We start from the raw sequence: 56328 nt of genomic DNA on the forward strand, positions 1-56328 counted from the left end.
GTCAGTGACGGCGGGGGTGATGCGATCGACCATGGTGGCGGGGAAGGCCACCTGATCGGCGATGCGGGCGGCAAGGTCGGGATCGTGGCGCCGCGCCATGCCCAGCACACCGGCGCGCAGAAGCGTGCCATTGTCGGGCAGGTTGTCGCAGCAGAGGACGGTGAAGGGCGCATGGCCCGCCGCATGGCGCGCGGCCAGTGCGGCGGTGATGATGCCCAGAACGCCCTGTGGCGCATCGGGCCGGGCCAGATCGGCGGCAACCGCCGGGTGCGCCTCGTCAATGTCCATCGCCGCCCGGTCGATGCCATAGGCCTTTTCCGAGACGGTCAGCGACAGGATGCGGATGGCCGGGTCACTTGCCGCCTTGAGGATCGCCGCCGCATCGCCGCCGATGGCCTTGTGCCCATGCGCGCCGATGACCCGCAGCCGATCCGATTCCGACCGTTCCAGCAGCGAATAAAGCCCGTTCTGCGCCGTCATCGCCTGCGGCATCTCGGTGCTGCGCAGGTTGGCGCCAAGGATGCGCCAGTCGCCGCCCTCGGCCGCCAGCGCGTCATCGGTATAGACCGCCTGATGGGCGCGGTGGAAGGCGCCAAGGCCCAGATGCAGGATGCCCGTCCCCAGCCCGTCCCGGTCATAGCCGGGGCGGATCACGTCGGCGGGCAGGTCGGTCAGATCGGTCAGCAGCGGCATGGACATCAGGCTCCGTGGGACAGCGCGGCCTCGACGCCGCGCAGCTCGGCCAGACCCTTGAGGCGACCGATGGCGGGATAGCCGGGCTGGCCGCCCCGGCCGATATCGTCAAGGATATCCTGCCCGTGATCGGGACGCATCGGGATTGTTGCATCGGCCCGGCCCGCCGCCCGCCGCCGCGCCTCTTCGCGCAGCACGGCGGCGACCAGCGCAACCATGTCGGTCTGCCCGCCCAGATGCTCGTCCTCGAAGAACGATCCCCGGATGGCGTCGCTGTCGCGGCGGACATTGCGCAGGTGCAGGAAATGCACCCGGTCCCCCAGGCGGTCCATCATGCCCGGCAGGTCATTGTCGGGCCGCGCGCCGAGCGAGCCGGAACAGAGGGTGATGCCATTGGCGGGCAGGTCCACCGCCGCCATGCGCTCGGCATAATCGGCCTCGGTCGACATGATCCGCGACAGGCCCAGAAGCCCGAAGGGCGGATCGTCGGGATGGCAGCAGAGCCGCATGCCCAGGTCCTGCGCGACCGGGGCGACCTCTTCGAGGAAGGCGTGGAAATTGCGGCGCAAGACCGCATCCGTCACCGGGGCATAGCTGTCCAGCAGGTCGCGCACGTCCTGAAGGGTGAAGCTTTCGGCGGCACCGGGCAGGCCGAAGACGACATTGCCGGCCAAGGCTTCGCGGGCGGCGTTGTCCATGGCGGCGAAGCGGCGGGCGGCCTCGTCCCGGACCTCCTCGGGGAAGTCCTCGGCGGCGCCCTTGCGCTGGAGGATATGGATGTCGAAGGCGGCGAAATCGGTGAAATCGAAGCGCATGCAGCGCGCGCCGGTCGGACGACGCCAGGCCAGATCGGTGCGGGTCCAGTCGAGCACCGGCATGAAATTGTAGCAGATCACGTCGATGCCGGCGGCTTTCAGGTGCCGCATCGAGGTGATCCAGTTCTGGATATGCGCGCGCCAGTCGCCGGTCTGGGTCTTGATCGCCTCGCTGACCGGCAGGCTTTCGACCACCTCCCAGGCAAGGCCCGAGGGGCTGCCATCCGTCATCCGCGCCAGATCGTCCTGACGCCTGGCGATCTCCTCCGGCGTCCAGACCGCGCCGGTCGGGACGTGATGCAGCGCAGAGACCACGCCCTGAACCCCGGCCTGCAGCATGTCATCGATGGAAACCCGGTCCTTCGGCCCGAACCAGCGCCATGTCTGTCTCATCTCAATCTCCTGTGGCCGCTCAGGCCGCGAAATCCAGTTGCACCTTGACCGCCTGCGCCCGGTCGCCGGCCAGGTCGAAGGCGCGGACGGCCTCGCGTGCGGACAGGACCTGGGTGACCATCGGCGTGAGGTCGATCTCGCCCGCGCCGATCATTCGCACCGCCTCGAGGAATTCCACGTCAAAGCGATGGGTGCCAACGAATTTTAGCTCCTTGCTGACAATCAGGTTCAGGGGCAGGGCGGTGCTGCCGCCGACGCCGATCTGGACCACGGTGCCCTGCGGGCGGGTGACGGCGATGGCCCCGGCGATGGCATGGGCATTGGCCGAGCATTCCAGCACCACATCGATGCGGCCCTTGTTCGCGGCATAGTCCGCCAGCCCGTCGGGGTTGGTCATCACGTTCACCACCCGGTCGGCGCCGAGCTGCTTCGCGATGCCGAGGGTGAAATCCTGTACATCGGTCACCACGATCTCGGCCGCGCCGCGCAACCGGGCCAAGGCGGTGCAGATGGCGCCGATCGGGCCGGCGCCGGTGATCAGCACCCGCTGGCCGCGAAGATCGGGGGCATGGGTCAGGGCGTGCAGGCAGACCGACAGCGGCTCGGCCCCGGCTGCGGCCTCGGCGCTGGTGCCGTCGGGCAGGGGGATGCATTGCGCGACCGGATGGGCGATCTGGCTGCGGAACATGCCCTGCTCATGCGGCATGCGCATGGCCGAGCCGTTGAAGCGCATGTTGAGGCAATGCCGTTCGATCCCGGCCTTGCAGAACTCGCATTCCCCGCAGGGACGCGAGGGCGAGAGCGAGACCAGTTGGCCGACGCGCAGGCCCGAGCCCTCGGGCGCGGCCTCGACCACGCCGGCGGCCTCGTGGCCGAGGATGATCGGCTCCTGCACCCGGATCGGGCCGAAGCCGCCATTGTGATAGTAATGCAGGTCCGAGCCGCAGATGCCGCCGCGTGCGACCCGGATCAGGGCAAGGTCGGGGGCGAGGACCGGATCGGGCTGATCCTCGATCCTCAGGTCATGGGCGGCGTAGAGACGGCAGGCAAGATCCTCGGTCATGTCACTTGTCCATCAATGAGGGAAGCCAGGTGCTGATCGCCGGAATATAGGAGACCAGCAGCAGCACACCGATATTGGTGATGAGATAGGGCACCAGCGCGCGGATCACCGGCGCCAGCGGCAGGCGGGCGATATTGGCGCAGATGAACATGCAGACCCCGACCGGCGGCGTGGTCAGGCCGATCATCAGGTTCAACACGGCGAAGACCGCGAAATGCAGCGGCTCGATGCCCACGCCCTGCGCCAGCGTCATCAGCGGCACGAAGAGGATGATGAGCGCGGCGATCGTCTCCATGAACATGCCGACGACCAGCAGGATCACGTTGATCAGGAGGATCACCAGAAACTTGTTGTCGGTGACCGACAGGACCGCGTCGGCGATCATCTGCGGGATGCGCTCGCTGACGAGGATCCAGCCGAAGACATTGGCGGTGCCGACCAGCGCAAGGATGCCCGCCGAGGACACGGCGCTGTCGATCAGGATGGTTGGCACCCGCCCCAGCGGCAGCTCGCGATAGATGAAGGCACCGACGACCACGGCATAGATCGAGGCGACGACGGCGGTCTCGGTCGGCGTGACGAAGCCCGACAGCATGCCGCCGACGATCAGCCCGGTCATCGCCAGCGCCCAGAAGGCACCGAGGAAGGACGCCCCAAGCTCGCCCCAGCCCTGCCAGGCCTGACGCGGGAAGTTGCGGCGCACGGCGATGATATAGGTGGTGACCATCATCGCGACGCCCAGAAGGATGCCGGGCAGGGCGCCGGCAATGAACATCTTGCCGACCGAGATGCCCGACAGCGAGCCGACGATGATCATCGGCACCGAGGGCGGGATGATCGGCCCGACAGTGGATGAAGCAGCGGTCACGGCCGCCGAGAAATCAGCGGGATAGCCGGCCTTCTTCATGCCGGGGATCATCATCCCGCCGATCGAGGCGGCATCGGCGACGGCGGTACCCGAAATGCCGCCGAACAGCATCGAGGAGGCTACGTTGGTCTGGGCCAGACCACCACGGACCCAGCCCACCAGCGCCTGTGCAAAGCGGATGATCCGGCCGGTGATGCCGCCGCCGTTCATCAGGTTGCCGGCGAGGATGAAGCCCGGAATGCACAGCAGCACGAAGCTGTCCATGCCGGCGAACATCTTCTGCGGCACCACGACCAGCGGCATCCCCATGTAGAGGAGATAGGCGATGGACGAGAGGCCAAGGGTGATCGCCACCGGCATCCCGATGATCAGGCCGAACAGGAAGGTGACGCCAAGAACCGCGAGGCTCATTCGATCTCTCCAATCAGGTTTTCGGGGCGGCCGTCGGTGGCGCCGGTGACCATGCCGATGATCCGAAGCGCGGCGGCCAGCGCCAGCATCGTCAGCAGCAGCAGCACGCTGCCATGCACCCAGTCCATCCGCAGCCCCATGGCGGGTGAGGTCTGCATCGCGCCGATCTGGGTAAAGCGCAAAGCCGGGCCGATGGTCAGGACGCAGAAGACCAGCACCAGCGCGGCGGAGACCAGCCGCAGCACCCAGGGCCCGCGACCGGGCAGGCCTTCGCTGAACAGGTCGACATTGACCAGGTCGCCGGTGAACAGCGCCATCCCGGTGCCGAAGCCGGCGAGATACAGCAGCGCAAAGCGCGTCAGCTCCTCGGTCCAGACCGGCGAGCCGCCGACAAAGCTGCGCGACACCACCTGCACGGTGACGGCGACGATCAGCACCAGAAACGAGATGCCGGTGCCGAGGCGCAGGAACGCGCGCATCCAGCGGATCATCTGTGCCATCTCTTCCTCCCTTGGGACAAAGCCCTGACGGACCGGTGCCCGTCACGGGCCCGGTTTGCGGATCACGGGCGGCCGGGATTGACCCGGCCGCGATGGGTCAGGGGATCAGCCCTGCGTGGCGAACAGCTCCTCGACCACCGGCTTGATCTCGGGGCTGACATTCTGCAGCACCGCATCCTTGGCCTTGGCGGCGAAGGCCGCCTTGTCGCTGTCGACGAAGGTCATGCCCTTGTCTTTCAGCGATTGTTCCAGCCGCGCCTCGTCGGCGAGGAACAACTCGCGCTCGGTGGTCTGGGCGGTGGCGGCGGCCTGCATCACGGCCTCGCGGTCGGCCTCGGACAGCCGGCCCCAGCTGAGTTCCGAGATGGTCAGGTAGATCCAGGACCGCACATGCTCGGTCTTGTTGACGAATTTCTGCACCTCGTTGAAATTCGCCGATTCGATCAGCGCCAGCGGGTTTTCCTGCGCGTCGATGGTGCCGTTCTGCAGCGAGGTGAAGACCTCGCCAAAGGCCATCGGCGTCGGCGCGGCGCCAAGCGCCTGCCAGACATTCACGAACAGCGGCACGTTCGGCACGCGCAGGCGCAGGTTCTGCAGGTCATCCGGCGTCACGATCTCGCGGTTCGAGGTCAGGTTGCGCGGGCCACGGGCGAAATAGGTCAGCGGGCGGACCTGCGCCTTGGCCAGGATCTCGGCCTCGATCTGCTTGCCGATGTCGCCCGAGGCGACCTCGTCCATCTGTTCGAGCGAGTTATAGGCATAGGGCACGGCCAGCAGCGCGGCCATCGGTGCCCAGTTCTGCAGGCTTTCGCCGGTGATGGTCATGTCGGCGGTGCCAAGCTGCATGCCGTTGATCAGGTCGACCTCTTTCCCCAGCGATTCGTTGGGGAAGACCTCGACGGCAACGCGGCCCTCGGTCAGCTTCGCCACTTCCTCGGCGAATTTCAGCGAGGCGAGGTGCCAGCCGTTCTGTTCATTGGCCAGGTGGCCCAGCTTCAGCGTGATCTCGGCGGTCTGTGCCCCGGCGCGGATCGCGGGGGTGGCCAGCAGGGCGGCGCCGGCAAGGGCGGTGAAATGGCGGCGGGTCAGGTTCATGGTCGGGTTCCTCCGGTCGTGATGGTCATTTGGTGAAAAGCTCGGGGCGGCTGCTGGCGACCTCGGGCAGATCGGCCAGCAATTCGCGCAGATGCAGGCGCATCGCCTGTTCGGCGGCATCGGCATCGCGCTGGCGCAGCCCTTCGACAATGGCGGCGTGCTGATCGGTCAGCCGTCTTGCGTCAAAGGCTCGCGCGGTGATGTGGCGCAGCCGGTTCATGTGGGATTTGAGGCCCTCGAGCACGGACCAGACGCCTTCCTGTTCCGCGGCCGAGGCCAGAAGGAAATGGAAGCGGTCATCTAGCCGCACGAACTCCTCGATATCGTCGCGGTCGATGGCGGCGCGTTGCATCTCGATCTCGCGGTCGAGCCGGGCCAGAAGCGCGTCATCGGCCCGGTCACAGACCATGCGGATCAGGTCGCTTTCCACCGCCTCGCGGATCAGCCGGGCCGACAGCACGGCCGACAGGGAAATCCGGCTGATGAAGGTGCCGCGCTGCGGGCGGACCTCGGCCAGACCCTCGGAGGTCAGGCGGATGAACGCCTCGCGCACCGGCTGGCGGCTGACGCCGATCTGCTTGCCGATCTCGCCCTCGCTGAGGCGGCTGCCGGGCGCCAGCTCGCCGCGCAGGATCGCATCGCGCAGCCAGTCATAGACCTGCGGGGCCGCCGAGATGGTGAGATCGAGCACGGGCTGCATTGACATGATTCCTCCCCTTGCCGTGTTGTATTGCATACTTCCATACTAGTAAATCAATTTCTTTGCGTGATCGCAGCGAAGTGTCGGCCACCGGCGCGCTGCCGGGTTCTTGTCCACCCTCGTCCTGCCTGCTATCAGCCCCGCCTTCCTCGGGAACGGCGGTGAGACATGCCCAGGCTTGGGATCGACTTCGGCACTTCGAACAGCGGCGCGGCGATGGCCGTGGATGGCAAGGTGCGCCTTCTGCCGCTCGAGCCGGGCAAGGCCACGCTGCCGACGGCGGTCTTTCTCGATTATGACACGCGCGAGACGCTGGTGGGCAGCGATGCGGTTGCCGCGATGATCGACGGGCGCGAGGGGCGCTTCATGCGGGCGCTGAAAAGCATTCTCGGCACACCTCTGGCGCGCGAGCGGCGGCAGTTCCTGAACCGCCGACTGACGCTGCTCGAGATCGTGGCCGAATTCCTCACCGAGGTCCGGCTGAGATCCGATGCTGCGACCGGGCTGACCTTCCGCAGCGCGGTGGCCGGTCGGCCGGTGCATTTTCACAGCAGCGATTCCGGGCGGGATGCGCAGGCCGCCGCCGATCTGGACGAGTGCTATCGCATGGCCGGGTTCGACGATGTGCGTTTCCTGAACGAGCCCGAGGCGGCGGCGCTGGCCGCTGGTCGCATGCCGGGGCTTTCGCTGGTTGTCGATATTGGCGGCGGCACCTCGGATTTCACTCTGTTCGAGGGCAGCGACGGGGCGGGGCGGGTGTTGGCGAGCCACGGGATCCGCCTTGGCGGCACCGATTTCGACCGGGCGCTGAGTATCGGGCGGGTGATGCCGCTGCTGGGGCTTGGCGGTGAGTTGCGCAATGAGATCGGCACCGGCCGTCACGATGTGCCGCGCGCGATCTATCACCAATTGGCGAGCTGGGAACGGATCGCCTTTCTCTACAGCCCGGCGACGCTGCGCGCGGCGCGGAAGATGGAGAAGCTCGCCTGCGACCCCGCGCGGCTGGCGCGCCTGGTGCGGGTGCTGGAGGATGAGACCGGTCATGACATCGCCTTCGCGGTCGAGGCGGCGAAGATCGCGGCCAACAGTGGCGCGGTGGCCGGCATCGACCTGGAGCCGGCCGAGCGCGGCTTGCGACCCGGTCTGGCACCGGCTGATCTGGTCGAGTTCTGCGGCCCCCTGGCGCTGCGCATCGGGCAGGCCCTGGCCGAGACGCTGAAGCTGGCCGGTGTCGCGCCGGATGCCGTCAGCCGGGCCATCCTGGTCGGCGGGTCCAGCCTGCTGGCCACGGTGGATCTCGCCGTCCGCGCCGAACTGCCCGGCGCGGTGATCGAGCGTGGCGATGTCTTCACCGCTGTGCTGAGCGGACTGGCCCTGTCCGGCGACTCTGCCGGGCAGGGCTGAGGTCGCGCTCGCCCGCAGCCCGCTGCGGGTCTGGGGTCGTTACTGCGGCGCGAGGCGCATCAGTGCCTTGCCCTCGGCGTCGAGCAGGATCAGCTTGCCCAACTCGTCGATCTGCCAGTTGCGGGTCGCGGCGAGGGCGGCGAAGAATTTTGTCTCCTGATTGCCAAGTGCGGGAACGCAGCCCATGCGCGTCGATGCGATCGGGCCGAAGCTCAGGGCATCGCCCTCGATCACCGCCGTGCCGGTCATCCGGTTGCAGCCGCCGCTGCCGGTGACGGTGCCATCGGCGGCCAGTTCCAAGACGCTCTGGGCATTGTCGATCACCCCGCCGCCGCCGATATCCTCGGCCAGCCAGCGACCGGCGGGCGAGGGGGCAGCGGCTTCGGGACTGGCGGCAACCCGCTCGACCACGATATCGGTGGCATCGGGTTCGGGACCGAAGACCGCGTGACGGCTGGTGTTGATGAAGATCAGCTGACCCTCAACGGTGATCCGCGCCTGCACCGCATAGCTGTGACCCTCGGTCAGATCGGCATCGTCATAGGTGATCTGATAGGGCACCGGCACCTCGTGGCTGGGCGTAAGGGTGGTTTCGCCCAGCAGCGTCGCGGGCGCATCGGCCAGCGACACATCGACCAGCTGCACGGTGATCTCGGCATCAGGCGGCAGGGCCATGCGCTCGCGATAAGTAACGGTGCCGTCCAGCGTGCGCGTCTCGGCCAGCGCCGCGACCGGGGCGGCCAGGGCGGCTGAAAGGGTCGTCCCCAGAAGGATGGTCTTGAAGGACAGGGTCATGGTCGTCTCCGTGCAGATGTCGGGCAGACCCTAGCGGTCTCGCCGGGACAAGCCAGAGGATGCACCAAATGGTGATGAGCGGCGACGCGGCGAAAGCGCCCGGCTGCGCCGGTCCCCCCGGGTGGGGGCCCCGTGTCAGAACTGACCCATTTCGTCGCAGCCCCGGCCTTTCTGTTGCGGCAGGGCGGCATTGGGATCATTTAGGGCAAGAGGCGGCGACGGGGAGGAAGCGGCTTGTCGAAGGTCGATCTCGTGGCCGGTCTCATGGCGCTGCTTCTGGCCGCCGGGGCTGCCGATGCGCGGCAGCTGCGCATCCTGACCTCGATGCCGCCGGCGCTGACCGATCCCTTCATCGCCGGGTTTCGCAAGGCGCATCCCGAGGCCGATCTGCTGGTGCTGAACAAGAACACCAATTCCGGCATCGACGAGATCACCCGCGGCAATGGCCGGGGCTTCGATATCTTCTGGGCCTCCTCGCCCGAGGCTTTCGCGGTGATCGGCCAGCATCAGGGTTTCGACGCGACCGACTGCCCGGCGCTGGAGGGTTCGGGTCATGCCAGTTTCGCGTTGTCGTCCATCGGGTGGGCGAGGCGGGCAGATGCGCAGGTGTTCATGCCGGGCGATTGGGATGACCTGCTCTTGCCCGCCTATCACGGCCGCATCGGCATGGCGTTGCCCTCGCATTCCGGCACCACGCATATGCTGGTCGAGCGGCTGTTGCAGGTGCGTGGCTGGGACGAGGGCTGGGGCTATTTCCTGCGGCTGACCGAGAACCTGTCGACCCTGACCGCGCGCAGTTTCGGCGTCATCGATGGGGTGAAATCGGGGCGCTTCGATATCGGGCTGACCATCGACTTTCTGGCCGGTGTCGAGCCGGAGCTGGACTTTCGCTATGGCAAGCCGGTGATGATCTTCCCCGCGCAGATCGGGCGGCTGGCCCATGCGCTGGAACCGGCACTGGCCTGCGACTTCGTCGGCTTCGTGCTGTCGGACGAGGGCCAGCAACTGCTGATGCAGCCTGGCGTCGGCCGCATCCCGGTCTCGGACCGGCTGCGGACGGAGGCCGGGGCGGCGATCCCCGCGCCGATGCAGGATGCCATCCGTCACCAGTGGCAGACCTATGACGCCGCCCTTGCTGCCGGGCGCTACTGGGCGGTGAATGCGATCTTCGACATCTTCATCTCGGAACAATTGCCGCGCCGGCGCGATCTCTGGGCGCGGTTCAGGGCGCTGAGGGGGCAGGTGCCGGCGGCAGACCTGGCCGCGGTCGAGGCGCTGCTGACCACGCTGCCGGTCACCGAGCATGAGGCCGATCTTGCGGCGCTGAACAGCCAGCCGGGGCGGATCTCGGATCTGATGGCGCTGGCACCGGATCAGGCGGCGGCGCAACAGCGGTGGGCCGCATCGGCATCGTCGAAGCTGGACGCGATCGGGGCGGCACTCTCGGCGCTGGAACGCCGGGCGGCGCGGCGGCAGCCATGAGGCTGATCCCCCGCCTTGGCGTCTGGCAGCGGCTGATGCTGCTGATCGGTGGCACGCTGGCGCTGATGTGGCTGGGGCTGGCCTTGACCAGCGTCACCTTTGCCCGGTTCCAGACCCAATTCTCCGGCCTCGCCGCCTCGCAGGTGCCGCGCATCGCGCTGACCGGCGAGCTGGCCGGGCATTCGGCGCAGCTGGCGGGGTTGACCACGCGGATCATCGGCGGCGAGGGCGAAAGCGCGGCGCAACTGGCGGAACTGGCCGAGGTCGCGGCGCGGCTCACCGCCGCGTTGGCCGATCCGGGGCTGCGCCTGCCGCCGGACAGCCAGATGCCGGGCCGGGTCGCGGCGCTGCAACGCGATCTGGCGGCGCTGCCGCCGCTCTACGGCAGGCGGCAGGATCTGGCGGCGGCCAATGCCCGCGACATCGACGCGCTGCGCTGGCTCAACGTTGACATTCAGGACGAGGTTGATCCGCTGCTCGACGACTATGACTTCAACATCCGCGCGCGGATGCTGGAGCTCGAGGACGAGGATGACGGCATCCTGCGCAGCGCGCTGGTCGATCAGGTCGAGCGTGACCGGCGCCTGCGCGACCAGGTGTTTCAGGTCGGCACCGAGGCCGGGACGGCGGTGACGCTGCTGCTGCAGATCGCCGTCTCGAACGACGCGGCGCAGATCGATCAGCTGGCGGGCCTGGCGTGGGACATGATGGCACGGCTGGGGGAAACCGTCGGCGCGCTGCCGGAGCGGACCGAGTTCCTGACGCTGCGCCAATCCTATGACCGGCTGCGGGCGCTGGCCGATCCGGGCGAGGGGCTGGTCCAGCGGCGGCGCGCGGCGGTGGCGCTGCAGGCGCAGACCTATGCCACCATCCAGTCGGCGCAGGACGGGGTGGCGCGGCTGCAGGACACGCTGGCGGGGCTGGCCGCCGAGGAGAAATCGCAGGTTCTGGCGACCATTGCCAAAACCGCCGAACGCGCGCGCGGCACCATGGCCGGGCTGGTGGCGCTCACCTTGGCGCTGGGGTTGATCGGGCTCGCCATCGTCTCGGGCGTGATGCGCAACCGGATCGTCGCGCCGCTCAGGGCGCTGATGGGGCGGATGCTCGACATTGCCGACAGCGCCGGGACGGCGGTGCCAGCAACGGCGGCCACCGACGAGATCAGCCGCATCCGCGCCGCCGTCGATGAATTCGGCCGCGCCATCACCGCCCGCGATCAGGCCATCGGCAAGCTGAAGGACACGCAGGCCGATCTGGTGCAGGCCGGCAAGATGGCGGCGCTGGGGAACCTCTCCGCCGGGATCAGCCACGAGCTGAACCAGCCGCTCGCCGCCCTGCGCTATCGCACCATGCTGCTGGAGAGTGCGAGTGCCTCGGGCGATGCCGCCGAGGCGCGGCGGCAGCTTGACCGCATTGCCGGGCTGACCGACCGGATGGAGGCGATCATCTCGCATCTGCGCCGCTTCGCCCGCCGCGCCGACAATGCCCGCGCCCCCCTGCGCCTCGGCGAGCCGATCGAGGGCGCGCTGTCGCTGCTGCAGGGCCGGATTGACGAGAGCGGCGTGGCTGTCACGGTCAGCCCGGCGGCCGAGGCGGCGCGCGTCTTGGGCGATCCGATCCTGATCGAGCAGGTGATCATCAACCTGGTCGGCAATGCGCTGGATGCCATTGCCGAGACCGAGGGCGCGGGGCGGATCGCGCTGGACGTGACCGAAACCGTTGGCCTTGTCGATCTGACCGTCCGCGACAATGGCGTGGGTCTGGGCGATCTGTCGCCGGAAGAGGCGGTCAATCCCTTCGTCACCTCGAAAGAGGCCGGGCGCGGCATGGGGCTGGGCCTGTCGATTTCCTACAATATCGCAAAGGACATGGGCGGCAACCTGTGGCTGCAGCCTGCGCCCGACCGGGGCGTGGTGGCGCGGCTCAGGCTGCCGGCGGTGAGACCGGATGACAGCTGAACCGAAAATCTTCGTCGTCGATGACGATGCCGACCTTCTGCCCGCCATGGTCGAGGTGATCGAGGCGGCGGGCCTGCCGGCGCGGGGTTTCGCGCGCGGGCGGGCGATGTTGGCGGAACTGGACCCGGAATGGGAGGGGGTGATCCTCTCGGACATGCGGATGCCCGAACTGTCGGGGCTGGATCTCTTGGCAGAGGCGCGGGCGATGGCGCCGGGCGTGCCCTTTGTGCTGATCACGGCGCATGGTGATGTGCGCAGCGCGGTCGCGGCGATCCAGCGCGGGGCGTTCGATTTCATCGAGAAGCCCGCCCCGCCCGAATACCTGCTGGCCGTCATCCGCCGGGCGCTGGAGACGCGGCGACTGCTGTTGGAAAACCGGCGGCTGAAGGAACGGATCGCGCGGGGGACCGATCTCAGGGCGCGCCTGCTGGGCCGCTCGGTCGCCATGCGGAACTGTCGCCGCGAGCTGGCGGCGGTGGCACCCCTGGAGGTCGATGTGCTGCTTTACGGCGAGCCGGGCACCGGCAAGCAACTGGCGGCGCAGGCGCTGCATGACTTCTCGGGGCGCGACGGCGAGTTCGTCCCGGTCGATGCCGGGGCGCTGACCGAGGCGAATTTCGGCGCGCTGATGCTGGGCGAAGGGGCCGAGGCGCCGGGCGCCATCCCCTCGGCGCGCGGCGGCACGCTGTATCTGGACCGGGTGAACCTGCTGGCCTCGCCCTTGCAGCAGCGGATGCTGGCGCTGATGGAGGCGCGGGCGCCCGGCGAGGGCTTCCGGGTCATCGCCTCGGCCCATGGCAGCATCAATGATCTGCGCCGCGTCGGTGCGATGAGCGATGATCTCTACTACCGCCTCAGCCTCGCCGAGGTGGAACTGCCGCCGCTGCGGAACCGCGAGACCGACATTTACCTGCTGCTGGCGCAATTCCTGCGCGAGGCGGCGCAGCGCCACAATCGCCGCTTTCCCGACCTGACCCAGCAGGAGCTGCGGCCCTATCGCAGCTATCACTGGCCGGGGAACCTGCGCGAGCTGCGCAATGTCGCGGAAAAGCTGGTGATCGGGCTGAAGGTCACGCTGCAACCGCAGGCGCGCGGGGGCGGGGTGGCGGTGGATGATCTGGGCTATGACGATGCGATGCGGGAATTCGAATCATCGTTGCTGCGCGCGGCCCTGCAGAAGACCGGCGGGCGCAAGACCGAGGCGGCCGAGGCCTTGGGCATCCCGAGAAAGCGCCTTTACCTGAGGATGCGGGCCTGCGGGATGCTGCCGCCGGGTCAGGATTGACCCGCGTCGCGTGTCGAAACTGACCCAATTTCTCCTGAATTATCACGATAAATCAAATGCTTGATCCGTAACGGCGGGCTTGGCAACCTGCCCCCAGATCCGCGCCAATGCGGACAACAGGGAGGATTTCCAGAGATGAAGAAACTGCTGACCAGCAGTGTGGCGGCGCTTGGCCTGATGGCAGGCGGGGCGCTGGCCGCCGAAAAGATCGTGGTCGTGACCTCGTTCCCCGAGGAAATGACCGCGGTGATCGAAAAGGCCTTCGAGACCGCGCATCCCGATTACGACATCGAGATCCTGAACAAGAGCACCTCGTCGGGGGTGAAATACATCCAGGAGATCGCCAGCGCCAATACCGCCGACATCTTCTGGGCCTCGGCCCCGGATGCCTTCGAGGTGCTGAAGGGCGACGGCAAGCTGGCCAAGATCGCGCCGAACGCCACCGGCATTCCCGACATGATCGGCAGCTACCCGATGAACGATGCCGATGGCCATTACTACGGCTTTGCCGCCTCGGGTTACGGCATCATGTGGAACACCCGCTATGTCGAGGCCAACGGTCTGGAGCCGGCGAAGGAATGGGCGGATCTCGAGAAGCCCGAATATCACGGCCATGTCGGCATGTCGGCGCCCTCGCGCTCGGGCACCACGCATCTGACGGTGGAAACCGTGTTGCAGGGCGAGGGCTGGGACAAGGGCTGGGCCGACTGGAAATGGATGGGCGGCAATTTCGCCTCGGTGACCGAGCGCAGCTTTGGCGTGCCGGACGGGGTGAACACGGGCAGCTTCGGTTTCGGCATCGTCATCGATTTCTTCGCCTTCTCCTCCAAGGCCTCGGGCTTCCCGGTCGAGTTCGCCTATCCGACGGTGACGGCGCTGGTGCCCGCCAACGTCGGCGTCATCGCCAATGCGCCGAACGAGAAGGGGGCCGTGACCTTCGTCGAATACCTGCTGTCGCCCGAGGGCCAGAAGGTGCTGTTTGACCCGGCGATCATGCGTCTGCCGGTCAATCCCGAGGTCTATGCCGAGGCGCCCGAGGGCCTGCCGAACCCGTTCGAAGACAAGTCGATCGGCGCGGCGGTCAAGTTCGACGTCGATAAGTCGGGCGCGCGCTATTACGTGGTCAGCTCGCTGTTCGACGTGATGATCACCTATCGGCTCGAGGATCTGAAGGCCGCGGTGAAGGCCGTGCAGGAGGCCGAGGCGAAACATGCCGACGGGTCCAATGCCGAGGCCAAGGCGCTGATCGACGAAGCCCGCGCGCTGATCGAGGCCATGCCGATCACCGAGGAGCAGAGCCTTGACCCGGCCTTCAACGCCGCCTTCACCGCCGTCCGCAAGGAAGCCGGCGATGCCGTCGAGGCGCGTCAGGCGGAGATCGAGCAGCAATGGGATGCGATGGTGACCGAAAACTATCGCAAGGCGAAAGACCTGGCCGAGAAGGCCGCCGCCCTCTGATCGGCAGAGCCGCGCCCGCGTGAACCCACCAGACGCGGGCCGGGATCGCCCACCGGACAGGGGCGAGCCATTGCCCCTGTCCTCCTGACATCCTCACATCCGGACAAAATCCATGCCCCAAGACACCCCGCGCCCGGCGGTCGGGACAGGTCTGGCCGATCGCCTGCCCGCGTTCCTGTTTCCCCGGCTCAGCGGCGCTGCGCTGGCCGGCCTTCTCATCGCCATCTTCCTTCTGGGCTTCCTGATCTTCCCGGTCCTGCAGGTGGTTTATGTGGCCTTCATCGACTCGCGCAGCGGCGGGCTGACGCTGCAGAACTTCGCCGATTTCTTCGCCACCAGCCTGTTCCGCGAAAGCTTCGTCAATTCCTTCTATGTCTCGGCCATGTCGGTCGTGGTGGCGACGATCATTGCCCTGCCGCTGGCCTATATCACCACCCGCTTCAACTTCGGCGGCTCGGCCCTGATCCAGAGCCTCGGCTTCATCCCGCTGATCATGCCGCCCTTTGTCGGCGCGGTGGCGATGTCGCTGATCTTTGGTCGCAATGGCACGGTGAACCTCATGCTGCGCGAGCATCTGGGCTTCACCATTCCCTTCATGGAGGGGCTGAACGGGGTGATCCTCGTGCAGTCGATCCATTATTTCCCGTTCATCCTGATCAACCTGTCGGCGTCCTTGCGCAACATCGACCGCTCGATGGAGGAGGCGGCGCAGAACCTTGGCTCCTCGGGGCTGCGGCTGTTCCGCAAGATCGTCTTCCCGCTGGCCATGCCGGGCTATATCGCCGGCGCCGTGCTGGTCTTCATCAAGGTCTTCGACGATCTCGGCACGCCGCTTCTCTTGAACGTCAACAACATGCTGGCGCCGCAGGCCTATCTGCGCATCACCTCGGTCGGCATCAGCGACCCGATGGGCTATGTCATCTCGGTCATCCTCGTGGCCTTCTCGATCCTGTCGCTCTGGGCCTCGTTCCTGGTCATGCGCGGCAAGGATTACGCCACCGTGCAGAAGGGCGGCGGCGGTCTGGCCAAGCGCGATCTGAGCGGGCGCGAGAAGGTCATCGCCTATGGCGCGGTGCTGTTCATCCTCGCCCTCGTGCTGTCGCCGCATCTGGGGCTGCTGCTTCTGTCCTTCAGCACGATCTGGAGCTTTGCGCCGCTGCCCGATGGCTATACCTGGGCGAATTATGTCCGCATGTGGGAAGGCTCGCAGGACTATATCCTGAACACGCTCCTTTACGCCGGCATCGCCGCCCTGGGGGACGTGATCCTCGGCACCGCCATCGCCTATATCGTCATGCGCACCGGCCTGATCGGCCGCAAGGGGCTGGACTACATGGCCACCGCGGCGCTGGCCGTGCCGGGGGTGGTGCTGGGCATCGGCTATCTGCGAACCTTTCAGGGCGTGGATGTGCCCTTCCTCGACAAGCCGCTGGCGCAATGGTGGGTGATCATCGCCATCGCACTGATGATCCGCCGTCTGCCCTATGCGCTGCGTGCCTGCATGGCGGCGCTGCAACAGGTCAGCGTCGCGCTGGAGGAGGCGGCGGAGAGCCTTGGCGCCACCAAGTCGCGGACCATTCGCCGCGTGGTGGTGCCGCTGATGACCGGGGGCATCCTTGCCGGTTTCGTCACCAGCTTCGCCACGGCGGCGGTCGAGCTGTCGGCGACGATCATGCTGGTCTCGTCCGAGGCCGACAGCCCGCTGGCCTATGGCATCTACCTGTTCATGCAGACGCCCTCGGGGCGCGGGGCGGGGGCCGCCCTTGGCATCGTCGCGGTCATCATCGTGGGTCTGGGGACGTTCCTGTCGCAGATCATCATCGAGCGCGACAAGAAACTGAAAACATCCGGTGCCGAGCACTGAGCGCCGAGAGGGAGTCTGACCATGAAAACCGAAATGCTTGGCATCGAGATCGAGAACCTGCACCTGGCCTTTGGCCCGACCAAGGTGCTGACCGGGGTTAACCTCAGCATCAAGCCGGGCGAGTTCTTCGCCTTCCTCGGGCCCTCGGGATCGGGCAAGTCGACGCTGTTGCGCTCGATCGCCGGGTTCGGTCCGCGCCCCAGCGGGGCGATCCGCATCGGTGGCCGCGATGTGCTGGACCTGCCGCCCTGGAAGCGCAACGTGGGCATGGTGTTCCAGTCCTACGCGCTTTGGCCGCATCTCTCGGTGCAGGAAAACGTCGCCTTCGGCCTGCGCGAGCGCAAGCTGCCGGGGGCCGAGATCGCCCGCCGGGTCGAGGAGGCTCTGGACCTCGTGGGCCTGTCGCATCTGGCCGCACGGATGCCGAACCAGCTGTCGGGCGGGCAACAGCAGCGGATCGCGCTGGCGCGAACCGTGGTGATCGAGCCGCAGGTGCTGTTGCTGGACGAGCCGCTGTCGAACCTCGACGCCAGCCTGCGCGTACAGATGCGCCGCGAGTTGCTGGCGCTGCAGCGCAAGCTGGGGCTGACAACGATTTTCGTCACCCACGATCAGGAAGAGGCCAACAGCACCAGCGACCGCATGGCGGTGCTGGACAAAGGCGTGATCCAGCAGATCGGCCGCCCGCAGGAGCTCTATGACCATCCGGCGAACCTGTTTGTCGCGCGTTTCCTTGGCACCGCCAACGTGCTGGAAGGCCGCGTCGAGAAGCGCGGCGAGGCGCTGCGCTTCGTCACCGGCTCGGGCGATGCGCTGCCCTTGCCGATGACCGCGAAGGCCGGGCCGTCCTCGATCGTGCTGAGGCCGCAGAACATCACCATCTCGCCGCTCTGCGGTCCGGACACCATCATCGGGCAGGTGCTGCACAGCGAATTTCTGGGCAGCCAGATCCGCTATATCGTGCAGGCGGCGGGCAGCGATCTGGTGGTGGACAAGAGCCATCACATGAGCGAGCCACCCTTGCCCACGGGCGCCGAGGTGGCGCTGCAGGTGAACATGGACAGCGCTGTGCTGCTGACCGCGTGACGGCGTGCGGATCGGCGCGTCGGGGGGCGCGCGGATGAACAGGCGGCGCGAGGGCGAGACCTTGCGCCGCCCGGGCAGCGCTGCGGCCCGTGGCAGATCGCCGCACGAGGGCGGGTCGATCAGCCCCTTTGATCTGGATCAACGCGGGGCCGGGCGGTTGGGAATAAGGCGCGCCGCATGACCATTGCATCACGGCCCGGCGCGTTCACGCGACGCCTTCCGCCCCCGCCCCTGGCGCCGCAGCTTCTGGGGCTGGCCCTCGGCGCGGTCCTGTCCCGGATCACCGCCCGCCATCCCTCGATCCTTGCGTGCATGGGGGAACAGGCGAAGGCCCGGCTGCTGGTCGATGTGCGTCAGCTGTCGGTGCTGCTGGTCCTGACCCCCGCCACCGGGCAGGTCGAGATCTTCCGGCGCGGCGCGCGCATCGATCATGATGCGGCCATCCGGGGCGATCTGGCGGATTTTCTCGCCCTGCTCCGCCGGGTCGCGCCGGGCGAGACAGCCCTTGCCCCGGACGCGCTGGAGATCGACGGCGATCCGGCGGCGGTGCTGGCCCTCGGCGATGCCATCGATGCGGCGGGGCTGGATCTCGCCGTGGAGCTGGCGGCGATCCCGGGCGAACCCTACCAGGGCTGGCTGCGGCAGGTCTCGGCCTCTCGGCTGCGGCGCTGTGTCCCAACCCTATCGCGGCGCGATTTCGCGCAATGAACGCCCGGCGCACTTGACCTTTGGTCAATTTGCGCGGACGTAACCGCAACCCTTCCCGTCCCACAACCCTGGATTGCCCCATGCAAGACGACCCCCAGTCGGTTCCCGCGGAACTTGCAGAGGCGCTGACCCGCTTTCGCGGCAATTTGGCGCTGTGCGATGCGGAGCTTTCCCTGACCTATGGCGAACTGGCCTCGGTCGTTGCCGCCTGCCAGCCGCATCTGGCCGGGCAGCGCGCGGTCGGGGTCTTCGGCGCGCCCGGGGCGCTGTTCGGGGCGCTGGCGACGGCCTGCGTCATCGACGGGCGGCCCTTCGTGCACCTGGACCCGGCCATGCCGCCTTCGGTGCTGTCGAACATCCTTGACGAGTTGCAGATAAGCCTGATCCTGACCGCCGAGGCGCCGAAGACCGGGCAGTTGCCAGACGCCTGCCGGGTGATCGAGGGGGCCACGCTCTTGGGAGGGCCGGCGGTCGAGCGGATCACGCCGGGACAGGTCGCGCCGCAGGATGCGATCTACCTGGTCGCCACCTCGGGCACGACCGGGCGGCCGAAATGCATCCCGGTCACGCAGGATTCGGCCTTTCTCTCCTATCGCTGGCGCGATGCCTATACGCCCTACGGCGAGGGGATGCGGGTCGGCATCTATATCTTCGCCATCTGGGAAATGTTCCGCCCGCTCAGGAACGGTGCCGAGATGTGGTTTCCGCGCCTCGATGACCTCTTGTCGCCGCAGGCGCTGGCGCGGTTCATCGCCGCCCATGACCTAACCGAGATGCTGTTCACGCCGTCTTTCTTCGGCAAGTTCCTGCAAGGCATTGATGCCGCGACCGGCGCGGCATTGCCGCTCGAACGGGTGATCCTGAATGGCGAGGTGGTCAGCGACCGGTTGGTCGCCGAGGCACGGGCCAAGCTGCCGCAGGCGGTGCTGTGGAACCTCTACAGCATCTGCGAGACACATGACATCTGCATGTCGGAACTGACCGGCGAGGAACCTGCCGGGCAAGGCGTCCGCGTGGGGCGCGCCATGCCGCACCTGCGGGCCATCGTTCTCGATGATCACGACCGACTCTGCCCGCCGGGTATACCGGGTCTGCTGCATTTCGAGGGGCCAAGGATGCTGGGACCGGGCTACGTGAACCGGCCCGAGGAAACCGCCCGCCGCTTCCGCGATCTGGTGATCGAGGGGCAGGCCTTGCGGCTCTATGACACCGGCGACCGGGGCTTTGTCGATGCGGCGGGCGAGATCGTGGTGCTGGGCCGCGACGCGCATATGCTGAAGCTGCGCGGCTACAGCATCCAGACCCGCGAGCTGACCGAGACGCTGGCCGGGCTATTGCGCTTTTCCCACGCGATCCCGTGGGTGCAGCCGGTGGGCGATCACGATCAGGCGCTGGTCTTCTATTTCACAGCCGATGTGGCTGAGGACCGGGCGAACCGGGATCGCTGGGGCATCGAGGCGGGCCAGCAGCGCATTCCGGCACCGCTGGCTTCGGCGCTGCGCGAGGTGTTGCCGGCCTATTGCATCCCGACCTATCTGGTGCGGCTCGACGCCATCCCGATCCATCAGGTTTCGGGCAAATGCGACTACAAGGCGCTGCCCGCGATCGTGGCCGAGCCTGTGGCGAATGCGGGCGATGCGGTTCCCGCCCTCGCCCATGCCGCGCGGCTGTTGCGCTGTCCGGTGGCGGATCTGGACCCCGCCCGCTCGTTCCACGACCATGGCGGCGATTCGCTGATGTGCGTTGACCTGATCCTGTCGCTGGAAGGCGCCTATGGCCGGAATGTCGATTTTGACTGGGCGCTGAACCTGCCGTTGTCGCGCCTGCACGAGCTGCTGTCGGCCGAAGCCACGACGGTCGCCTCGGTCTTCGACCGGTCCGGCATCTTCTTGACCGGCGTTACCGGCTTCCTGGGCCGGCATGTGCTGGCGGCGGCGCTGGAGCGCCTGCCGGCGGACCAGGTGGTCTATTGCCTCGTCCGCCCGAGGAACAACGACCCCGTGCGGCGGCTGGCGGTGATCGCCGAGGCCGTGGGGGCCGCGCCGGAACGGGTGGTGCTGGTGCCGGGGGCGATCGATGACCCGCGCTTCGGGCTGGACGGCGACCATTACGCCGATCTCTCTGCGCAGGTTTCGACGGTCATCCACTGCGCCGCGACGGTGAACCTCGCTGTGGACCGCGCGCAGATGCAGGCCTGGTCGCGCGCGGGCATCGCCCATGTGCTGGACTTCTGCCGCGCGGCGGCGGCGGATCTGCGGTTTTCCTCCTCGACGGCGGTTTTCCCCGAGACCGGCGGCCCCTTCGCGGAAGCCCCGGCCCAGCTCTTTGACGCCTGCACCGGCTACGGCGCGGCCAAGATCGAGGCCGAGGCGCAGATCGCCGTCTCAGGTGTTCCTGCCGCCATTGTCCGATTGCCCTCGCTTTATGATCTCGACGCGGCCAATCCCAAGGATGTCTACGAGATCATCCTTTCCGCCTGCCGCGCGGCGGGGGCCATGCCCGAGGGGCTGGCCTTTCCGATGATCGATGTCCGGGCGGCGGCGCGGTTCCTGACCCGGATCACCTCCGGCGAGGGGGCGGCGTATTACAACCTGACGGCGGATCAGCCGGTCACAGGGGACATGCCGGGCTATGACCGCCTGACCGCCGGGGACTGGCTGAAGCGGGTGGACCTGCCCGAGGGGCTGTCAAAACTGCTGACCGGCGATCCGCAGACGTTGCGCGTCGATGCCCGCTATGACAACGCGGCGGCCAAGGCCGCATGGCGACAGGCCGGCCTCGGCCCGTTCAGCGCACTCTCCGACGGCACCGCGCTGCTGTCGCGGCGTCTCAACTACCAGGGCGAGCCGGCATTGACCTGATAATCGGCCATGGTCATCGCGCGGCCGGCATCGCTGACCAGAAACGCCACCAGCTCGGCGATCTCGCCGGGCTGGACCAGCTTGCCCTGCGGGTTCGAGGCCTCGTATTTCGCCCTGACCTCGGCATAGGGCGCGCCCTCGGCCACCTCGGCATCGATATAGGATTGCAGCATCTCGGTCTCGACCCAGGTCGGGCTGATGCTGTTACAGGTGATCCCCAGCGCCGCCCCCTCCAGCGCGACACAGCGGCCCAGACCCAGAAGCCCGGCCTTGGAGGCGCAATAGGCGGCGTTGTTCGCCATGCCGGTATGCGCGGCGGTCGAGGCGATGTTGACGATCCGGCCCCATTTCTGCGCGGTCATCGACGGCAGCACGGCGCGGATCATCTTGAAGGTGCCGGTCAGGTTGGTGTCCAGCGTGTCGTCCCAGATGCGGTCGGGATGGTCCATCACCGCCGCTTCCTCATAGACACCCGCCGCATTCACCAGGATGTCGACGCGGCCATGCCGGCCCAGAACCTCGCCCACGAAACCCGCGCAACTGTCGCTGTCGCGCACATCCAACCCGCGCACCGCAAAGCGATCACCAAACCGCGCCTTCACCGGATCGGTCAGCTCGGCCAGATCGCCGCGCCGCGCCCCGACATGAACCTGCGCGCCCCCCTCCAACAGCCGCAGCGCCACGGCGCGGCCGATGCCGGTCAGACCGCCGGTCACGATCGCGATTTTCGGGGTGGTGTTCATGGGACCGCTCTGCCGCTGATTGTTGCCGTCGCTGTCTTTGCGCGGCCCTAGTTGCATGAACCGCCCCCAAGGTCCAGATCACCGGGCGGTATCGGGCAATTGCGCCGGACGGGACTTCGTGCCACTTCCCATGCTGGCGCGCGGCTTGCGGGAAGGGGAAACGGCATGCTTTTCGATATGCGGAAGCTGGACCAGCTGATCCAGCTGTGGCTCGACGAGGATTGCAACCATTACGACCTGACCGCCAAGATCATGGTCGATGACGCCGCCCGCGCCAGCTTCGGGCTGAATGCGCGCGAGGACATCATCCTGTCGGGCCTGCCGATGGTCGAGCGGGTGTTCCGCACGCTTGACCCCGATTGCCGTTTCGAGGCGAGCTGCAGGGATGGCGACCGGATCGCCGCCGGCACGACCTTCGCCACGGTCACCGGCCATGCGCAGTCCTTGCTGACCGCCGAGCGGGTGGCGCTGAACCTGATGCAGCGGATGAGCGGAATCGCCGGCCTGACCGCCGACTATGTGCGGGCGATCGAGGGCACCGGGGCGGTGCTGGTCGATACCCGCAAGACCACGCCGGGCCTTCGGATGCTGGAAAAATACGCCGTCACCTGCGGCGGCGGGCGCAACCACCGTCTGGGTCTGGATAACGGCATCATGCTGAAGGACAACCACATCGCGGTGGCCGGCTCGATCTCGGCGGCTGTGGCCCGCGCCAAGGCCCATGCCCCGATCCTGACCAAGATCGAGGTCGAATGCGACCGGCTCGAGCAGGTCAGGGAGGCGCTGGAGGCCGGGGCCGATGTGATCATGCTGGACAATATGAGCAATGATGACATGCGCGCGGCGGTCACATGGGTCGCCGGACGGGTGCCGCTGGAATGCTCGGGCGGCGTGCGGCTCGACACGATCCGGGCCAAGGCCGAGACCGGAGTGGACATCATCTCGGTCGGGCGGATCACCCAATCGGCGGCCTGTGTCGATATCGGGCTGGACGAGCTGTGACGCGCCCTTGACAGAACCCCGTCCAGCCGCGATGGAGGGCCTGTGCGCTGGTGTCTGTCCTCGGGCAGGCGAAAAGGGAATGTGAAGGGTGTTTCGGTCCGTCGGGCCGGGGACCTCAAGCAGCCGCCCCCGCGACCGTGACCGGAAAGGTCTGCCCATTGCCACTGGCCGCAAGGACCGGGAAGGCGGGCAGGGCGCCGGGGCCGAAAGCCCCGATATCCGCAAGCCGGGAGACCTGCCAGCGCCAGACTGAAACGCGCGGACGGGGTGTGCCGCGACCTTCGGATCAGAGGGCCCGCCCCTCGCCGTTGGCCAGCCCCGTTCGTCCTGATGAGGGTTGGCATGGCCGCAATTCTTCACGTCTGCATGACCTGCCGCGCAGGCCAGCCGGTGCCCGAGGGCAGCGAGCCGCCGGGCCGGTTGCTGCATGACGCCCTGACCGCCGGACCCGCACCCGAGGGCGTCATCATCCGCCCGGTCGAATGCCTCTCGGCCTGCGACCACGGCTGCAACATCGCCATCACCAAGCCCGGCGGCTGGTCCTATGTCTATGGCCGGCTGACGCTGGAGGACGTGCCCGAGATCCTGCGCGGCGCCGCGCTTTACGCGGTCGCGCCCGAGGGCATCGTGCCCTGGCGCGAACGTCCCGTCATCTTCCGCAAGCAGAGCCTTGCCCGCATACCCCCGATGGAGTCCCCGAATGACTGACCTGACCAAGATCCCCGTCACCGTGATCACCGGCTTCCTCGGCTCGGGCAAGACCACGCTGATCCGCCACCTGATGCAGAACCCGCAGGGTAAGCGGCTGGCGGTGCTGGTGAACGAATTCGGCACCGTCGGCGTCGATGGCGATATCCTGAAATCCTGCGCCGATGCGAATTGCCCGGTCGAGAACATCGTCGAGCTGGCCAATGGCTGCATCTGCTGCACCGTCGCCGATGACTTCATCCCGACGATCGAGGCGCTGCTGGCCCGGCCCGAACGCCCCGACCATATCCTGATCGAAACCTCGGGTCTGGCGCTGCCGAAGCCCTTGCTGAAAGCCTTCGACTGGCCGGCGATCCGCTCCAAGATCACCGTCGACGGCGTGGTGGCGCTGGCCGATGCCGAGGCCGTGGCGGCGGGACGCTTTGCTCCGGACGTGGCCGCCGTCGATGCGCAGCGCGCGGCCGATGACAGCATCGATCACGAGACGCCGCTGTCGGAAGTGTTCGAGGACCAGATCGCCTGCGCCGATATCGTGCTGCTGACCAAGGCCGACCTTGCCGGCGAGGCGGGACTGACCGCCGCCCGCGAGGTGATCACCGCCGAGGCGCCACGCCCGCTGCCGATGCTGGCCGTCACCGATGGCGCGCTGGACCCGCGGCTGATCCTTGGCCTGAATGCCGCCGCCGAGGATGATCTGGCCGCCCGCCCAAGCCATCACGACGGCGCCGACGATCACGAGCATGATGATTTCGATTCTGTGGTCATCGACCTGCCCGAGGTGGACAGCGTCGAGGATCTGGTCGCACGGGTGCAGCAACTGGCGCGCGAGCAGAACATCCTGCGGGTCAAGGGTTACCTAGCGGTCACCGGCAAGCCCATGCGCCTGCTGCTGCAGGCCGTGGGCGAGCGGGTGCGCCATCAGTTCGACCGGCCTTGGGGGGCAACGCCCCGCGTGTCGCAACTGGTGGTGATCGCCGAGCATCACCACATCAATGAGGCCGCGATCCGCGCCACTTTGGGGGCCTGACGCGCGCCATGCATGTCGTCTTCCGCGAAAGTCACGGGCTGGATCAGGCGGAAACGCCCTTCGATCCGGGGCAGGACCCGGCGGATCTGGTGGTGCTCTCCTTCTCGGACAGCGACCTTGGCGCCTTCGCGGCGGGCTGGCATCGGGCCGGGGGCAAGCTGCCCTCGCTGCGCCTGCAGAACATCGTTGCGCTGAAACATCCGGTTTCGGTCGATACCTATGTCGAGCGCACGCTGTCGGGCGCGAAAGCCATCCTGATCCGGCTGATCGGCGGCGAGGCCTATTGGCCCTATGGCATCGCCTCGATCCGCGATCTGGCTTGGCGCAAGGGGCTGGCCCTGGCGGTGCTGCCGGCGGACGGGCGGCCTGATCCGGCGCTGGATGCGGCTTCGACCGTGCCGGTCTCGGTGCTGCGGCGGCTGGCGCAGCTTTGCGATGCGGGCGGGGCAGTGGCTGCACAGGCGGCGCTGGCGCAGCTGTGTCTTGCGGCAGGGATTTATGCCGGGCCGGTGCCGGGAGACAAAAGGGTGCCGGATTTCGGCTTCTATGACCCGGATCGCGGCGTGGTGGCGGCGCCCGAGTTGGACGACCGCCCGCTGGTGCTGGTCAGCTTCTACCGCAGCTACCTGACCGCCGCCGATACCGGCCCGGTCGATGCGCTGATCCATGCGCTGCGCGCGGCGGGGTTCGCGGCGCTTGGGGTCTTTGCGCCCTCGCTGAAGGCGCCGGGTTTCGCCGATTGGCTGAGACCGCTGCTGCAGGACCGGCAACCCGCGGCGATCGTCAATGTCACCGCCTTCTCGGCCAAAGGCGATGACGGGGCCGGTCCGTTCGACGCCTGCGATTGCCCGGTGTTTCAGCTGGCCCTCTCCACCGCCCGGCGGCGCGACTGGCTCACGTCGGATCGCGGGTTGTCGCCCGCCGATCTGGCCATGCATGTCGTCCTGCCCGAGGTCGACGGCCGGCTGTTTGCCGGGGTTGCCTCGTTCAAGTCGCCCGGCCGCCGTGATCCCGATCTGCAATTCTCGCGCTTTGCCCATCGCGCGGATGGGGAGCGCATCGCCGCCATCGTGGCAAAGGTGTCGGCATGGCGCCGCCTCGCCACGACCCCGCCCGTTGACAGGCAGCTTGCCGTGGTGATCTCGACCTATCCCGGCCGCCCGCACCAGATCGCCCATGCCGTCGGGCTGGACGCGCTGGCCTCGACCGAGGCGTTGCTCTCGAACCTTGGCGCCGAGGGGTATGACACCGCCGCAGGCGAGGGGCTGGCGCAGGCACTGCTCGCTGAAACCCTCGACTGGCCGCTCTCCGATTACCGCGCGGCCCTGCAAACCCTGCCGGAAGTCCTGCGCGCGCAACTGCACGAGGCATGGGGCGAACCCGAAGACGATCTGGCTTGCGACGGCAAAAACTTCCGCTTTGCCGCCCTGCGTCGCGGCAAGGTTCTGGTGGCGTTGCAGCCCGAGCGGGGCGACAGTCGGACGCGGGACGACGATTATCACGACCTCGCCCGCGTGCCGCGTCACGCCTATGTCGCCTTCTACCTGTGGCTCCGCTCGCAGCAGCTTCACGCGCTGGTGCATATGGGCGCGCATGGCACGCTGGAATGGTTGCCGGGGAAATCGGTGGCGCTGTCGGAGGGCTGCTGGCCCGAGGCGCTGATCGGCGCGCTGCCGGTGATCTATCCCTTCATCGTCAATGATCCGGGCGAGGCGGCGCAGGCCAAGCGGCGCATCGGCGCGCTGACCCTTGGCCATCTGCCCCCGCCGCTGAAAGCCGCGAGCCTGCCCGAGGGCATGGCCGGGCTGGAGCGGTTGCTGGACGAATATTCCACTGCCGATGGGCTTGACCCGGCGCGGCGCGACCGGCTGATCGCCGGCATCCGCGACGAGGCCCGCGCGCTGGGGGTCGAGGAGGATCTGGGCATTCCGCCCGGTGCCGGCGCGGCCGAGGCAATCACCCGCATCGACCGTTTCGTCTGCGACATCAAGGAAAGCCAGTATGGCGAGGGGCTGCATGTCCTTGGCCGGGGCGCCTGCGGGTCCGAGGAACGGGCGGGGATGCTGGCCGCGCTTGCCGGTCGGCGGGTGGCGCCGGGACCGTCCGGCTCGCCCGCGCGCGGGCGGGCGGATGTGCTGCCGACCGGGCGCAACCTCTTCGCCGTCGATCCGCGCGCCGTGCCAAGCCGCGCCGCCCATGCGCAGGGGGTGAAGCTGGCCGAGGAACTGCTGCGCAAGCATCTGCAGGACCATGGAGACTGGCCGCGCGGGCTGGTCGTCGATCTGTGGGGTTCGGCCACGATGCGCACGGCTGGCGAGGAATTCGCCATGGCGCTGCATCTCGCCGGCCTCGCGCCGCTGTGGGATGCTGGGTCGGGGCGCGTGAGCGGGGTCGAGGTGCTGCCGCTTGCCATGCTGAACCGCCCCCGGATCGACGTGACGCTGCGGGTCTCGGGGCTTTTCCGCGATGTGTTTCCGGGGCTTGCGGGGCTGTTTGAAACCGGCGCCGCAGCCTTGGCCGGGCGCGAGGAACCGGCCAGCGAAAACCCTTATCGCGCCGCCGCGCCCCGGGTCTTCGGCCCGCGACCGGGCCTTTACGGGCTGGGGATGGGGGCTGCCTTGGAAGATTTTTCCAACGAAGCGCGGGCAGCGGCGGGCGAGGCTTGGCTGAACGCCTCTGCTTGGGCCATCGGCGCAGATGGCCAGTCGCAGGAGAACCGGGACGCACTGGAAGACCGGCTCAGGCAGGCCGACAGTTTCGTTCATGCGCAGGACCTGCCGGAAAGCGACCTGCTGCTCGCCGCCGACTACGCCGCGCATGAGGCGGGCTTTGCCGCCGCGCTGGCCCGGCTCGGCGCCGAGGCCCCGGCACTCTATCACCTCGACGCGACGCAGCCCGACCGGCCCCGCGCCCGGACGCTCGGTGAGGAAATCGCCCGCGTGGTCCGCGCCCGCGCCGCCAATCCCGCATGGGCCGATGGCATGGTCGCCCATGGCTTTCGCGGCGCCGCCGAGATCACCGCCACCGCCGAGCATCTGGCCGCCTTCGCCCACCTGGCCGGCGTGGTGCCGCCGCATCTCTTCGACCTGACCCATCAGGCGACCTTGGGGCGCGACGAGATCCGCGACTTCATGGCGCGCGAGAACCCGGCGGCCTTGGCCGCGCTCGAGGACCTGTTCCGGCGACTGGCCGAGGCCGGGCTGTGGGTCACCCGGCGCAACTCGATCGCCGCGACGCTGGGGGCGGGGGGATGAGCGGGTTCCAGGTGCAAGGCTGGTGCCCCGGCGCGCTGCGCCCGATGCTGTCGGGCGACGGGCTGGTGGTGCGGCTGCGGCCCCGGCTGGGGCGATTGAACCGCGCGCAGGCCGAGGGGCTGGCTGCGGCGGCGGTCAAGCATGGCAACGGGCTGATGGACCTGACCGCACGCGGCAACCTGCAACTGCGCGGTGTCCGCGAGGAAAACCACGCCCCCCTGATCGCCGAATTGCAGGCGCTGGGGTTGGTCGATGCCGATCTGCAGACCGAGGCCCGGCGCAATCTTTTGGTCACCCACTTCGCCGATGCCGAAACCGAGGCACTGGCGCTGGCCGTGACCGGCGCGCTGGCCGCTGGCCCGGACCTGCCCGGCAAGTTCGGCTTTGTCATCGATAGCGGCCCCGCGCCGGTGCTTTCGGCCACGGCGGGCGATATCCGGCTGGAACGGGACGAGACGGGCGGGCTGATCCTGCGTGCCGACGGGGCGGAACGGGGTGCGCCGGTCAGCGAAGGTGACGCGCCGGAGGCCGCCGTTGCCCTTGCCCGCTGGTTCCTCGCCGCCGGTGGGGTCCGAGACGGAAGGGGCCGCATGGCCGCGCTGATCGCGCGCGGTATCCATCCCGAGGGCACGCTGACCGGGACGACCCGTCCCGCCCCCGCGCTGCCTCCACCCGGTCCGGGTCTCGCCCCGCAAGGCGCGTTGGTGGCGCTCGAGTTCGGGCAGGTCGGGGCCGGGACACTGGCCGCGCTTGCCATCCTCGGCCCGCTGCGCCTGACTCCATGGCGGATGCTGCTGATCGAGGGTGTGCACCATCTGCCCGACCTGCCGGGCTTGATCCTTACGCCGAATGATCCGCGTTTGCGCGTCACCGCCTGCACCGGCGCCCCCGGCTGCCGTCAGGGCCATCGCCCGGTGCGCCATCTCGCGCGGGCGCTGGCGGCGGATGTGCCGCCGGGGCGCGTCCTGCATGTCTCGGGCTGCGCCAAGGGCTGCGCCCATCCGGGGGTGGCCGATCTGACCCTGATTGCCACGGCTGCGGGATTTGATCTGGTGCGGAACGGCCGGGCGCAGGATAAGGCCGGGCAGCAGCTGCCTGCCGATGGGCCGATTGATCTGAAAGGACTGTTCTGATGCGTCACAGCTATGAAACCGACGGCGCGAAGATCTATGAACAATCCTTCGCCACCATCCGGGCCGAGGCCGATCTGGCCGGCTTCACCCCCGAAGAGGAGGTGGTCGCCGTCCGCATGATCCACGCCGCCGGCATGGTCGGGCTGGAGCGGCATATCCGCTTTACCCCCGACATGGCGATTGTCGCCCGTCAGGCGCTGGAGGCCGGCGCGCCGATCCTTTGCGATGCGCGCATGGTCAGCGAGGGCATCACCCGCGCGCGCCTGCCGGCGAATAACGCGGTGATCTGCACCCTGCATGTCGCCGGCGTGCCGGAAATGGCGCAGGCGATGGGCAATACCCGCTCGGCCGCGGCAGTCGAGCTGTGGCGGCCGCATCTCGACGGCGCCATCGTCGCCATCGGCAATGCGCCGACCGCGCTCTTTCACCTGCTGAACATGCTGGAAGACCCGGCCTGCCCGCGCCCGGCGGCGATCATCGGCTGCCCGGTGGGCTTCATCGGCGCGGCGGAATCGAAGGCCGCGCTGATGGCCGATCCGCCGGTTCCCGCGCTGATCGTCGAGGGGCGGCTGGGGGGCTCGGCCATCACCGTCGCCGCCGTCAACGCGCTGGCCAGCCGAAAGGAATGAGCATGGGCCGCATCCTCTGCGCCGGGCTGGGGCCGGGCGATCCCGACCTGATCTCGGTCCGCGCCGACCGGGCGATCCGGTCCGCGCGCCACGTGGCCTATTTCCGCAAGGCCGGCCGCGCCGGTCAGGCCCGTCGCATTGTCGAGGGGATGCTGGCAGAAGGCGTCACCGAGCACGCGATGGAATATCCCGTCACCACGGAAATTCCCTTCGACAGCCCCGATTACATCCGGCTGCTGGCCGATTTCTATGACGACTGGACCCTGCGGCTCGAGGCCTTGGCGCAAAGCGGGGCTGAGGTGGTGGTCCTCTGCGAGGGCGATCCGTTCTTCTACGGCTCGTTCATGCATCTCTACACGCGGCTCAAGGACCGGGTGCCGGTCGAGGTGATCCCCGGCATTCCCGGCATGGTCGGCTGCTGGCACGCCAGCGGTCTGCCGGTCACATGGGGCGATGACGTGCTGTCGGTGCTGATGGGCACGCTGCCCGAGGCGGAAATGGTCAGCCATATGCGCGGGGCCGATGCGCTTGCGATCATGAAGACCGGGCGCAACCTGCCCAAGGTGCGCCGCGCGCTGGAAGCCGCCGGGCGGCTGGACCAGGCCTGGCTGATCGAGCGCGGCACCATGCCGGACCAGCGCATTGCCCGGCTGGCCGAGGTCGAGGCCGCCGATTGCCCCTATTTCGCCATCGTGCTGGTTCACGGACAGGGCCGCCGCCCGGTCAGCGGGGGGCCGGAATGAGCGGCTGGCTGGCCGTCGCGGGGCTTGGTCCCGGCGATCCCTCGCTGGTGACGCCCGAGGTGACGGCGGCCTTGGCCGAGGCCACGGATGTGGTGGGCTATATCCCCTATGTCGCCCGCGTCGCGCCGCGCCCCGGACTGACCCTGCATCCTTCCGACAACCGGGTGGAACTGGACCGGGCCTTGGCCGCGCTGCAGATGGCGGCAGAGGGACGGCGGGTCGTCGTCGTCTCCTCGGGCGATCCGGGGGTCTTTGCCATGGCCTCGGCGCTGTTCGAAGTGGTGGAGGCGCGGCCCGAGTTTCATGACCTCGATATCCGCATCCTGCCCGGCATCACCGCCATGCTGGCGGCGGCGGCGCGGGCCGGTGCGCCCCTGGGGCATGATTTCTGCGCCATCAACCTCTCGGACAATCTGAAACCCTTCGCCGAGGTCGAGCGCCGCTTGCGCCATGCCGCGCAGGGCGGGTTCGCGATGGCCTTCTACAACCCGCGTTCATCCTCGCGACCACATCAATTCGCCCGCGTGCTCGAGATCCTGCGCGAGGAATGCGAGCCTTCGCGGCTGATCACCTTCGCCCGCGCCGTCTCGACGGCTGAGGAGGCGCTGACGACTGTTACCTTGGCCGAAGCCACGCCCGAGATGGCCGACATGCGCACCGTGGTCATCGTCGGCAATGAAGCAACCCGCAGGGTGGGGGGTTGGGTCTATACGCCGCGATCGGTCACCGGATGACCCAGCCAGTCCATCACCTCGGCCACTGTGGCGGCAATGGGTCGCGGCGGCAAAGCGGGCCGGTCGATCAGGATGACCGGCAGCTTGAGCGCACGGGCGGCGATGAGCTTGGCCTCGGCCCCGCTGCCGCCGGCATTCTTGGCGACGAGATGGGTGATGGCGTGGGTTCTGAGCAGCGCCAGATCGCCCGCTTCGGTAAAGGGGCCGCGGTCGAGGATCACATGGGTATCGGGCAGGGGCAGCGGACCGGCGGGCGGATCGACGTGGCGCAGCAGGTAATGGTGCTGCGGTCTAGCCGCGAAGGTTGCGATATTCTGCCGACCGATCGCCAGAAACACCCGCGCCGGCTTTTCGGGCAGGGCCGCGACGGCCGCATCCATGTCGCCAACACGGGTCCAGTCATCGCCGGGGGTCTCCGTCCAGCCGGGGCGTTCAAAGGCCATCAGCGGAATGCCAGTGGCCTCCGCCGCCGCCACGGCATTGCGGCTCATCGCTGCTGCAAAGGGATGGGTGGCGTCGATCAGATGGGTGAAACCGCCCGCGCGCAGGAACTCGGCCAGCCCCTCGGCCCCGCCGAAACCGCCTACGCGCAGCGGCAAGGGCTGCGCCCTCGGCGCCTCGGTGCGACCGGCATAGGAGAAAAGCGCGGGAATACCAGCAGCCGCCAGCGCCCCGGCCAGTTGGCTCGCTTCGGTCGTTCCACCCAAGAGAAGGATGCGCGTCATGGCTGAGCCCTGGTTGTCGATCATCGGTCTGGGCGAAGATGGCCCGGCGGGGCTGACCGAGGCAAGCCGGGCCGCGCTGGCCGAGGCGGAAATCGTCTTCGGCGGGCCACGGCACCTGGCGCTGGTGGATGCGGGGGCGCGCGGGCAGGCTTGGCCGGTGCCGTTTTCGCTGGCCCCGGTGCTGGCGGCGCGGGGGCGCAGGGTGGCGGTGCTGGCCTCGGGCGATCCGTTCTGGCACGGCGCGGGTGGCTCGCTGATGGCCGATCTTCACCCCGGGGAATGGCAGTCCTTTCCGGTGCCATCCAGTTTCGCGCTGGCGGCGAACCGGCTTGGCTGGCGGCTGGAAGAGGTTACCTGCCACGGTCTGCACGCCGCGCCCTTTGAACGCCTGTTGCGGCAGATGGGGCGGGGGCAACGGCTGATCTGCACGCTGCGGGACGGCGCGGCGGCGGGGGAACTGGCGGGCTGGCTGGTGGGGCAGGGTGCTGGCGATGCGCGGCTCTGGGTGTTGGAACGGCTCGGCGGTCCGGGCGAGCGCATCCGCAGCACCACGGCAGGCGGGTTCGACCTGTCCGGGATCGAGGCTCCGGTGATTGCCGCCATCGACATCGCCACGCCGGCGGGGCTGCCGCTGACCCCCGGCCTGCCCGACGCGCGCTTTGCCCATGACGGGCAGATCACCAAGCAGCCGGTCCGCGCGCTGACCCTCTGCGCGCTGGCGCCGCGCAAGGGCGCGCTGCTCTGGGATCTCGGCGCGGGGTCAGGGTCGATCTCGGTCGAATGGTGCCTGCAGGGCGGCCGGGCCATGGCGGTCGAGGCGCGGGTGGACCGCGCCCGGACCATCGCGCAGAACATCGACCGCTTTGGGTTGCAGGACCGGATGCAGGTGCTGACCGCGCGGATCGAGGGTGGCGCGCTGCCGGATGCCCTGAAAACCACCCGCCCCGATGCCGTCTTCATCGGCGGCGGCGCGGATGCCGCGCTGGTTCAGACGCTGTTCGACACATTACCCACCGGCACAAGGCTGGTGATGAACGCGGTGACGCTGGAGACCGAGGCGCTGGTGCTGGACGCGCAGACCCGGCGCGGCGGCGTGCTGATGCGGATCGAGCTGGCCCGCGCGACCCCCTTGGGCGGAATGCGCGGCTGGACCCCCGCGCGCCCGCTGGTGCAATGGAGCGTGGTCCTGTGATCGTCGCCGGGATCGGGCTGCGGGCTGCGGCCACGCTGGACGCCCTGCGCGCCGGCCTCGCACTGATGGGCGGGGTGCGGCTTTCGGCGCTCGCCACGCCGGAGGACAAGGCAGATCATCCCGCCTTGCGGGCGCTGGCCGATGAACTCGACCTGCCGCTGATCGCCGTGCCGCTGGCGGCGCTGCGCCTCCAGAACTGCGCGACAACGACCCCTAATCAACCCGACCGCTACGGCACCGGCTCGGTGGCCGAAGCCTCGGCGCTTGCGGCTTGCGGGCCGGGCGCAAGGCTGATCCGGCCCCGTGAGATCGCGCCGGGTGGCCTCGCCACGCTGGCGCTTGCAGAAGGAACCGACCCATGACCGTTCATTTCATCGGCGCGGGGCCGGGGGCGGCCGACCTCATCACCCTGCGCGGGCGCGACCTGATCGCGTCTTGCCCGGTCTGCCTCTATGCCGGTTCGCTGGTGCCCGAGGCGCTTTTGTCCCATTGCCCGCCCGGGGCAAAGATCGTGAACACTGCATCCCTCAGTCTCGATGCCATCATCGACGAAATCGCCGCGGCCCATGCGGCGGGGCAGGATGTGGCGCGGTTGCATTCGGGCGACCTGTCGATCTGGTCGGCCATGGGCGAACAATTGCGCCGGCTGCGCGCGCTGAACATCCCCTATGACGTGACCCCCGGCGTTCCCGCCTTTGCCGCCGCCGCCGCGGCACTCGGGGCGGAGCTGACCCTGCCCGGCGTGGCGCAATCGCTGGTCCTGACCCGCACCTCGGGCCGCGCTTCGGCCATGCCCGAGGGCGAGACGCTGGAGAACTTTGCCCGCACCGGGGCGACTTTGGCCATTCACCTGTCGGTGCATGTGCTCTCCGAGGTGCAGGAACGGCTGGTGCCGCATTACGGCCAGGACTGCCCGGTCGCCGTGGTGTTCCGCGCCAGCTGGCCCGACCAGCGCCTCTACCGCGCCACGCTGGCGACGCTGGATCCTGCCATTGGCGAGGGCGAGCGGACCGCGCTGATCCTCGTCGGCCCGGCGCTCGGGGCCGAGGATTTCGACGAAAGCCGCCTTTATGCCGGCGATTATGACCGCCGTTACCGCCCTGTCGGCACCAACCCGCGCTTCCCGGAGGCGCCATGACCGCGCCCGGCCTGATGATCGCCGCCCCGGCTTCGGGTACCGGCAAGACCACCGTGGCGCTTGGGCTTCTGGCCGCCTTTCGGGCGCAGGGCCTGAGCGTGCATCCGTTCAAGAGCGGGCCGGATTACATCGACCCGGCCTTTCACGCCGTGGCGGCGGGCCAGCCCTCGATGAACCTCGACAGCTGGGCCATGTCGCCCGGTCGCATCGCCATGCTGGCGCGCGGGGCCGAGGGGGCCGACCTGGTGCTGGCCGAAGGCTCGATGGGCCTTTTCGACGGGGTGGCGAAACCGGGCGAGACCGGCAGCGGTGCCAGTTCCGATCTGGCGGCTTTGAGCGGCTGGCCGGTCATTCTGGTCCTCGACGTCTCGGGCCAGGCGCAATCGGCGGCAGCGGCGGCGGCGGGTTTCGCGCGCTTTCGCAAGGATGTGCGGATCGGCGGCGTGATCCTGAACCGCGTCGCCTCGCCCCGGCACGAGGCGCTGACCCGCGCCGGCATGGCCGAGGCCGGGTTGACGGTTCTGGGCGCGCTGCCGCGCCGGCCCGATGTGGAACTGCCCGAGCGGCATCTGGGGCTGGTTCAGGCCGAGGAATTGCCGCGTCTGACTGCCATCCTTGAGGATCTGGCGGGCTTCATCGCCCAGCATTGCGACCTCGAGGCGATCCGGGCGCTGGCGGTGCGCGGCGCGTTCGCCGGCGCGGATGCCGCCCCCGTCCCGCCACCGGGCGAGCGGATCGCGCTGGCGCGGGATCAGGCGTTCTCGTTCATCTACCCGCATCTGTTGGCCGACTGGCGGGCCGGCGGGGCGACGATCCTGCCCTTCTCGCCCTTGGCGGACGAGGCGCCCGACGCCTCGGCCACGGTCTGCTGGCTGCCCGGCGGCTATCCCGAGCTTCATGCCGGGCGGCTGGCGGCGGCGGAAACCTTTCGCGCCGGGCTGACCCGCTTTGCCGAGACCCGCCCCGTTCATGGCGAATGCGGCGGCTATATGGCGCTGGGGGCCGGGCTGGTGGCGGCGGATGGCACGCGGCACCGGATGGCCGGGCTGTTGGGGCTGGAGACCAGCTATGCCAAGCGCCGGATGCATCTGGGCTATCGCCTTGCCGCGCGGGCGGCGCGGCCCTTGCCGGGCCTCGCGGACGCCGCTGGCCTGCGCGGTCATGAATTCCACTATGCCACCATCCTCGACCAGCCCGACGCGCCGCTGGCCGAGGTGCGTGATGCCAATGGCGATCTGGTGCCCGAGACCGGGTCGTTCCGCGACAGCGCCGGCGGCGGTCGGGTCAGCGGCACGTTCTTCCACCTGATCGCGCCAGCCAGTGCAATCGCCTGACAGGGAACCGGGAATCCGGCTTGACCCGCGTCCCGCCCCGGCGCAGAAAGATCGGACGAGGTGTCCCGGACCGCAAGGAACGGGGCTGAAACGGGAATGGGGAAGGGCGTCCCTGCAAGTGACGCCTGTGCCCCAGCCGCCCCCGCGACTGTAAGCGGAGAGCGGCCATCCGATTGCCACTGGCCCCCTTTGGGCCGGGAAGGCGGGTGGTCGCCATGATCCGCGAGCCAGGAGACCGGCCTCGACGCAATGAAACCCATCGGTCGTCGGGTGTGACGGCAAGGAGACAGACATGCATATCGAACCCGGCATCGTTGACGGTGCCAAGATCGTCCTCAGCTATGCCACCGCAGCCGGCGCCGCGGCGACCGGGCTGTTCATGCTGGGGCAGTCGACCCGGCAGAGCGGCCTCGCTTCGGTGGCGCTGCGCAGCGTGATCGCCACGGTCGCCACCTTCGGCTTCTTCCAGGTGCTGCCGCATTACCCGGTGGGGGTCAGCGAGGTGCACCTGATTCTCGGCTCGACCCTGTTCCTGATCCTCGGCGCCGGTCCGGCTGCACTGGGTCTGGCCATGGGCCTCTTGCTGCAGGGCCTATTCTTTGCACCCTTCGACCTGCCGCAATACGGCATGAACGTCACCACGCTCCTGGTCCCGCTCTTCGCCGTCGCCGTTCTCGCGCAGCGGATCATCCCGGCGGGCACGGCCTATGTCGATCTGCGCTATGCCGATGTGCTGAAACTCTCCTTCGCCTACCAGGGCGGCGTGGTGGCCTGGGTCGCCTTCTGGGCCTTCTACGGTCAGGGTGCCTCGGCGCTGGCCGGGATAGGGATGTTCGGCGCGGCCTATATCACCGTCGTGCTGATCGAGCCGCTGGTCGATCTGGCGATCCTCGCCGGTGCCAAGGCGCTGGCCGGGCGGATGCCCGCCTCGCTGGTCACGCCGCGGCTGCTTGCTTCGGCCTGATCCGACAGGCCAATCAGATCAGGGGCGCGGACCTGCGGGACCGCGCCCCTTTCTCATGACGCGCAGGCACCCCATGATCGAGCTTATTCTCATCGGCATCGGCACCGGCAATCCCGACCACCTGACTGCCGAGGCGGCGAAGGCGATGAACGCCTCCGACCTGATCCTTGTGCCCTTGAAGGGCGAGGACAAGTCCGATCTGGCCGGTCTCAGGCTGGCGATCTGCCGCGAGGCGCTGACCGATCCGGCAACGCGGGTCGAGACCTTTGACCTGCCCGTCCGCGATCCGGCGACGCCCGACTATCTCGCGCGGGTGCAGGACTGGCATGACGCCATTGCCGCCATCTGGGAGGATCGCATCCGCGCCCATCTTGACGCCGGCGGCGGGCCGCGCGTTGCCCTGCTGGTCTGGGGCGATCCCTCGCTTTACGACAGCACCCTGCGCATTGCCGAGCGGGTGGGCCGCCGCCTGCCGCTGACCTTGCGCGTCATCCCCGGCATCACCGCCATTCAGGCGCTTTGCGCCGCCCATGCCATCCCGCTGAACGATCTCGGCGCGCCCGTCACCATCACCACCGGCCGGCAATTGCGCGCGGGTGGCTGGCCCGAGGGGGCATCGACCATCGTTGTCATGCTGGATGCCGGCGGGGCCTTCGAGGCCCTTGACCCGGCGGGCCTGACCATCTGGTGGGGCGCCTATGTCGGCATGGCCGAGCAACTGCTGATCGCCGGTCCGCTCTCTGAGGTTGCGCCACAGATCATCGCCACGCGGTCCGAGGCGCGGGCGCGGCATGGCTGGATCATGGACATCTACCTGATCCGGCGCGGCTGAGACCTGCAGAGAATGCAAGGCTGGTCACAGCTTTGTCACCTGACTAGGGTCAAAGGGGTCAATGTCACGAGAACGGGAGAATCGTCATGGCCTCGAACCGCGCGCACAAGGGCAATGCAGCAGCTGACCGGGGAGGGCCGTCGCTGATCCTCGGCAACCAGCGGGGCAATCTGCTGGAGGGTGGCGCGGGCAAGGACATGATCCTTGGGCTGGGCGGCGATGACACCATCCGCGGCGGCGGCGGCGATGACCGCATCCTTGGCGGGCGTGGCAATGATACCGCCGTCTATGCCGGCGGGGTCGATGACTATGCGATCAGCCGACTTGGCGGCATTGTCCGGGTCGAGGCGCTGTCGGGCAACGAGGGCCGCGACTGGCTGCAATCGGTCGAGGCGCTCTATTTCGAGGGCGATGATTACACGCTGCATCTGGATGGCCGGAACAATGCCGTGCTGGCCGGGGATGATGCGGTGGCGGCGGGCGAGGACGGGGTTACCCTGATCGACACCGCCGATCTTCTGGCCAATGACCGCGAGTATGACGGTGACGCGCTGACCATTACCGGGGTTTCGGCTGCGGCCTCGGGTGCGGTGGTGACGCTGGAGGGCGGCCAGATCAGTTATGATCCGGGCGACCGCTTCGACCATCTGGCCGAGGGCGAGACGGCGACCGACAGCTTTACCTATACCGTCGATGACGGGAAGGGCGGCACCGATACGGCGACCGTGACTGTCACCATCACTGGCCAGAATGACGCGCCCACGCTGACCGCCACCACCAGCGTCACCGTGGCCGAGAACCAGACCGCCGTGCCCGCCGGCCTCTCGGCCACGGACCCAGACAGCAGCGACCTGACCTATGCAATCAGCGGCGGGGCCGATGCGGCGCTGTTCCAGATCGACCCCGAGACCGGCGAGTTGAGCTTCATCACCGCGCCGGATTACGAGAACCCCGGCGATGCGGGCGGCGACAATATCTATGACGTGACCGTCAGCGTCACCGATGGCGCGGGCGCCAGCGACAGCGCCGATATATCGGTGACGGTCGAGGACGTGACCGAGACGCCGCCGATCGTCGCCCGGATCAACGAAATTCACTATGACAATGCCGGCACCGATGCGGGGGAGTTCATCGAGGTCCGAGTCAACGCGGGCGATGATGCCTCGGGTCTGTCGGTCGAGCTCTATAACGGCAGCAATGGCGGGGTCTACGGCACGCTCTCCATCGCCGATGCGACGATGACCAGCGACGGCACGCATGATTTCTATGTCTGGAACCTGCCCGCGAACGGGTTGCAGAACGGCGCGCCGGACGGGATGGCGCTGGTGAATGGCGGCGAGGTGGTCGAATTCCTCAGCTACGAGGGCGAGATGACCGCAACCGGCGGCGCGGCGAATGGCCTGACCTCGACCGATATCGGCGTCTCCGAGCCGAGCGATACGCCCCTCGGCCAATCCTTGCAGCGGAACGAGGATGGCAGCTGGCGCGCGCCGGAAACCGCGACGGCAGGCGCCAGCAATGACGCCGCCGAGCCTGAATTCGCGGCGCGGATCAACGAATTTCACTATGACAATGCCGGCACCGATACCGGCGAGTTCGTCGAGGTAAGGGTGACGGCGGGCGGCGATGCCTCTGGCCTGTCGGTGGAACTCTATAACGGCGGCAATGGCTCGGTTTACGGCACGTTGTCGATTGCCAATGCCACGATGACAAGCGATGGCACCCATGATTTCTATGTCTGGGACCTGCCGGCCAACGGGTTGCAGAACGGTGCGCCGGACGGGATGGCGCTGGTGAATGCTGGCGAGGTGGTGGAATTCCTCAGCTACGAGGGCCAGATGACCGCCGCAAGCGGCACGGCGGCAGGCATGACCTCGACCGATATCGGCGTGGCGGAAACCGGTGGCGATGCGCCGGGCCTGTCGCTGCAGCGCGATGCGGAGGGGAACTGGTCTGCACCCGCCGAGGCGACCAAGGGCGCAGCCAATGCGGGCGATGGCGGCGGCGAGACCGCGACGCCGCAGCTGATTTCCTTCATCCAGGGGTCAACCGATGCCTCGACGCTGATCGGCCAGCGGGTCGAGGTGACGGCGGTGGTCGTCCATATCGCGGCGAACGGCTTCTACCTGCAGGAGGAAGACGCCGATGCCGATCTCGACGCGCTGACCTCGGAAGGGATTTTTGTTTTCACCGGCGGCGGCGAGGCGGTGGCGCTTGGCGATCTGGTGCAGCTTGACGGCACCGTCACCGAATTCGGCGGGCTGACCGAGCTGACCGCCGTGTCGGACGTCATGATCATGTCCAGCGGCAACGAGCTGCCGACGGCGGCGACCGTCGAACTCTCGCCCGAGGGCTTCAACTATGAATCGGTCGAGGGGATGCGGGTCTCGGTCATCAGCGGCACCGACGCGCCGCTGACGGTGATCGAGAATTTCGATTTCGACCGCTATGGCGAGATCGTCGTGGGTGCTGGCGTGCAATACCAGCCGACGCAGATCCATGATGCGCAGACCGAGGCCGCCGAGGTCGCGGCGCTGGCCGAGGCCAATGCCCAGAACCGGCTGATCATCGATGACGGCATCAGCACGCAGAACCCCGACGCGTTTGAGTATGTCCCGAACACCACGCCGGGCGACAATGGCAATGGTTATCTCGATGCTGGCGATGAGTTCGGCGCTGGCGGCGCGACGCTGCGGCTTGGCACCCAGTTCACCGGGCCGATCGAGGGCGTGATGACCGAGCAGTTCGGAGATCACGCGCTGATCCCGACCGGGCAATTGCCGATCGACGAGGCCACCAATTCCGGCGCGCGACAGGACGCCCCCGACGATGTGGGCGGCGAGCTGCAGGTGGCTTCGATCAACGTGTTGAACTATTTCACCACGCTCTCGGGCGGCACCGGGCCGGATGGCACCCTGGACCCGCGCGGGGCCACGACCGAGGCCGATCTGGCCCGGCAGACCGAGAAACTGGTCTCGGTCATGACCGGCACCGGGGCCGAGGTCTTTGCCCTGCAGGAGATCGAGAATGGCGGCTTTGGCGAGGGCTCGGCCATCGACGCGCTGGTCGATGCGCTGAATGCCGAGGCCACGGCCACCGGCTCGGGCGCGGTCTATGCCTTTGTCGATCCGACCGGGACCGGCGGCTTTGTCGGCGAGGACGCGATCATGACCGGCATCGTCTATGACAGCGCCGCGCTGACGCTGGTTCATACCGATTTCGTCGAGTTCGACGAAAGCACCGCCGCGACCACCTACCAGCTGGCCAAGGTGCTGGATGACGCCTTGCCGCAATCGACCTATCTGGGCGATTTCCAGCGCAACCGCCCCTCGGTCGCGGCGACCTTCGAGGATGCGGAGGGGAACCAGTTCACCGTGGTCTCTTCGCATTTCAAGTCCAAGGGTGACAGCGGGCTGCTGGCCTTGTCCAATGCCGCGCAGGCCTATCTGGATGCCAATGGCGCGGCGGCGGGCTTTACCCAAGCGGATATCGACGCGCTGCGGGCGGATGCGAATTTCGATCAGGGCGACGGTCAGGGCTTCTGGAACGGCGTCCGGGCCGAGGCGGCGGTGCAGCTGGCCGACTGGCTGGGCACGGAATATGCCGGCGGCGGGGTCAGTGACTATCTGTTGATGGGCGACATGAACGCCTATGCGCAGGAGGACCCGGTTCAGGCGCTGCGCGAGGCCGGGCTGGTCGATCTGATCGACCAGTTCATCGGGCAGGATCAGGCTTACAGCTATGTCTTCGACGGCCAGCGCGGCACGCTGGACCAGGGGCTGGCCTCGGCCAGTCTGTCCGATAATGTCACCGGGGCGACCGAATGGCATGTGAATGCCGATGAGCCGGACCTCTTGGGCTACAGCTCGCAGTTCAAGGATCCGGGCTTCTACAATGACGGGCCGTTTGCCGCCTCGGACCACGATCCGCTGATCGTCGGGCTCACGCTTGACGATCCGCTGGTGGCGTAAGCCGGAACAGACCGGGGGGGTTAGCCGAAGCGCGCGAACCCCCGGCTCACCAGACGGCTGACCAAGGCGTGAAAGCCAAGCGCGATCAGCGTGACGAGGGCCAGCGCGGCGAAGGCCAGATCGGTGCGCATCCGGCCATTGGCAAGGATCATCACCGCGCCCAAGCCCTCGGACCCGCCGACCCATTCGCCGATGACCGCGCCGATGGGGGCATAGACCGCCGCGAGTGTCAGGCCGCTGCCCAGCATCGGCAGGGCCATGGGGATGCGGATATGGGCCATCTCGCGCCAGCGGCTCGCTCCCATGGTCCGCGCCAGATCGAGACAGGCCGGCGAGCTGCGCATCAGCCCGTCGAGGAAGGCCGAGGCCACCGGGAAAAAGCAGATCAGCGCCACCACGGTGATCTTGGGCGCCATGCCGAACCCCAGCCACAGCGTCAGGATCGGCGCCAGCGCGAAGATCGGGATCACCTGCGACAAGAGCAGCACCGGGCGCAGCGCGGCGGCGAGCCGGGGAAAGCTGGCCATCAGCACGGCGAGGATCGCGCCGGTGCCAGCCCCGAGCGCGAAGCCCGCGAGGATCTCGGTCAGGCTGGTCAGCGCGCCCTGCGCCAGCACCTCTCGGTGGCTAGCGATGGCCGACGCGACCGCCCCCGGTCCGGGCAGGAGGAAGGGCGGCAGGCCAGTGAGAAGGACCAGCGCCTGCCAGCCTGCCAGCAGACCCAGCCCGACGGCCAAGGGCGTCAGCATCCGTTGCGCCTTCATGCGGCGGTCCCGGCGATCAGGCGCGACATCAGTGCGCCCTGACAGCGCAGAAGTTCGGGATGTGACGGCGCGCGCGGGATGGGAAGCGCAGGGGTTTCCACCGCGCTCAAGCCCGCCTCGGTCAGCACGTGGATACGGTCGGCCAGACGCGCGGCCTCGGCCGGGTCATGGGTGACCATCAGCACGGTGCGGCCGCGCAGCAGCTCGGCCGCGAGGTCCTGCATCTCGAGCCGCAGCCGCACATCCAGCGCCGAGAAGGGTTCGTCCAGCAGCACCAGCGGGCGATCCTCCATCAGCGTCCGCGCCAGCGCCACCCGCTGCCGCTGCCCGCCCGAGAGTTCCGCCGGTCGCTTCGCGGCATGGGCCGCAAGCCCGGCGCGGTCGAGAATGGCGTCGAGCCGCGTGAAATCGGCGGCATGGCCGCGCAGCCTTGCGCCAAGCGCCGCGTTCTGGCGCACGGTCAGCCAGCCGAGCAGGCCGGGATCCTGCGCCATCAGCGCCACTGGCTGGCGGAACTGCACCCGGCCCTTGAAGCTGCCGCCGATCGGCAGGCCGGCGATCAGCCGCAGAAGCGTCGATTTGCCCACCCCGGAATCGCCCAGAAGCGCCGTCCATTGCCCCGGTTCCAGCCGCAGCCGGATCGGCGGAAACAGTGCCCGGCCCGACATGATGACCTGCCCCGAGAGGATCACCGGTGCGCTCATGCCCGGCCCAGCCCCCAGAAGCCGACCTCGAGCCGGGTGGCGGTGGCAAAGCGATGGGACAACTGCTGCCAGCGCGGCAGTTTTTCCGGCGCCGGCCCCAGCCGATCCGCCACCGCCTTGTCGATCATCGCGCCGCGCGTATGGCACATCGCCTGATAATCGGCGCCGCCATAGGTCTCGATCCAGTCGCGATAGGGGGTATCGCCGGCCTCGATCATCAGCCGCGCGCCGATCTCGCCATAGCCCAGCACACATGGCGCGAGCGCCGCCAGCAGGTCGAGGAAATCGCCGGAATAGCCGGTTTCCAGCACATAGCGGGTATAGGCGAGGTTTTCGGGTGCCTCCTCGGTCGCCAGCAGATCGGCCTTGCTGATCCCCGTCGCCTCGCAGATGCCGACATGCAGCGCCATCTCGCCCTGCAACAGGGTCTGCACCGTGGCCGCCGCCGCCTGCATCTCCTCCAGCGTGCCCGCCTTGACCACCGCAAGCGACCAGGCGCGCGAGAAGTGGATCAGGAACAGGTAATCCTGCCGCAGATAGGTGAGGAAGGCGGCGCGGGGCAGGCTGCCATCCTTCAACCCCTCGACGAAGGCATGGCGGGTATAGGCAGCCCATTGCGGCGCGCAATCCGCCCGCCACAGCGCGAAGCTGCGGCCGTAATCCGGGGCGGTCATTGCTCGGCCCCCGGATCCAGCGCCAGTTTCGACACCGGCAGGGTCGCGTCGATCATTCCGGCCTCGTGCAGAAACGCCTCGAACCGCGCATAGCGGCCATGATCCAGCGCCGCCGGGCTATGGGCGAAACGCGGCAGCGTGTCTTTCCACGCCTGCGTGTTCAGCTCGTCCGAAAGGTCGGGGCCTGAGGCAGCGAAGGTTTCAAACGCCTCGTCGGGATGGTTCAGCATGTATTCCGTGCCGCGCTCGATGGCGGCGAGGAAGCGGGTGATGCGGTCGCGGTCAAGGCTGTCGGCATTGGCGACGAAGATCAGCTCGTCATAGCTGGGCAGCCCGGCCTCTTCGGGGAAGAAGCAGCGGCCATTACCACCCGCGAGCCGCATCTGGGTCAGCTCGAAATTGCGGAAGGCGCCGATCACGGCATCGACCTGCCCGGTCATCAGCGAGGGCGTCAGCGACCAGTTCACATTGACCATCTCGACATCGTCAGCGGTCAGCCCGGCACTTTGCAACATGGCCGCCGTGGTGGCGCTTTCGACGCCCGAGACTGAATAGCCGATCTTCCGGCCCTTCAGGTCGGCGAGGCTCTGGATCGGCCCATCGGCATCGACCATCAGGCAATTCAGCGGCGTCGCAACCAGCGTGCCGACGCGCAGCAGCGGCAGCCCCTCATGCACCTGCAGATGCAGCTGCGGCTGATAGCTGACCGCCAGATCGGCCTTGCCCGCCGCCACCAGCTTCGGAGGCTCACTGGGATCGGCGGGGGCGACGATCTCGACCGCCAGCCCCTCATCGGTGAAGAAGCCCTTTTCCTGCGCGAGGATGATCGGGGCATGGTCGGGATTGATGAACCAGTCGAGCAGCAGGGTCATCTTGTCCTCGGCCAAGGCCGGCGTGGCGAGCGTGAGGCCGGCCAGCGCGGCGAGAAGGCGGGTGGTGGTCATCTTGGGTCTCCAGTGGAAGGGGATTGAGGGTTGGCCAGCAGCGCGATCTCGCCCGGCCAGACGGCGCGCAAGCGGTCGGCGGCGCGCCAGGCGCGCAGGCCCGAGCGGCAGGTGAAAACGGCGCGCTGGTCGGGGGCAGGGATCGGACCGGCGGGGCCGAAATCCTCGACCGACTGACGGCGGGCATGGCGGGCGACGGGGGCGGGGGCTTCGGTGGCGTCGCGCAGCTCGATCAGGAAATCGTCGGGGCGCAGGGCCGAGGCGGCGATGAAGGGGTGCGGTGCGGCTTCCGGTTCGGGGGCAGAGTCGAAGCGGAAGGAGGAAGTACGGAAGTCTTTCATCTCGAAGCGCAGCATCTGACCCAGCGGCGAGGGCTGCAGCCCCAGCACCACGGCCAGCGCCATCTGCGCCTGAACCGCCCCCAGCATGCCCACCACCGGCCCCAGCACCCCGGCGCTGGCGCAGGTCGCAAGGCTGTCGGGCAGGTCGGGAAAGACCGCGCGCAGCGAGGGCGCGCCGCCGCAGAAGCCGCCGACATAGCCCGACATGCCAAGCGCCGAAGCCGAGATCAGCGGTTTTCGCAGCGCAAGGCAGAGGTCCGACAGGACATAGCTGGCCGCAAAACTGTCAGCGCAATCGAGGACCAGATCGGCACCGGCGACCAGTGCCGGGGCGTTTTCCGGCGTCAGCCAAGCGACCAGCGGGGTGACTGCCACCCCGGGATTCAGCGCGCGGGCGAAACCGGCGGCGGCCTCGGCCTTGGGCTGGCCGAGGCTAGGGCCATAGATCGGCTGGCGGTGCAGGTTCGTCTCTTCGACACGGTCGGGATCGATCAGCGTGATCCGTCCGATGCCGGCACCCACAAGGTATTGCAGCGCGGGAACCCCAAGACCCCCCGCGCCGACGACCAGCAGATGCGCCGCAGCGATCCGCGCCTGACCCTCGGCGCCGATTTCGGGCAGGATCATCTGGCGGGCATAGCGGTTCATGCCGTGGCCTTCAGCCAGTCGCGCACCCGTGCCTCGGGGTCGGGGTTCAGGGTGATGTCGGTCACGGCCGAGACAACATCGGCCCCGGCGGCAAAGGCCAAGGGCGCGCGGTCGATGCTGAGCCCGCCAATGGCGATCAGGGGAATGCCACCGGTCCGCGCCTTCCACTCGGTCAGTTTTTCAACGCCCTGCTGGTGCCATTTCATCTTCTTCAGGATCGTGGGCCAGACCGGGCCGAGGGCGATGTAATCGGGCGTCAGCGCCAGCGCGCGGGCCAGTTCCGCCTCGTCATGGGTCGAGACGCCGAGCCTGATGCCGGCGGCGCGGATGGCCGAGAGGTCGGCACTGTCCAGATCCTCCTGCCCGAGATGGATCCAGTCGCAGCCCTCGTCGATGGCGATCTGCCAGTGGTCATTGACGACCAGCAGCGCCCCCGCCGCGCGGCACAAGGCCTGCGCCCGGCGGATCTCGTCGCGGGTCTCGGCGTCAGGTCGATCCTTGACCCGAAGCTGCACCAGTTTCACGCCAAGCGGCAGCATCCGCCCGATCCAGTCGGCGGTTTCAAAAATCGGATAGAAGCGGGGCAGGGTCATGCGAGGAAGGCCTTTCCGAGAACGGGGGTGGATGGCGCGGCCATGTCGCGCGGCTCCATCGGGTCCGCCTCGAAGGCCGCGCGCCCGGCCTCGACCGCCAGTGCCATCGCCCGCGCCATGCCGACCGGATCGCCGGCCTTGGCGACGGCGGTGTTCAACAGCACGGCGTCAAAGCCCATCTCCATGGCCTGCGCGGCATGGGACGGCAGGCCGACCCCGGCATCGACCACCAGCGGCACATCGGGGAAATGCGCCCGCAGGCTGCGCAGGCCATAGGGATTGTTCAGCCCCAGACCCGAGCCGATCGGCGCGCCCCAAGGCATCAGCACCTGACTGCCGACCTCGAGCAAACGTCCGCAGACCGTCAGATCCTCGGTGCAATAGGGAAAGACCTCGAATCCGTCCTCGGTCAGGATGCGCGCGGCCTCGACCAGTCCGAAAACATCGGGTTGCAGCGTGTCGGCATGGCCGATGACCTCGAGCTTGATCCAGCTTGTGGCAAAGAGTTCCCGCGCCATATGGGCGGTGGTGACGGCCTCCTTGACCGTATGGCAGCCGGCGGTGTTGGGCAGGATGCGCGTGCCGAGCCCGGCGATCATGTCCCAGAAGGCCTGACCCCCGCCCGCCTCGCGGCGCAGGCTGACCGTGGCGATGCCCGCCTGCGAGACGCGGAAGGCTTCGGCCAGGATCGCGGGCGAGGGATATTGCGCCGTGCCCAGCATCAGCGCGCTGTCGACCGTGGTGCCATAGAAGACCGGCATGGCTCAGCCCCCCTGCATCGGCGCGACGACCTCGATCCGGTCGCCCTCGGCGATCGGGGTGGTGGTGCGCAGGGCTGCAGGGACGAAATCGCCGTTAAGGGCGGTGGCGACCTTGGCACCAAAGCCGCAATCGGCCAGCAGATCGGCCAGCGTCGCGGCCTCGGTCGCCCGCGGCTCGCCATTGAGGGTGATCATCATGCAAAAACCTCGTCCATGAACTCGGGAATGATGCCGCGCTCCAGATGATCCGCCGCCATCGCAGCGACGGTCGGGGCCAGCAGGAAGCCGTGGCGGTAGAGCCCGTTGGCGTAGAGGGTCGAACCGACACGCCGCAGCCGGGGCAGGTTGTCGGGAAAGGCCGGGCGGGCATCGGCGCCGGTTTCCAAGAGTTCCGCCTCGCCAAAGGCGGGCAGCAGCGCATAGGCGGCGGAGAGGAGTTCCAGCACCGAGCGCGCCGTCACCACCCCACGCCGGTCGCTTTCGATCATCGTTGCGCCCAGCATGAAGACGCCATCGCCGCGCGGCACGATGTAGAGCGGGATGCGCGGATGCAGCAGCCGGACGGGGCGGTTCAGCGTCACGCCGGGGCAGCGCAAGACCATCATCTCGCCCCGTACACCGCGCAGGTCGGGCAGGGCATCGCGGGCGGCAAGGCCGCGGGCGTCGATCAGCTGGTCGGGTTTGGTGGCGGGCGGCGCGCGGTGGACCGCCACTCCTTTCGCCTCGAGCCGGCGGCGCAATTCCGTCAGCGCATCACGCGGCGACAGATGCGCCTCGGCCTCGTAGAACAGACCCGAGGTGAAGCGCCCGGCAAGGTCCGGTTCCAGCGCGGCAATGGCCTCGCCGTCCAGCAGCCGGTGGCCGCGACTGCGCCGGGCGAAGCGGGCAAGCTCGCCCCGGTCGCGGTTCAGCGCGAGGACCAGCGTGCCCTGCCGGCTGACGCCGCCGGCATGACGCTGCCACCAGCCAATCGCCCCAAGGCCATGCCGCTCCACCGGCTCCTCGGCGGATTCGCCCTCGCAATAAGGGGCGAGCATACCGCCCGCCCAAAAGGAACAGCCATGCGGGCCGGGGGTGGGTTCGGGATCGACCAGCTCGACCTGATGGCCGCGCGCGGTCAGTTCGGTGGCCAGCGTCAGGCCCATCACCCCGGCACCAAGGATGCGGATGCCGCTCATGCCCCGGCCCCCCAGAGCGCATGGAAATGATGCACCGGCCCGTGGCCCGACCCGATCCGCAGCCGGTCGGCAGCGGCAATGGCGCCCTGCAGGTAGGCATGGGCGCGGGTCACCGCCTTGGGCACGGAGAGTCCCTGCGCCAGTCCGGCAGCGATGGCGGCAGAGAGGGTGCAGCCGGTGCCGTGGGTGTTGCGGGTGGCGATGCGGGGGGCGGTCAGGCGATGGGTCTCGGGTCCGAGCAGCAGGTCGGTGCAGACCTCGCCCGCGTCATGGCCGCCCTTCATCAGCACCCAGTCCGGCCCCAGCGCCAGAAGTGCCCGGCCCTGCGCCTCGCGCGCCGTCAGGTCGGCGGCGGGTTCCGCTCCCAGCAGCTCGCCCGCTTCCGGCAGGTTCGGGGTCAGCACGGTCGCCAGCGGCAGCAGCTCGCCCCGCAGCGCCGCGATCGCCTCGGCGGCCAGCAGCCGGTCACCGGATTTCGCCACCATCACCGGGTCGAGCACCACCGGCAGACCGCGCCCCGCAAGCCCCTCGGCCACGGTGCGGATCACCACAGGATCACCCAGCATCCCGATCTTCACCGCCTTCACCGGCAGATCGTCGAAGACGGCTTCCATCTGCGCCCGGATCAGCGCGGGCGACAGGGTTTCCACGGCGGTGACGGCGCGGGTGTTCTGCGCGGTGATGGCGGTCAGCACGCTGGCGCCGTAGGTGCCAAGCGCAGAAAATGTTTTCAGATCGGCCTGAATTCCCGCGCCACCGCCGCTGTCCGAGCCTGCGATGGTCAAAGCTATATCCGTCACGTCGCCCCCTTCGACCGACGGATGGATTTGGGGGAAGACAAGCGCAGGGGGATGATCCGCCCGGCATCGTCAAGCTACCCGTTCCCTCCGCCGGTATTAACCGGATCAGGTTCGATGGGTCGGCATTCGCCTCTCAGCCCCGGTCAAGCGGGGCACCCCAACGAGTAAGTGCGGCGGAAGCTAGTGGGAAAGCCGGGGATGGGCAAGGGGGGTTGTCGGCGGGACCGGACGGGCCGGGGCGAGGAAGGGCAGCACGTCCTCGGCGGCCTGTACGAAATGTGCCTCGGGGCGGGCCAGAAGCGCGGCGCGCTCCTCGGCCAGGTCTTCGGGCGTCAGGCGTGACAGGAGGGCGGCCAGCGCCTCGGGGGTGGGGGTCTCGATAACATGGCCAAGCCCGTCCGCGCGGATGCGCCGCCCGGTCTCGGTCTCTGCAAGCGCCACCGAGGGGCAGCCGCACCAGCTGGCCTCATAGATGCGGTTCGGCAGCAACCAGTCGGAATTCGTGCCCCGCTGCCACATGTCCTGGGACCAGACCAGATCGCAGCCGGCATAGGCCCCTGCCAGTCCCTGCGGATAGGCATAGGGGCCGGTCCACTCGACGTTCGGACGGGCGGCGACCGCCTGATGAAAGCCGCTCAGCGCGTGGTCGTGCAGCGCGCCCGAGATGCGGACCCGCAAGCGGTCGCCCATCAGGTCGGCGGTCTGCATCAAGAGATCGATCGAGGCCTGACAGCGGATCGAGCCGACGAGGCCGATGGTCAGGGGGGCGCCCTCGGCACGGGGTTCAGGCAGGGGTCGGGCCGGACGGCTGACCGGGTCGAGGCCCAGCCACAGCTTGTTCTCGACCACGGCGACCGGACCGTCATAGCCCTGTATGGGCTTGAAATACTCGCGAATGAAACCGGGGGAACTGACCACCAGCAGCGCCGCCTGCGCCAGCACATGACGCTCGGCCCGGCGCATGATCTGCCCGGCGCGGCCCGGGCGGGTCATCAGGTCGTGGATGTCGAGGCATTCATAGACCAGCGGGGCCGGGCGTTTGCCCGCGCGGATCGACGCCAGCCGCCGCGCCGCCAGCGCGATCAGCGCCATGTCGAGATTGCGGGCGATGATCACCTGCGCATCCGCAAGCTGCCGCCATCCCGCCAGCGCCAGCCGCACCGAACGCGCCGCCGCCCGCGCCCGTCCGCGGATGTCGCCATGCCGGACCAGCCCCAGATCGATGTTCAGCCAGTCCGGCGTGAACTCCGGGCTGCCCTCGCGCCGCTGGCAGAACGAGGTCACGTCGCAGCCAAGCGCGATCAGCGAACGGATGCGGCGGATCTGGGCCGGCTCGGCCAGATCGATGCCGAAGACGGCGACCGGCAGCCCGGCAAGGTCCGAAGGCGCAGGGCTCATACCGGGTCCTTGCCGTAAAGCTGCGGCGGCGTCACGTCGCGCAGGCCCGCGATCACGCCGCGATGCAATTGCCCGCGCAGGTACCAGAAGATGCGTCCGGTCTCGTCGCCCGCCAGCTTTTCGCGCAACCGGCAATAGGTGGCCTTGGCCGAGGCGGTGACGAATAGTCGCGTGCGCTCGGTCGGGGTCTCGGCCGTGACGATATGGGTCTGGCCCATGCGGTGGCGCCGCAGCCCCAGCCAGTCCAGCGTCTGCCGCGCCGGCGGCACCGGCTCGGTCAGGATCGCGCGAGGGGCGGGCAGCATCCGCGCGCCCATGCCGGTCAGGCGCAGGAAGAACTCGGTATCCTCGCCGCCCGACTGGCCGCGCGACAGGTCATAGCGCTCATCCTGCCAGGGCGTGCCCTGCCAGCGCAGCGCCACGTTGCCGCTGTTGCCGGTGCGGATCGGCTGTGGCGTCCGCTCGGGATGGGTGGAGTGGAAATCGAGGCGGCTCAGCCAGTCGGGGGCATCCTCGGGGTATTGCGCCAGCACCTTGCCGAAGGCGCCATCGGCCTGCCGGGCCACGGCCATGATCTCGACCAGCCAGTCGGGATGCACGGCCTCGTCATCATCGAGACCGGCGATCCAGTCCGCGCCCCGGTCGCTGGCGGCATCAAGGCAGGCATTGCGCGCGATCGAGATATTGCGGGCAGGGGCGTGGATGTACTGGCAGGGATAGGGCAGGGCACCGGCGGCCTCGGCCACCACCTGCCTTGCGCTGTCGGTATCGTCATTATCGGCGATGACCAGCCGCACGTCGCTGTCGGGCGGCAGGCGCAGGGGCGCCAGCGTGGCAATGGCCTCGGCCACGGCGGGGCGGCGGAAGGTGCACATCAGGATGTCGATCTTGGTGGTCATCGGGTGGCTCCCTTCAGAATACCGGTCAGAAACCCCGCCCCCCAGGGCAGGTGCATGGCAGCGAGTGCCGGCCCGGCCCAGAGGCCCGCCGGGTCGCGATGGCGCCTGGTCATCCAGAGCGAGGCGGTCAGCAGGACGCCGGCGTAAAGCGCGGGCCAGATCGCGCCAAGTGCAGTCAGCCAGCCGAGGCCGGTTATCAGACCCGCGAGGAACAGCGCCGCGCCGACGAGCAGCAGGACAAGGTTCACCGCCGGGGCCAGTTGCCGCAGGCGGGGCTTCAGCCGGTGCTTCAGCACCGTGCGCGCCCGGCCCCGGCCATAGTTCCAGTATTGCCGCGCCAGCGCCCGGAACCCGGGCCGCATCTGGTAATCCAGCCGCAGGTCGCCCGCCATCCAGATCCGCCCGCCCGCCGCGCGCAGCCGGTGGTCCAGTTCGGCATCCTCGTTATGGCTGAAGCCGGGATCATAGCCACCGATGCTGCGGAACCATCCCAGATCCATCGCCGCATGATGGCCGTGATCGACCTCGCCCGAGCGATGCCCGCCGCGATGGGCCGAGCCGCCTGACCCCAGCGGCGTATCGACGATCCAGGCGGCGGCGCGGGCGAAGGCGGTCTGGCCGCGGGAATCCATTGGCACCACCACCGAGGCCATGCCCAGATCCGCCAGCCGGTCGGCGGCGGCCATGGCATAGCCCGGCGGATAGATCGCATGGGCATCGGCGCGGACAAGGATGCGGTGGTGCGGCAGCGCCGTCTCGGCCACGGCGCGGTTGATGCCCGCCGATTGCAGGCGCTCGGGGTTGGCGATCAGGCACAGGTTCGGGAACTCGGCCTGCAGGCTTGCAACGATGGCCTGCGTGCCGTCGCGACTGCCACCATCGGCGACGACCAGATGCGCATGGGCCAGACGCGGATCGCCCGCCATCAGCGAGCGCAGGCAGGGCTCGATCGCGCGTGCCTCGTTCAGTGCGGGGACGACGATCAGCACCTCGCGCCCGGTCAGCGCGGTCTCGCGGGCGAGATCGGGGCGGTAATGGGTCATGATGCGGTCTCGCTCGCGCTGCGGCGCAAGTGGCGCAGGCTCATCAATGTGGGATCGATGCCCAGGAGGCGGCGGGATTGCGCGGCCATGATCGCCAGCGCGACGCCTTGGCCCAGCACCGCGCCAAGCGCCGCGCCGGTCAGGCCGAAGCCCGCGCCGCCGGCGAGGATGGCCGCCACGATCGCCAGCGCGCCCAGAATGTTGCCGGTGAAATCGGCACGCCCGAGGCCACGCGCAGAGAGGATGACCGAGGCCGGGCCGAAGAGGATCGCCGTGGCGGGCAGCGCCAGCAGGATCATCAGCGCCGGTCCGGCGGCGCGGTATTCGGCCCCGAACCAGCCCAGCACCCACGGCCCGAGAAGCGCGGTGCCGATAACGCCAACCGTCAGCCCGGCCAGCTTGATCGCCGCCGATGTCGCCAGCAGCCGGTCGCGGTTGGCGGGCTGGTCCGCCGCCATGGCGCGGGCAATGCGCGGGCTGAAGGCCACGTCCACTGCCACCACGCCGAAATTGATGATGTTGATGATCGAGAAGGCCACGGCAACGAGGCTCAGCTCGGCCGGGGTCAACACCCATGCGGCGGTGGCGATCAGCAGCGCCTTGCGATACTCGCTCATCATCAGCCCGGGCGAGAGCCAGAGGCCGAGCGAGATCCAGCCGCGCCAGCCCGCCATCGGGGTCGGCTGGCCCGCCAGCGGTGCGAAGGCTTGGCGCAGCAGGTGGTGCTGGATGAGGACGGTCAGCCCCTCGGACAGCGCGAAGAGGGCGGCGACATGCCAGGGCTGCAGGCTTGTGTCCGTGAGCCATGCGAGACCCAGCCCGAGGGTCAGGACGATGGGCCCGGTCAGAAGCCGCGGCAACAGCCCGCGCCGCATGGCACCAAGCGCGGTGGCGTGCCGCGCGGTCAGCCGCGCCAGCGCCACCATGACAGCGGCGACGGCAATCCAGCCGACCAGCAGCCCGTTGCCCTGCAGCTGCGCCCAGACCAAAGCGGCCAGCCCGAGGATCGGCGCGGTCAGCCAGACCATGCGGCGGTTGAAGCGGATGAAGCCTGCGGCCTCGTCCAGCCGACCCTCGTGCAGGGCCGGAACAAGAAGCCGCATGGCCCCGGATTCGACGTTCAGCGTCAGGAGGATCGAGGCGATCTGCGCCAGCGCGATGGCGTGGAAGGCGACGCCCGACAGCTCGGGCTGGACCAGCCGGGTCAGGAGCAGCGTCCAGACCAGCGCCAGCAGGTTGGCCCCGACGCGGGCGAGGATCAGCAAGAGCGAGTCGATCAGCCCGCCGGCATGGTCGCCCGACAGGCGGCCTTGACCCGGCCGTTGCGCGGTCTTTGGCGCAGAGGAAACCTCGGACAAGCGAATTTCCGCTGGCATTGGCCCCGGTTCCATGATGCTATCGGTTGATGCCATTGGGTTTGTTGATATCCGGATTTCTGCTTGGGTTGGTCGCCGCGATCGTGGTCTGGACCCTGTGCGATGCAAGCATTCTGATGTCTCTGCTGGTGCTCGTGGTGGTGGCGAACCTGTTCGCCGGGGGGGCCGCGCTGTGGCGGTCGCGCCGCCGGTGAGGGCGGCGCGGGATTATCGACCCGTTGCGCCCAGCACCACGCCGACCGTCTGGACCAGGATGCCCATGTCGCCCCAGAAGCCGAAGCTTTCGGCATAGACACGGTCGATCTGGATGCGCTCGTCATAGCTGATGTCATTGCGGCCGCTGACCTGCCACTTGCCGGTCAGTCCCGGGCGCAGCGCCAGATAGGCGGCCCGAGCCTCGCCATACATCGCCAGTTCGGCCTCGGTGATCGGACGGGGCCCGACAAGGCTCATCTCGCCCCTGAGCACGTTCACCAGCTGCGGCAGTTCATCAAGGCTGCTTTTGCGCAGCACGTTGCCGATGCCGGTGATGCGCGGATCGCTGAGCAGCTTGCGGGTCTCGTGCCATTCACGCCGCGCCTCGGCATCGCGCTCGAGCAGTTCGGTCAGCCGCAGATCGGCATCGGGGACCATGGTGCGGAACTTGAGGCAGCCGAATTCCTCACCGCCGCGCCCGACCCTAAGGTGTTGGAACAGCACGCCGCCCGGCTGGATGACCTGCATCAGAACGATGACGAGGATCAGCGGCAGGAAGACGAGGATAAGGACCAAGGCGCCGATGATGTCGAGCCCGCGCTTGCCGTAGCGACCGTAGAAACCGTTCACCCGGTCATGGACCAGCGATGCGGTCCGGTCGGTCGAGCGGCTGCGGATCGGCTCGCCCGGGCGGGCATTCGTCTCGCTTGCATGGCGCAGCGCGGGGGGGCGCGATGGGCTGCGCGTCTCGTCCAGGGCATCAAACATCATGAAATCTACTCACCACAGGCACAGGAACTGCACCTGGCCCGGGCGCTGGCACGCAGATGCGCGCCGGATCGGGTCTGGGGCAGCTCGTTAGATCGGGCGGTCGGGCCGCCTGCCTCAAACTTGCAATCACGGCGAACAAGATCAATTGGGCCAAAACATCATTGGTCCTGCCTCGGCCAATTCCTGCTGCAATTCATCGCGGGGTTGAGGGCGTTCACCGGCGTCTCCGCCTACCCGAAAGCGGCCTCGGACCTGATCACGAAACTGCCGCAAAGGCAGCTTGAAAAATCGTGAACCCTTTTCGCCTCTTGGCCTGCGTTTGCAGGGCTCAAAGCTGTTTCAAATCCGGTTCCATCACAGGTCAAGCATTCGCTGCATAGGAGGATTTCCGCCGACGCGAGTCAACCAAAGGTTGTTTTGAACCGATCTGGACGCACGTATAAAGCGTTGATTTTGTGATATAAACTGTTCAGTTTTGAATTTTCATGGGACAGAATCATGTATTGTCGTGTTGTAGCATGACACAGACTACACAGCGTCGGAAACGTCAGGGCACGCTAGCGATGACGGGGCCGGCACTGGTGTTCGCTCTACCGATTTGAGGAAGGTTTTCCGCACTGCCATGCTGTTCCAGACCACGCACCAATCGCCCCGCACGGCGCTGACCATCTTTGCCCACCCGGATGATGCCGAGATCTCCAGCTTCGGCTTCCTCGCCAAGCTGCGAAAGCAGGGCTGGCGGGTGGTGGTGCTGATCGTCACGCGCGGCGAGAACGGGGCCGATCCAAGCGAATGGGACCGTCGGCTCGAGGCCGAGGCGGCGGCGGGGCTGATCGGTGCGGAACTGATCTTCGGTGATTTCCCCGATGGCTTCGTCGCGCGCAACAGCGAGCTGATCTCGTGGCTCGAACGGGTGCTGGACCGCGAGCGTCCCGAGGTGATCGTGACCCATCACGTCGGCGAAAGCCGGACGGCACATCAGGATCATGTTGCGGTCGAGGCCGCCGTGCAGATCGCCGTGCGCCGGGCCGACTGGACGCCGACCCTGCTCCTGGCCGAGGGGCCGGACAATGACGCGACCTTCCGTCCCAACTGGTTCGTCGACATCACCGACGAGTTCGAGACCAAGCTGGCCGCCATCGGTCTGCACCTGTCGCAGGGCCGCAAGTATTACATGCAGCCTGACTATCACGAGCTTCGATCGCGGCGCTGGGGGCTCAGCGTGCTGGCGGGGCGCGAGCGCCCGGGCATCAAGGCCTACTGGGAGGCCTATTTCCTGGCCCAGCAGGTCAACTGAGCCGCATGGACAAGCACTGAGATCCAGATGACACCCGAGACGACGATCAGGGCGGCCGAGCAGCCTGGGCCGGCGAACATGGCTATCGCGCCCCGCGCCCGCCGGGCGCCGGTCGATTTCATCGTGCTGGGTGCCATGCGCGCCGGCACCACCACGCTGCATGGCCTGCTGTCCCGCCACCCCGCCATCTCGATGGCGCGGGACAAGGAGACCGATTACTTCATCGCCCAGAAGAACTGGCCGCGCGGGGCCGACTGGTACCGGCAGCAATTCGATCCGGCCTGCGCGCTTTGGGGCGAGGCCAGCCCGAACTATGCCAAGGGCCGGGATTTCCCCGGCGTGCCCGAGCGCGTCGCCCGCCATGCGCCCGAGGC

General features: G+C 68.3%; 51 protein-coding genes and 3 riboswitches (2 of these 54 only partly in view). Of the genes, 26 read left to right on the forward strand and 25 right to left on the reverse strand.

The window, feature by feature from the left end; all coding sequences use genetic code 11:
• From CX676_RS19855 to CX676_RS19885, 7 genes are all read right to left on the reverse strand, one after another.
• A protein-coding gene (locus tag CX676_RS19855; protein WP_101754534.1) for a mannitol dehydrogenase family protein crosses the window boundary here: on the reverse strand, positions 1-699 show its 5' end (the start). The gene continues 765 nt to the left of window position 1, outside the view; 699 of the gene's 1464 nt are visible here — the first part of the coding sequence; the start codon lies at positions 697-699; the stop codon falls past the left edge of the window.
• Positions 699-1901 carry a mannonate dehydratase gene (gene uxuA, locus CX676_RS19860; RefSeq protein WP_101754535.1) on the reverse strand — a complete coding sequence of 401 codons (1203 nt, stop codon included), beginning with the start codon at positions 1899-1901 and terminating at the stop codon, positions 699-701. The genes CX676_RS19855 and uxuA overlap by 1 nt, the downstream gene beginning before the upstream one ends.
• Positions 1902-1920: 19 nt before the next feature.
• Complete coding sequence (locus CX676_RS19865) at positions 1921-2964, reverse strand: L-idonate 5-dehydrogenase (RefSeq protein WP_101754536.1); 1044 nt, start codon at positions 2962-2964, stop codon at positions 1921-1923.
• 1 nt (position 2965) lies between these two features.
• Positions 2966-4243: a TRAP transporter large permease gene (locus CX676_RS19870; RefSeq protein ID WP_101754537.1), complete on the reverse strand. Its 1278-nt coding sequence runs from the start codon at positions 4241-4243 to the stop codon at positions 2966-2968.
• A complete protein-coding gene (locus CX676_RS19875) occupies positions 4240-4743 on the reverse strand; it encodes a TRAP transporter small permease (RefSeq protein ID WP_101754538.1) in 504 nt (167 codons plus the stop codon). The genes CX676_RS19870 and CX676_RS19875 overlap by 4 nt, the downstream gene beginning before the upstream one ends.
• Positions 4744-4848: 105 nt before the next feature.
• A complete protein-coding gene (locus CX676_RS19880) occupies positions 4849-5838 on the reverse strand; it encodes a TRAP transporter substrate-binding protein (RefSeq protein ID WP_101754539.1) in 990 nt (329 codons plus the stop codon).
• A gap of 25 nt (positions 5839-5863) precedes the next feature.
• Positions 5864-6544 carry a GntR family transcriptional regulator gene (locus CX676_RS19885; RefSeq protein WP_101754540.1) on the reverse strand — a complete coding sequence of 227 codons (681 nt, stop codon included), beginning with the start codon at positions 6542-6544 and terminating at the stop codon, positions 5864-5866.
• A gap of 162 nt (positions 6545-6706) precedes the next feature.
• Here CX676_RS19885 and CX676_RS19890 point away from each other — a divergent pair, with 162 nt between their 5' ends.
• Positions 6707-7942, forward strand: coding sequence for an Hsp70 family protein (locus CX676_RS19890; RefSeq protein WP_101754541.1), 1236 nt, complete (start codon positions 6707-6709; stop codon positions 7940-7942).
• Positions 7943-7981: 39 nt separating this feature from the next.
• Here the strand turns inward: CX676_RS19890 and CX676_RS19895 are convergent, their stop codons facing one another.
• Positions 7982-8737 (reverse strand): YbaY family lipoprotein, encoded by a 756-nt coding sequence (locus CX676_RS19895; protein ID WP_101754542.1) that lies wholly within the window; start codon positions 8735-8737, stop codon positions 7982-7984.
• A gap of 234 nt (positions 8738-8971) precedes the next feature.
• Between CX676_RS19895 and CX676_RS19900 the strand changes: the two genes are divergently transcribed.
• The 8 genes from CX676_RS19900 (at position 8972) to CX676_RS19935 (ending at position 21439) form a co-directional block, all read left to right on the forward strand.
• On the forward strand, positions 8972-10219 hold the full coding sequence (locus CX676_RS19900; RefSeq protein WP_101754543.1) for an ABC transporter substrate-binding protein: 1248 nt from the start codon (positions 8972-8974) through the stop codon (positions 10217-10219).
• Complete coding sequence (locus CX676_RS19905; protein ID WP_157936013.1) at positions 10216-12177, forward strand: sensor histidine kinase; 1962 nt, start codon at positions 10216-10218, stop codon at positions 12175-12177. The genes CX676_RS19900 and CX676_RS19905 overlap by 4 nt, the downstream gene beginning before the upstream one ends.
• Entirely contained in the window at positions 12167-13462 is a 1296-nt protein-coding gene (locus CX676_RS19910) for a sigma-54-dependent transcriptional regulator (RefSeq protein ID WP_101754545.1), read from the forward strand. The genes CX676_RS19905 and CX676_RS19910 overlap by 11 nt, the downstream gene beginning before the upstream one ends.
• A gap of 135 nt (positions 13463-13597) precedes the next feature.
• Entirely contained in the window at positions 13598-14920 is a 1323-nt protein-coding gene (locus tag CX676_RS19915) for an extracellular solute-binding protein (protein ID WP_101754546.1), read from the forward strand.
• Between the two features lie 112 nt (positions 14921-15032).
• Complete coding sequence (locus CX676_RS19920) at positions 15033-16784, forward strand: ABC transporter permease (protein WP_101754547.1); 1752 nt, start codon at positions 15033-15035, stop codon at positions 16782-16784.
• A gap of 21 nt (positions 16785-16805) precedes the next feature.
• Positions 16806-17870 carry an ABC transporter ATP-binding protein gene (locus CX676_RS19925; protein ID WP_198590380.1) on the forward strand — a complete coding sequence of 355 codons (1065 nt, stop codon included), beginning with the start codon at positions 16806-16808 and terminating at the stop codon, positions 17868-17870.
• A 177-nt stretch (positions 17871-18047) separates the two neighbouring features.
• Positions 18048-18578, forward strand: a complete 531-nt coding sequence (locus CX676_RS19930) for an SCP2 sterol-binding domain-containing protein (RefSeq protein WP_101754549.1) — start codon at positions 18048-18050, stop codon at positions 18576-18578.
• Positions 18579-18658: 80 nt separating this feature from the next.
• The gene (locus CX676_RS19935; protein WP_101754550.1) at positions 18659-21439 is read left to right on the forward strand and encodes a non-ribosomal peptide synthetase; all 2781 of its coding nucleotides are present in this window, start codon (positions 18659-18661) and stop codon (positions 21437-21439) included.
• On the opposite strand, the gene CX676_RS19940 is transcribed toward CX676_RS19935, so the two are convergent.
• The gene (locus CX676_RS19940; RefSeq protein ID WP_101754551.1) at positions 21412-22182 is read right to left on the reverse strand and encodes an SDR family NAD(P)-dependent oxidoreductase; all 771 of its coding nucleotides are present in this window, start codon (positions 22180-22182) and stop codon (positions 21412-21414) included. The two genes, CX676_RS19935 and CX676_RS19940, sit on opposite strands and share 28 nt — an antisense overlap.
• Positions 22183-22347: 165 nt before the next feature.
• Between CX676_RS19940 and nadC the strand changes: the two genes are divergently transcribed.
• The 8 genes from nadC to cobJ all read left to right on the forward strand — a co-directional run bounded on the left by nadC (position 22348) and on the right by cobJ (position 31412).
• Entirely contained in the window at positions 22348-23184 is an 837-nt protein-coding gene (nadC, locus tag CX676_RS19945; RefSeq protein ID WP_101754552.1) for a carboxylating nicotinate-nucleotide diphosphorylase, read from the forward strand.
• 31 nt (positions 23185-23215) lie between these two features.
• Positions 23216-23441, forward strand: a riboswitch (cobalamin riboswitch).
• Positions 23442-23526: 85 nt separating this feature from the next.
• Complete coding sequence (locus CX676_RS19950; RefSeq protein ID WP_101754553.1) at positions 23527-23892, forward strand: DUF1636 family protein; 366 nt, start codon at positions 23527-23529, stop codon at positions 23890-23892.
• Positions 23885-24919: a cobalamin biosynthesis protein CobW gene (cobW, locus tag CX676_RS19955; protein ID WP_101754554.1), complete on the forward strand. Its 1035-nt coding sequence runs from the start codon at positions 23885-23887 to the stop codon at positions 24917-24919. The genes CX676_RS19950 and cobW overlap by 8 nt, the downstream gene beginning before the upstream one ends.
• 8 nt (positions 24920-24927) lie before the next feature.
• Positions 24928-28173, forward strand: a complete 3246-nt coding sequence (gene cobN / locus CX676_RS19960) for a cobaltochelatase subunit CobN (RefSeq protein WP_101754555.1) — start codon at positions 24928-24930, stop codon at positions 28171-28173.
• Positions 28170-29306: a precorrin-3B synthase gene (cobG, locus tag CX676_RS19965; RefSeq protein WP_101754556.1), complete on the forward strand. Its 1137-nt coding sequence runs from the start codon at positions 28170-28172 to the stop codon at positions 29304-29306. Before cobN ends, cobG begins: the two co-directional genes overlap by 4 nt.
• Positions 29306-29935, forward strand: coding sequence for a precorrin-8X methylmutase (locus CX676_RS19970; protein WP_101754557.1), 630 nt, complete (start codon positions 29306-29308; stop codon positions 29933-29935). Before cobG ends, CX676_RS19970 begins: the two co-directional genes overlap by 1 nt.
• Before the next feature lie 2 nt (positions 29936-29937).
• Positions 29938-30678 (forward strand): precorrin-2 C(20)-methyltransferase, encoded by a 741-nt coding sequence (locus tag CX676_RS19975; protein ID WP_101754558.1) that lies wholly within the window; start codon positions 29938-29940, stop codon positions 30676-30678.
• A complete protein-coding gene (cobJ, locus tag CX676_RS19980; RefSeq protein WP_101754559.1) occupies positions 30675-31412 on the forward strand; it encodes a precorrin-3B C(17)-methyltransferase in 738 nt (245 codons plus the stop codon). Before CX676_RS19975 ends, cobJ begins: the two co-directional genes overlap by 4 nt.
• Here cobJ and CX676_RS19985 read toward each other — a convergent pair.
• Positions 31385-32137, reverse strand: coding sequence for a cobalt-precorrin-6A reductase (locus tag CX676_RS19985; protein WP_101754560.1), 753 nt, complete (start codon positions 32135-32137; stop codon positions 31385-31387). The genes cobJ and CX676_RS19985 overlap by 28 nt on opposite strands.
• Here CX676_RS19985 and cbiE point away from each other — a divergent pair.
• From cbiE to CX676_RS20020, 7 genes are all read left to right on the forward strand, one after another.
• Positions 32136-33329 carry a precorrin-6y C5,15-methyltransferase (decarboxylating) subunit CbiE gene (gene cbiE / locus CX676_RS19990; RefSeq protein ID WP_101754561.1) on the forward strand — a complete coding sequence of 398 codons (1194 nt, stop codon included), beginning with the start codon at positions 32136-32138 and terminating at the stop codon, positions 33327-33329. The two genes, CX676_RS19985 and cbiE, sit on opposite strands and share 2 nt — an antisense overlap.
• Positions 33311-33691 (forward strand): cobalamin biosynthesis protein, encoded by a 381-nt coding sequence (locus tag CX676_RS19995; RefSeq protein ID WP_232816692.1) that lies wholly within the window; start codon positions 33311-33313, stop codon positions 33689-33691. The genes cbiE and CX676_RS19995 overlap by 19 nt, the downstream gene beginning before the upstream one ends.
• Positions 33688-34467, forward strand: a complete 780-nt coding sequence (gene cobM / locus CX676_RS20000) for a precorrin-4 C(11)-methyltransferase (protein ID WP_101754562.1) — start codon at positions 33688-33690, stop codon at positions 34465-34467. Before CX676_RS19995 ends, cobM begins: the two co-directional genes overlap by 4 nt.
• A complete protein-coding gene (locus CX676_RS20005) occupies positions 34464-35801 on the forward strand; it encodes a cobyrinate a,c-diamide synthase (RefSeq protein ID WP_101754563.1) in 1338 nt (445 codons plus the stop codon). The genes cobM and CX676_RS20005 overlap by 4 nt, the downstream gene beginning before the upstream one ends.
• Positions 35802-35842: 41 nt before the next feature.
• Positions 35843-36059, forward strand: a riboswitch (cobalamin riboswitch).
• A gap of 34 nt (positions 36060-36093) precedes the next feature.
• Positions 36094-36765 carry an energy-coupling factor ABC transporter permease gene (locus CX676_RS20010; RefSeq protein WP_101754564.1) on the forward strand — a complete coding sequence of 224 codons (672 nt, stop codon included), beginning with the start codon at positions 36094-36096 and terminating at the stop codon, positions 36763-36765.
• Between the two features lie 73 nt (positions 36766-36838).
• Positions 36839-37597: a precorrin-6A synthase (deacetylating) gene (cobF, locus tag CX676_RS20015; RefSeq protein WP_101754565.1), complete on the forward strand. Its 759-nt coding sequence runs from the start codon at positions 36839-36841 to the stop codon at positions 37595-37597.
• A gap of 86 nt (positions 37598-37683) precedes the next feature.
• Positions 37684-41568 carry an ExeM/NucH family extracellular endonuclease gene (locus CX676_RS20020; RefSeq protein ID WP_101754566.1) on the forward strand — a complete coding sequence of 1295 codons (3885 nt, stop codon included), beginning with the start codon at positions 37684-37686 and terminating at the stop codon, positions 41566-41568.
• A gap of 20 nt (positions 41569-41588) precedes the next feature.
• Here CX676_RS20020 and CX676_RS20025 read toward each other — a convergent pair whose 3' ends face one another.
• The 15 genes from CX676_RS20025 to CX676_RS20095 all read right to left on the reverse strand — a co-directional run bounded on the left by CX676_RS20025 (position 41589) and on the right by CX676_RS20095 (position 54657).
• Positions 41589-42332 (reverse strand): ABC transporter permease, encoded by a 744-nt coding sequence (locus CX676_RS20025; protein ID WP_232816693.1) that lies wholly within the window; start codon positions 42330-42332, stop codon positions 41589-41591.
• Entirely contained in the window at positions 42329-43036 is a 708-nt protein-coding gene (locus CX676_RS20030) for an ABC transporter ATP-binding protein (protein WP_101754567.1), read from the reverse strand. Before CX676_RS20030 ends, CX676_RS20025 begins: the two co-directional genes overlap by 4 nt.
• Entirely contained in the window at positions 43033-43710 is a 678-nt protein-coding gene (locus CX676_RS20035; RefSeq protein WP_101754568.1) for a TenA family protein, read from the reverse strand. Before CX676_RS20035 ends, CX676_RS20030 begins: the two co-directional genes overlap by 4 nt.
• Positions 43707-44654: an ABC transporter substrate-binding protein gene (locus CX676_RS20040; protein ID WP_101754569.1), complete on the reverse strand. Its 948-nt coding sequence runs from the start codon at positions 44652-44654 to the stop codon at positions 43707-43709. The genes CX676_RS20035 and CX676_RS20040 overlap by 4 nt, the downstream gene beginning before the upstream one ends.
• The gene (locus CX676_RS20045; protein WP_101754570.1) at positions 44651-45643 is read right to left on the reverse strand and encodes a HesA/MoeB/ThiF family protein; all 993 of its coding nucleotides are present in this window, start codon (positions 45641-45643) and stop codon (positions 44651-44653) included. Before CX676_RS20045 ends, CX676_RS20040 begins: the two co-directional genes overlap by 4 nt.
• Positions 45640-46236 (reverse strand): thiamine phosphate synthase, encoded by a 597-nt coding sequence (locus CX676_RS20050; protein WP_101754571.1) that lies wholly within the window; start codon positions 46234-46236, stop codon positions 45640-45642. Before CX676_RS20050 ends, CX676_RS20045 begins: the two co-directional genes overlap by 4 nt.
• The gene (locus CX676_RS20055; protein ID WP_101754572.1) at positions 46233-46997 is read right to left on the reverse strand and encodes a thiazole synthase; all 765 of its coding nucleotides are present in this window, start codon (positions 46995-46997) and stop codon (positions 46233-46235) included. Before CX676_RS20055 ends, CX676_RS20050 begins: the two co-directional genes overlap by 4 nt.
• 3 nt (positions 46998-47000) lie before the next feature.
• Complete coding sequence (thiS, locus tag CX676_RS20060) at positions 47001-47195, reverse strand: sulfur carrier protein ThiS (protein WP_101754573.1); 195 nt, start codon at positions 47193-47195, stop codon at positions 47001-47003.
• Complete coding sequence (locus tag CX676_RS20065) at positions 47192-48175, reverse strand: FAD-dependent oxidoreductase (protein ID WP_101754574.1); 984 nt, start codon at positions 48173-48175, stop codon at positions 47192-47194. Before CX676_RS20065 ends, thiS begins: the two co-directional genes overlap by 4 nt.
• A complete protein-coding gene (thiD, locus tag CX676_RS20070) occupies positions 48172-48975 on the reverse strand; it encodes a bifunctional hydroxymethylpyrimidine kinase/phosphomethylpyrimidine kinase (protein WP_101754575.1) in 804 nt (267 codons plus the stop codon). Before thiD ends, CX676_RS20065 begins: the two co-directional genes overlap by 4 nt.
• A gap of 65 nt (positions 48976-49040) precedes the next feature.
• Positions 49041-49145: riboswitch (TPP riboswitch) on the reverse strand.
• A gap of 10 nt (positions 49146-49155) precedes the next feature.
• The gene (locus tag CX676_RS20075; protein WP_198590376.1) at positions 49156-50373 is read right to left on the reverse strand and encodes a glycosyltransferase family protein; all 1218 of its coding nucleotides are present in this window, start codon (positions 50371-50373) and stop codon (positions 49156-49158) included.
• The gene (locus tag CX676_RS20080) at positions 50370-51272 is read right to left on the reverse strand and encodes a glycosyltransferase family 2 protein (protein ID WP_101754576.1); all 903 of its coding nucleotides are present in this window, start codon (positions 51270-51272) and stop codon (positions 50370-50372) included. The genes CX676_RS20075 and CX676_RS20080 overlap by 4 nt, the downstream gene beginning before the upstream one ends.
• Positions 51269-52315, reverse strand: coding sequence for a glycosyltransferase family 2 protein (locus CX676_RS20085; protein WP_101754577.1), 1047 nt, complete (start codon positions 52313-52315; stop codon positions 51269-51271). Before CX676_RS20085 ends, CX676_RS20080 begins: the two co-directional genes overlap by 4 nt.
• Positions 52312-53673 carry a lipopolysaccharide biosynthesis protein gene (locus CX676_RS20090; protein ID WP_101754578.1) on the reverse strand — a complete coding sequence of 454 codons (1362 nt, stop codon included), beginning with the start codon at positions 53671-53673 and terminating at the stop codon, positions 52312-52314. Before CX676_RS20090 ends, CX676_RS20085 begins: the two co-directional genes overlap by 4 nt.
• A 225-nt stretch (positions 53674-53898) precedes the next feature.
• Positions 53899-54657: a sugar transferase gene (locus CX676_RS20095; protein ID WP_232816694.1), complete on the reverse strand. Its 759-nt coding sequence runs from the start codon at positions 54655-54657 to the stop codon at positions 53899-53901.
• 622 nt (positions 54658-55279) lie between these two features.
• Between CX676_RS20095 and CX676_RS20100 the strand changes: the two genes are divergently transcribed.
• Together CX676_RS20100 and CX676_RS20105 are read left to right on the forward strand one after the other, a co-directional pair.
• The gene (locus CX676_RS20100) at positions 55280-55954 is read left to right on the forward strand and encodes a PIG-L deacetylase family protein (RefSeq protein ID WP_101754579.1); all 675 of its coding nucleotides are present in this window, start codon (positions 55280-55282) and stop codon (positions 55952-55954) included.
• Between the two features lie 27 nt (positions 55955-55981).
• Positions 55982-56328, forward strand: the beginning of a protein-coding gene (locus CX676_RS20105) for a sulfotransferase family protein (protein ID WP_101754580.1). Its footprint extends 556 nt past the window's final position; only the first 347 of its 903 coding nucleotides appear in the window; it begins with the start codon at positions 55982-55984; its stop codon lies off the right edge, out of view.

The sequence above is a fragment of the Paracoccus zhejiangensis genome (assembly GCF_002847445.1).
Lineage (GTDB): Bacteria > Pseudomonadota > Alphaproteobacteria > Rhodobacterales > Rhodobacteraceae > Paracoccus > Paracoccus zhejiangensis.

What these genes read in the sequence shown, in the direction of transcription:
- nadC (WP_101754552.1), top strand. Translation starts at nt 22,348, where the DNA reads ATGCTTTTCGATATGCGGAAGCTGGACCAGCTGATCCAGCTGTGGCTC.
- thiS (WP_101754573.1), bottom strand. Translation starts at nt 47,195, where the DNA reads ATGATGATCACCCTCAATGGCGAGCCGCGGGCGACCGAGGCCGCGACG.
- CX676_RS19905 (WP_157936013.1), top strand. Translation starts at nt 10,216, where the DNA reads ATGAGGCTGATCCCCCGCCTTGGCGTCTGGCAGCGGCTGATGCTGCTG.
- CX676_RS20030 (WP_101754567.1), bottom strand. Translation starts at nt 43,036, where the DNA reads ATGAGCGCACCGGTGATCCTCTCGGGGCAGGTCATCATGTCGGGCCGG.
- uxuA (WP_101754535.1), bottom strand. Translation starts at nt 1,901, where the DNA reads ATGAGACAGACATGGCGCTGGTTCGGGCCGAAGGACCGGGTTTCCATC.
- CX676_RS19915 (WP_101754546.1), top strand. Translation starts at nt 13,598, where the DNA reads ATGAAGAAACTGCTGACCAGCAGTGTGGCGGCGCTTGGCCTGATGGCA.
- cobN (WP_101754555.1), top strand. Translation starts at nt 24,928, where the DNA reads ATGCATGTCGTCTTCCGCGAAAGTCACGGGCTGGATCAGGCGGAAACG.
- CX676_RS19890 (WP_101754541.1), top strand. Translation starts at nt 6,707, where the DNA reads ATGCCCAGGCTTGGGATCGACTTCGGCACTTCGAACAGCGGCGCGGCG.
- CX676_RS20035 (WP_101754568.1), bottom strand. Translation starts at nt 43,710, where the DNA reads ATGACCGCCCCGGATTACGGCCGCAGCTTCGCGCTGTGGCGGGCGGAT.
- cobF (WP_101754565.1), top strand. Translation starts at nt 36,839, where the DNA reads ATGATCGAGCTTATTCTCATCGGCATCGGCACCGGCAATCCCGACCAC.
- CX676_RS19970 (WP_101754557.1), top strand. Translation starts at nt 29,306, where the DNA reads ATGCGTCACAGCTATGAAACCGACGGCGCGAAGATCTATGAACAATCC.
- CX676_RS19865 (WP_101754536.1), bottom strand. Translation starts at nt 2,964, where the DNA reads ATGACCGAGGATCTTGCCTGCCGTCTCTACGCCGCCCATGACCTGAGG.
- CX676_RS20005 (WP_101754563.1), top strand. Translation starts at nt 34,464, where the DNA reads ATGACCGCGCCCGGCCTGATGATCGCCGCCCCGGCTTCGGGTACCGGC.
- CX676_RS19895 (WP_101754542.1), bottom strand. Translation starts at nt 8,737, where the DNA reads ATGACCCTGTCCTTCAAGACCATCCTTCTGGGGACGACCCTTTCAGCC.
- CX676_RS20025 (WP_232816693.1), bottom strand. Translation starts at nt 42,332, where the DNA reads ATGAAGGCGCAACGGATGCTGACGCCCTTGGCCGTCGGGCTGGGTCTG.
- CX676_RS19880 (WP_101754539.1), bottom strand. Translation starts at nt 5,838, where the DNA reads ATGAACCTGACCCGCCGCCATTTCACCGCCCTTGCCGGCGCCGCCCTG.
- CX676_RS20065 (WP_101754574.1), bottom strand. Translation starts at nt 48,175, where the DNA reads ATGAGCGGCATCCGCATCCTTGGTGCCGGGGTGATGGGCCTGACGCTG.
- CX676_RS20085 (WP_101754577.1), bottom strand. Translation starts at nt 52,315, where the DNA reads ATGACCCATTACCGCCCCGATCTCGCCCGCGAGACCGCGCTGACCGGG.
- cobG (WP_101754556.1), top strand. Translation starts at nt 28,170, where the DNA reads ATGAGCGGGTTCCAGGTGCAAGGCTGGTGCCCCGGCGCGCTGCGCCCG.
- CX676_RS20075 (WP_198590376.1), bottom strand. Translation starts at nt 50,373, where the DNA reads ATGAGCCCTGCGCCTTCGGACCTTGCCGGGCTGCCGGTCGCCGTCTTC.
- CX676_RS19940 (WP_101754551.1), bottom strand. Translation starts at nt 22,182, where the DNA reads ATGAACACCACCCCGAAAATCGCGATCGTGACCGGCGGTCTGACCGGC.
- cbiE (WP_101754561.1), top strand. Translation starts at nt 32,136, where the DNA reads ATGGCTGAGCCCTGGTTGTCGATCATCGGTCTGGGCGAAGATGGCCCG.
- CX676_RS20100 (WP_101754579.1), top strand. Translation starts at nt 55,280, where the DNA reads ATGCTGTTCCAGACCACGCACCAATCGCCCCGCACGGCGCTGACCATC.
- CX676_RS19920 (WP_101754547.1), top strand. Translation starts at nt 15,033, where the DNA reads ATGCCCCAAGACACCCCGCGCCCGGCGGTCGGGACAGGTCTGGCCGAT.
- CX676_RS20080 (WP_101754576.1), bottom strand. Translation starts at nt 51,272, where the DNA reads ATGACCACCAAGATCGACATCCTGATGTGCACCTTCCGCCGCCCCGCC.
- CX676_RS19875 (WP_101754538.1), bottom strand. Translation starts at nt 4,743, where the DNA reads ATGGCACAGATGATCCGCTGGATGCGCGCGTTCCTGCGCCTCGGCACC.
- cobM (WP_101754562.1), top strand. Translation starts at nt 33,688, where the DNA reads ATGACCGTTCATTTCATCGGCGCGGGGCCGGGGGCGGCCGACCTCATC.
- CX676_RS19935 (WP_101754550.1), top strand. Translation starts at nt 18,659, where the DNA reads ATGCAAGACGACCCCCAGTCGGTTCCCGCGGAACTTGCAGAGGCGCTG.
- CX676_RS20055 (WP_101754572.1), bottom strand. Translation starts at nt 46,997, where the DNA reads ATGCCGGTCTTCTATGGCACCACGGTCGACAGCGCGCTGATGCTGGGC.
- CX676_RS19995 (WP_232816692.1), top strand. Translation starts at nt 33,311, where the DNA reads ATGGAGCGTGGTCCTGTGATCGTCGCCGGGATCGGGCTGCGGGCTGCG.
- cobW (WP_101754554.1), top strand. Translation starts at nt 23,885, where the DNA reads ATGACTGACCTGACCAAGATCCCCGTCACCGTGATCACCGGCTTCCTC.
- CX676_RS19975 (WP_101754558.1), top strand. Translation starts at nt 29,938, where the DNA reads ATGGGCCGCATCCTCTGCGCCGGGCTGGGGCCGGGCGATCCCGACCTG.
- CX676_RS20045 (WP_101754570.1), bottom strand. Translation starts at nt 45,643, where the DNA reads ATGAACCGCTATGCCCGCCAGATGATCCTGCCCGAAATCGGCGCCGAG.
- CX676_RS19950 (WP_101754553.1), top strand. Translation starts at nt 23,527, where the DNA reads ATGGCCGCAATTCTTCACGTCTGCATGACCTGCCGCGCAGGCCAGCCG.
- CX676_RS20095 (WP_232816694.1), bottom strand. Translation starts at nt 54,657, where the DNA reads ATGATGTTTGATGCCCTGGACGAGACGCGCAGCCCATCGCGCCCCCCC.
- CX676_RS19870 (WP_101754537.1), bottom strand. Translation starts at nt 4,243, where the DNA reads ATGAGCCTCGCGGTTCTTGGCGTCACCTTCCTGTTCGGCCTGATCATC.
- cobJ (WP_101754559.1), top strand. Translation starts at nt 30,675, where the DNA reads ATGAGCGGCTGGCTGGCCGTCGCGGGGCTTGGTCCCGGCGATCCCTCG.
- CX676_RS20020 (WP_101754566.1), top strand. Translation starts at nt 37,684, where the DNA reads ATGGCCTCGAACCGCGCGCACAAGGGCAATGCAGCAGCTGACCGGGGA.
- CX676_RS19985 (WP_101754560.1), bottom strand. Translation starts at nt 32,137, where the DNA reads ATGACGCGCATCCTTCTCTTGGGTGGAACGACCGAAGCGAGCCAACTG.
- CX676_RS19910 (WP_101754545.1), top strand. Translation starts at nt 12,167, where the DNA reads ATGACAGCTGAACCGAAAATCTTCGTCGTCGATGACGATGCCGACCTT.
- CX676_RS19885 (WP_101754540.1), bottom strand. Translation starts at nt 6,544, where the DNA reads ATGTCAATGCAGCCCGTGCTCGATCTCACCATCTCGGCGGCCCCGCAG.
- CX676_RS19925 (WP_198590380.1), top strand. Translation starts at nt 16,806, where the DNA reads ATGAAAACCGAAATGCTTGGCATCGAGATCGAGAACCTGCACCTGGCC.
- CX676_RS20050 (WP_101754571.1), bottom strand. Translation starts at nt 46,236, where the DNA reads ATGACCCTGCCCCGCTTCTATCCGATTTTTGAAACCGCCGACTGGATC.
- CX676_RS20040 (WP_101754569.1), bottom strand. Translation starts at nt 44,654, where the DNA reads ATGACCACCACCCGCCTTCTCGCCGCGCTGGCCGGCCTCACGCTCGCC.
- CX676_RS19930 (WP_101754549.1), top strand. Translation starts at nt 18,048, where the DNA reads ATGACCATTGCATCACGGCCCGGCGCGTTCACGCGACGCCTTCCGCCC.
- CX676_RS20010 (WP_101754564.1), top strand. Translation starts at nt 36,094, where the DNA reads ATGCATATCGAACCCGGCATCGTTGACGGTGCCAAGATCGTCCTCAGC.